Origin of the sequence: Undibacterium sp. JH2W, from assembly GCF_049340425.1 — a bacterium.
Classification (GTDB): domain Bacteria; phylum Pseudomonadota; class Gammaproteobacteria; order Burkholderiales; family Burkholderiaceae_D; genus Undibacterium.
This window is the reverse complement of record NZ_JBMPOT010000017.1, coordinates 56,971-114,641: the sequence shown is the minus strand read 5'-3', so window position 1 is coordinate 114,641 and position 57,671 is coordinate 56,971. Positions and strand designations below refer to the sequence as shown.

Here is a 57,671-nt window from a genome sequence, read left to right as displayed (position 1 = left end):
CCGGTGAAAAACGGCGGCTGCTGCGCAAGGCAAAAGCACCATCACCCAGGAGCCAGACGGCGATTGATGTCATGACGAGAAACACTGGATATTCCCAGCCACCGTTAGGGCTGGTATGTACCCAGCCATTGTCAAAATGCACTGTCGCAGCAACAGCCATGATGGGCACCAGTGCCAGCGCCACCTGGCGGCTGTAAATACCCAGCACCAGCGCTATGCCACCCAGTAATTCCAGCGCAAACACGGGGTAGGCCAGAAAACCCGGGTAACCTATGCTGGTAAAAAACTGTGCCGTACCGGGCAGGGTAAACACAAACAACTTCAGCAAGGCATGGGCTATCCACATGATGCCCAGGCTGATGCGTAGCAAAGTGATGCCGTAGGCATGGCTGCCTGAGATGTTTGATGGGTTCATTTTATTCTCCAAAAAGTGATGAATGGCGCTAATATAGAATTTCGTACTTGCAATGAAAATAGGCATAAAAGCAAAGCATGAATGCAAAAACGCAATACCGTTTAAATGCAGCCGACCTGGAAGTAGTGCTGGCGCTGGTACGTACCGGCAAACTGGTCGAGGCGGGTGAACGTCTGTCACTGGATGCTTCCACCGTATTTCGCAGCATACAAAAATTGGAAAAGGGTCTGGGCCAGCGCTTGTTTGAACGTTCGCGCACAGGCTATCAAGCCAATGAACTGGCGCAGGAACTGGCTGTGCATGCCGAGCAAATGGAGGCGCAACTTGAAGCAGCCCGCTCTGCCATGCAAATGCAACCCGATCAAGTGGCAGGCGCAGTACGTATCACCACCACAGATACGATCTTGCATGGCTTGCTGACACCGGTCTTGAAGCACCTGCAATTACTACATCCCTTACTGAGCCTGGATTTGTATGCAGGTAATGAACTGGCCAGCCTGACCAGGCGTGATGCCGACATTGCCATACGTGCCAGCAAACGGCCACCCCAGCATTTGATAGGCAAGCACCTGGGGCCGATACGGGTGGCCTTGTATGCAGGCAAGACCAGCAAGATCAAACACTTTGACGCCGACATCGCCCAGCGTCATCACTGGATAGCACCTGACGATGCCTTGCCCGAGCATCCTTCCGTACTATGGCGCAAGAAACACTTCCCCGGGCTGCAGGCGACTTATAAGGTGAATAGCATACTCACAGTAGCGGAACTGGTGGGGCAGGGCCTGGGTCTGGGTATCTTGCCGCTATTCCTGGCGCAGGGGCGCAAAGATGTCGTGCAACTGACAGATGTTCTGGATGAATGCCAGACCGAGTTATGGCTGCTCACGCATACAGAGGCCAGGCATTTGCGCCGGGTGTCGGCGGTGTATTCCTACCTGTCACAAGAGATGGTATTGAATTAAAAAGCCGCTGTGAGTTGTTAAACTCACAGCGGCTTTCTATCGATTGGACAATATCAGGAAGGGATATTGAAGTCAGCCAGTTTTTTGCTGAACTTGAACAGCCAGATACGATTAGGGCGCTCAGTATCCGCACCACGACCAACGCGTATGGTGTTGCCGGCGGTACAGCCCAGGGCACCTGCGGTTGTCGTCAATGCGCCATTGGCATCGACCGTACACTTGGTGACATCCGCACCCAGCACGATGGCTCCCGTAGGATCAACAATCACGGTCTTCATGCCAAAGTCATCATCATTCGTCAACGCCAGCGTGTTTTCATCGACCAGGGCCAGACCTTCGGCTTTTTCTGCCAGCCAGCCTGCATTGTTCAAGTCAAACAACTGCGTCTTTTTCAGCAGGACGATGTCCGCATAGTTGACACCATTGACTGCTGCACCTGTCATGCTGCTTTTTTCCAGGTCTGTGCCCATGTTGGCGATATCAGTCGCATTGCTCGGTACCTGTACCAGCATCAGCTTGTTGAAGGCCTTGCCATTTGGGTCTGTACCCTGTTCTATGACGATGAATTTGCCATTGCCCAGCGATACCATATCACCCAGTTTGGCATTGCCAGTCTTGCCCGCGGTGTATTGTGTGCTGTCTATGGGGTAGGCATACAGTTTGGTTTTTTCTGTCGTTGGGTCAAACTCTACCCAGCGGTTGAATTTGGCATAATCCTTGGTGCTTTCACTGGTCGCTGCAGTGGCACCGGGCACGATGTAATTGGCCTTGCCATCATCGAGTGGGCTTTGGATAAAGCCATTCAATTTGCCAGTAGCGACTTCCAGTGACAGACCTTCCATGCCACGGTTGGCGCGGCGCTTCAACAAGACTGCAGGCAAATCACCAGCGCCTGTGCCTGGCTGGTATTTTTTCTGAATGATGCCAGTGGCTATATCTATCTTCAAAATGAATGGGCCATATTCATCCGACACCCAGACTACCCCACGTGCCGCATCATAGACGATGGATTCGGTATCGAGGCCATAGTCGCTGAAGGTGGTTTTGCTGGTGGCATCATACTTGGCCGCATCATTCAAGGGCACTTCAGCAGAAGAGCCCAGCTTACCCGCTGCGATAGACAGGCCGGATGCATTGATGGTAGGGCTGAACTTGATGGGTGTGCTGGATTTCAGGACAGCGCCATCCTTGCCTATGCTGATCAGGCCAAAGGAAGGCGTGAAGCTGGGAGAGGGGAAGAATTTGGCGTCACTCGTGCCAGTAGCGCCAGGTGTCACTACCGAGTTAGGCACCTTGGGGCCATCGCCATTAGGGCCGCGGTCAGTGATGCCATAGAATTCCAGCGAGCCATCAGCAGCCTTGCCCTTGAAAGTCAGGCCAGAACCATAGGATGGCAAGAAGCCCTTGGGGAATTCTGCCTTGACTGCAGCATTGCTACCTTCATACGGCACAAAGAATTTATCTGCTGCCTGTATCTGATAACGCGTGACGCTGGCGCTGACCGTGCCCAGGGCATTAGTTTGCGTGACAGTATCAACAACAGGTGTGCCCAGCTTGGATGCCATGGTGTCTTCAAAATGTTCGCGTACCAGGGTGCGGCGATCTGCATCCACGCTGAGTTTTTGGTAATTCGCTGGCAGTTTGTTTAATACTGCGGTCAGTGCCGTATTGAAGTTGGCAGCAGTGGCATTGAAGTCCAGCGTCTGGCCAGCGAGTGCAGTCTTCGCTGTAGCAGGTATTTTGATGCCAGTGGCAACATCATTGTCTTCATCCAGCAATTGCAGGAAGAGCAGGCGATTGACCACGCTGTCATCCTTGACATTGCTGGAGCTGGCCAGCGTCAATGGTGTTGCAGTTGCTGCGCAAGGCGCATTACCCAGGGCGATACCGCCAACAGAGAAGGCGACGGTGTCACCAGCATTGCAATTAAAACCGCCAGTAGCAGATGTGCTGAGTTTGCTACCGCCAGCGATGGAGTAATCCAGTCCTTCTACTGCTGCATCCAGGAATATGCCATTGACTGGCGCAGGTGTAGGTGTGGCTGGGGCGACTGCCGTATTGTTGTTGCCGCCACCGCAGGCAGTCAGCAGCATGGCTGCCGCCAGACTGCTCAGCATCAGGTTTTTGCTACTTTGCTTCATTTGATATGACCTCTTGAGTACGTAAATTTGCGTGAAAATTCTTGCCCGCGAATGTACAAGGTGCATGTGACGCAGCCGTGACAGTGCTGTCGTAATGCAAGGGTCACAATTGGCTTTTATAGTGTGCCCACCAAAATTGATGGGGTGTATATCATGATCGAGTCTGTCGTTCGTAACAGCTTATGTAGTATCGCTTTGAGCTTGCTGCTGCCACTGAGTAATGCAGTCGCTGCCAGCAATATGGTGCCCGACTATGAAGTGAAATTGCTGATGAACCCGAACGTGGTTCTGGACAGCGATCACAAGCTCAAGAGCACGGTACTTGCTACTTTCAATATGCCTACATCTGTGACCAAGATGAATGTCTTGTTCATGGATACCAATGCCAGGGATATCTACAACAATACCTGGATAGCTCGGATACGCAAGACCGAAGGTGAGAGTGATTTTGAGCTGACCTACAAGAAGCGCTATGCCATAGACAATGGCAATATCACTGAAGCCTTGTACAAAGCCAATGCCGAAGGTTTTGATTCCACTGAAAAGAATTATGAAGCCCAGATTGAATGGGGTTATCAAAAGAAAACCCTGAGTATTTCCAATAGCAAGACAGATAGCAAATCCGGTTATAGCGGCATGGACCTACCACCGAGCAGCGATGCCCGCAGCCTGCTCAAAAAGAATATACCCGGCAAGATGGACAACTGGTTGTATAGCGGCTGGGGCAAATCCATGCTCGATAACTCGCGCAAGTATGGCCCCATCCTGGCCAAGCGCTCAGTCGGTACCTGGAGTGGCCTCAAGCTGTACATAGAAGTCTGGCCTATCCTGAACCAGACGGGTACAGGCACTGACTACATCGTCGAGGCCTCATTCAAGACCACGAGCGACGCAATAGCCTCTGCCAAACATGATGAATTGCAAGCCTATCTGATTTCGCGTGGATGGTTTGTGGCCGAGGATTCGCTGAAGACCCAGCTCATCATGGATAGGTATTAAGAATCCCTAATGCCTTGCCAGCGTGGAGTCAGCTCATGCGGCAAGGCAAACATATCGAGTACGCGACCAATCGTATGGTCGACCATTTCTTCTATGCTTTGCGGGCGGTGGTAAAAACCGGGCAGGGGCGGGAAGATGATGCCGCCCATTTCCGTGACGGCTGTCATATTACGCAAGTGCGCCAGGTTGAACGGGGTTTCGCGCACCATCAGGACCAGACGGCGGCGTTCTTTCAAGACCACATCAGCAGCACGGGTAATGAGGTTGTCGGACAAACCGTGGGCCACGGCTGCCAGGGTTTTCATCGAGCAGGGCGCGATGATCATGCCATCTGACAAAAATGAACCGCTGGCAATGCTGGCACCGACATCGCGCACATTGTGGACTACGTCGGCCAGGGCTTCTACATCCTTGCGCTTCAAGTCCATTTCCTGGTGCAGGTTCAGTACTCCTGCTTCAGAAATCAGCAAATGACTTTCCACTCCAGGAATATTGCGCAAGACTTGCAATAGCCGCACACCATAGATCGCACCTGTTGCACCAGTGATGGCAACAATCAGGCGCTTAGTGGCAGCGACTTCAGTCATGCCTTGCTTAGTCTTTCAGCAAAGTCTGCAATTCGCCGTTGTCAAACATTTCATTCATGATGTCAGAGCCACCGATGAATTCACCTTTGACATACAACTGCGGTACGGTAGGCCAGTTGGAAAAATCCTTGACGCCCTGGCGAACTTCCGGGTCTTCCAGCACATTCACGGTGACCATGTTTTGCACGCCACAGGCTTTCAGCAATTGAATCGCACGGCCAGAAAAGCCACATTGCGGAAATTGGGCAGTACCCTTCATGAATAAAACCACAGGGTTTGCAGTGACAGTTTCTTTGATCCAGCTTTGTACGTCGCTCATGGCTATCTTCCTCAATTCAATAATTATTACGAATACTCACATTATAGAGGAAAGCACTATTCATTGTCGCTGATCTGCCTGCCAACCCAGTTGCATCATGGACAGAATATGGGTGGTTTGGCAATGCTTTTTCTCGCTGCCAGTGACTGTTGCACACGCATTTCCTGCTTGTCCAGGGTCATTGCCTCGTCATATTCGCTCCCTATGATTGCGCTTCCTCAGGGGCATGCGCAAATTGCCTGATTTCCAGGATGGCAATTAAGGGCATCAGCAAACCAGGTTATGGCAATGAAAGCCAGCAAGGTATAGATGAGCATTTGCAACTGGCAGCGCACATGTACCAGCGCTTGCCAGCCTTGTTCCATGCTGCCGCAGATACAACAGGTGAGGCCCAAACCAGGAAAATCATGGTCCTGACTTCAGGCAAGGACAGGGCCGTAGACAGTGGCTATTTCTTTGTACCGTTACTCATACGGCAACAGGCCAGCCTGCAAAAGCTCGTCGTGTATCCGCCCTCGCTGGCACCGGCGGCAGAACAGGATCATCAATCACGCCCGCTAGGCACAGACCGCTTTTTACTGTATTTCCACAAACTCAGTGCTACTCAAGACAAGGTCAGCAACCCTGGTGCCCCTTTGTTTGCCATCTATGAGGCCAGCCAGGCTTACCAGCGCTATAACTAGAGTAGTGAACTGCGCGATAAAGAAGAGGTCATACTCAGCCAGCCGCAATTGGCCGTGGCTGCACAGGTCGTCTTGCAAGCCTTGTTCAAGTCGCGATTTTATCGCGGCACTTGAGCAGGGTAAACACCGTGTCAGCAATACAGGCAGCTTGCTCAAGGTTTTTTTTGATGAACTTGATGTGGTCGCCAAATCGAATCTGTCACATGTGGCCAAGTTGCGCTTCGCCCATGCAGAAACCGTCATCCCCATGGCATCCCTCCTGGGTATCAGGGGCATGGCCAGCCAATTGCCAGGCAATACCCTGTATGACTATGCCAATAATCCCTGGCGCGGTGAGCTTGTGGCACCCATGGCAGCCAATATACAGTGGGATGCCTACCGTAATGCCCAGGGACATATGCTGGTGAAAATATACTATAACGAGAAAGAAAGCCATTTCAAGCCAGCCTGCGATGCGGCGCAAATCTCACCAGGCAGCTTTTATTATGATTATGCTGGTTTGAAGAATTGCTATTTGAAGCAGTTGCCTGGGTTGCCTGGGTTGTCTTGGTTGTCTGTTCCTAAGGGGAAATAGCCAAGTCTGGAAATTTATTAAATAGAGTAATAAGCTTCTTCGATTTTAGTTTTCATTAGTGCTACATTAACAGCTTGGAGCAGACAAATGCCATCTTGCTGGAGACCCGTATGCACATGCGTGACACTGGAATTTTTACAGAGCAAGTAAAGCCAGGCCCTGGCATAAGCCCTGCGTCATCAGCCCGCATGAAGATAGAGCAAGCCCATGAGCGCTCAGCCGCTTACGGCATCCCGCGTACTGCCATGCCCGATTATGGTCCCCTGGGTAAAAGCGATCTGGCCGATTTACTCGCACAAAACCGCGTCTTGCACCAGCATGCCCTGCCGGTCATGGAAAACCTGTATGAGCAGATAGTCAATACCCATAACATGGTCATCCTGACCGATGTGCATGGGCTCATCATTCACGCTCTGGGTGATGCGGACTTTCTCGAAAAAGCCGACAGGGTGGCACTCAGCCCTGGCGTGGCCTGGTCAGAAAGCAGCAAGGGCACCAATGCCATAGGCACGGCGATAGCCGAAAAATCACCGACCATCGTCCATGCAGACCAGCATTACCTGGAAGCCAATAGCTTTTTGACTTGCTCTGCTGCCCCTATTTTTGACGTCATGGGCAGTGTTATCGGCGTGCTGGATGTCACTGGCGACCAGCACAACTTCCACAAGCACACCATGGCCCTGGTGCGCATGTCGGCGCAGATGATAGAGAATCAATTATTTGCCTCTTCTTTCCAGGATGCGATCAAGCTCAGTTTCCATAGCCGCCCTGAGTTCCTGGGGACGCTGATGGAAGGCATAGCCTGCTTTGACAGCGAGGGCCGTTTTTTGTCGGCCAGTCGTAGTGGCCTGTTCCAGTTGGGCTTATCCATGTCTGCCTTGCAGGCCCACACTTTTTCGTCCCTGTTTGGCTTGCCGGTATCTGCCCTGCATGCGCATTACCGCACGGCTACTCCGGGTTTGTTGACGCTATGCCTGCACAATGGCGTGCGGGTATATGCCAAAAGCCAGAACCTCAAGCCTCAGCCAGCTGCGGCCAGGCATGTGCTGGATAATGCCCGCTTGCCCAAGGTGGTGGAGGCCAAGAGCAAATTGTCCAGCCTGCATTATCTCGACACTGGCGATGAGCAGGTCGCCCGTGCCATCGATAAACTCCAGCGTGTCCTGGGGCGCGATATTTCCATCCTGGTGACAGGTGAAACCGGTACTGGCAAGGAATTGCTGGCCCAGGCGGTACACAATGATTCTCCACGCAAATCCAGCCCCTTTGTCGCAGTCAATTGCGCCTCCATACCAGAGACCCTGATTGAATCCGAGTTGTTTGGCTATGAGGATGGTGCCTTCACCGGGGCACGCAAGAAGGGCAATATAGGCAAGATACTGCAAGCCAATGGCGGAACGCTATTTCTCGATGAAATTGGCGACATGCCCTTGAACCTGCAGGCGCGTTTGCTGCGAGTCTTGCAAGAACGCATGGTGACGCCGCTGGGCAGCAATAAATCCATACCCGTCAACCTGGCCCTGATCTGCGCCACCAACCGCAATTTGCGCGAGATGATAACCAAAGGGGAATTCCGGGATGACCTGTATTACCGTTTGAATGGCCTGGTGGTGCGTTTGCCGCCACTACGTGAACGCTCGGACCTGGATGTCGTCATCAGCAAAGTACTGGCAACAGAAAGCGAAGGCAGGCAATACCGGCTTGCGCCAGAAGTCATGCAAGTCTTCCATGCGCATGGCTGGCCTGGCAATTTCCGGCAACTGACCAATTTGCTGCGCACCGCCATCGTCATGACAGATGCCGATATGGAAATCCGTCTCGAACACCTGGCTGAGGATTTCCTGGAGGACCTGGATTTGACGACAGCACCGCTGGTCCTGCCCAGATCGACAAAACCAGCCAGCCTGGATGCGCTGGAAATGGATGCCATACAATTGGCCTTGCAACAGCATCAGGGTAATGTCACTGCTGCTGCCAAGGCACTGGGAGTATCGCGTAATACGATTTACCGCAAGCAGGCCAGCTGGAAAAACGAGTGAAACTATTGCGGGCCGTGCAATACAGTACTACTCAGCAAATCATTTTCTTCATCCGTGAACAGGCGTGAGCGTGTCAAAAAGCGCCGGCCTGTGCCATTATCCAGAGAAAACATGCCACCCATGCCATTCACGACATCGATAATCAGTTGTGTGTGTCGCCAGTATTCAAACTGCTCGCTACCCATGTAAAACGGTGTGCCAGACAGATCACCGAGATAGACGTCGGCATCGCCTATGCCATATTCATCCCTGGCATAGCACAGGGGCGAGCTGCCATCACAGCAACCGCCAGACTGGAAAAACAATAAGGGACCGTATTTGGCCTGTAGCGTACCGATGAATTCCAGCGCTGCTGTGGTGGCTGTGACACGGGCAGGTGTGTTGCTCATTGTATATCCCTCGTCCAGAAAGTATTGAATAACAAAAGACTTGTACATGATCTGCCATGCACAAGTCATGCCATGGCATGAATATAGCCAGACATATACTTATCTGAAGTCTATGCCTTTTTTACATGTCGGGCTTTTGTAAGCAGGCATTATTTACAGCCTGGCTCTGTAGAAGTTCCAGGCAGCTTGCTGCTATACGGAATTGCTGCTTTGATGATTCATTGGTTTATGGCAAAATGCCCAATTTCGGCTGGCTTATGTTCCACTCATTCCTTGACTTCTTGCATCTGAAAGCAATTTTAGACTTTTTGCAACAAAGTCAGCAGGCGCATACGCCTTGGTACGAAGCATTTGGCCGGCTGGACATCGTCGCACAGCTTAATTTGCTGCTCCCCCCGCTGCTGCCCATCTTTTTGGTGATAGAAGTCGTCTTGCTGGTTTTACTCCAGAGCAAAAAACAAGTGTTTGGTATCGTCAAGGTACCAGCGATGATACATATCTTCAATCGTCTGCTGGGGCTGGTTATCAGTCTGGACATAGGCACCTGGTGTATCAAGGTATTAAGTCCCTATGCTTTTTTCCAGCTGCCGCATACCTGGTGGGCCTTTGTTCTGGCTTTATTGGTGTGGGAATTCAGTCATTTCATTTTCCACTACACCAGTCATAAAGTCAGGTTACTGTGGTGTTTTCACGCCCCTCATCATGCCCCTGAGCATATGAGCCTGATACTGATTTATTCAAATACCCTGATGCAGGGCATTTATGCACAATTGGTCAGGGTATCGATAGGTACGCTGCTGGGCCTGGATATACATTTACTGCTGTTTTGCATGGCGATCGATTTTTCCTGGGGTGGCCTTATCCATGTGGAAGAGCGCTTGTGGAAATCCGGCAAGACAGGCTGGCGTCTTCTCGATACCCTGTTCCTGATGCCTGTGCATCACCGCATACATCATTCCAGCGATGCAGAATTTATCGATACCAATTATTGCAATACCCTGCCTATCTGGGATCGCGTGTTTGGCACCTATAGAGATGTGCCGGATGGAACCAGGATAAACTATGGCCTTGTCAGGAATGTCAATTCCTCCAGTTTCCTTGATGCGCATTTTGGCGACCTGTATTTGCTGGCCAGGGACATGTGGCAGGCCGATAATTGGCAGGATCGTATCCTGTATCCCTTCATGCCACCAGGCTGGAGCCCCAGGAACAATGTGACGTACCTGGCCAAGACTTGAATTTCGGTGAAAGAGAAAATGGACAACAATCAACATGGCAGCCTGCCATCAGAGCGAAGTTTCGGGCTGCTGTTTACGGCGGTCTTGCTGGCGCTGGCTATCTATGGCTATTTCCATGCATGGAAACAGGCAGCCTTGATCTCTTGCGTAGCGGGTAGTGCCTTGTTTGCGATTTTTACCCTGATCGCACCTGGCAAGCTGGCTCCCTTGAACAAAGCCTGGTATTGGCTGGGGCAAACCATGGGGCGCATTATCAACCCACTATTCCTGGGCCTGATCTTCTTTGTCTTGCTGACTCCCATCGCCATCATCATGCGCCTGTTCAAGCGCGATGAGTTGCGCATGCGGTCAGACAAACGTAGCAGCTACTGGATAGTGCGTGACCCGTCTGGTCCGGCATCTGACTCATTTAAAAATCAATTTTGAGGTTTGCGTGATTTCCTTTCTTAAAGAAATGCTGGCTTTTTTGCGCATGCGCAAAAAACTATGGCTGGCCCCCATCATTATTGTTTGCGTGCTGATAGGGGTCTTGCTGATTTTTGCCCAGGGATCTGTCATCGCTCCGTTCATCTATACATTGTTTTAATTAATGAATATCCTTGGCATATCTGCGTATTACCATGATGCTGCGGCCTGTCTGGTTATGTCTGGCGAGATCGTTGCCGCAGGCCAGGAAGAGCGTTTTAACCGCAAAAAGCATTGCGCAAGCTTTCCGGTGCAGGCTATCAAGTATTGTTTGAGTCAGGCAAATCTACAGATCAGCGATATCGATTATGTGGTCTTTTATGACAAGCCTTTTCTTAAATTTGAGCGCTTGTTTGAAACCTATCTGGCGTTTGCACCCCGCGGTTTCCAAAGCTTTTTGACCTCGCTGCCGGTCTGGTTAAAGGACAAGCTTTTCCAGAAAAAGATGATCATAGATGAACTCTCTGAACATCTGGGCAAGGAGGTGGACTGGTCGGCCAAGCTCCTGTTTTCCGAGCACCATCTCAGCCATGCTGCGTCGGCTTTTTTTCCTTCGCCGTTTGAAGAAGCAGCCGTCTTGACCATGGATGGCGTCGGTGAATGGACGACTACTTCCCTGGCGATAGGCAAGGGCAATCAGCTGCAAGTCCATAAAGAAATCAAATTCCCGCATTCCCTGGGTTTATTGTATTCAGCCTTCACTTACTACACAGGTTTTAAAGTCAATTCGGGTGAATACAAGGTCATGGGCCTGGCACCTTATGGTGAACCCAGGTATGTAGATTTAATTAAAGAACATTTGATAGAGATCAGGGACGACGGCTCCTTCCATCTCAATATGGATTACTTTAGTTATTGCACAGACTTGCGCATGACCAACAAAAAGTTTGACCAGCTTTTTGGTGGCCCGCCCAGAAAAGAGGGGGAGGCGCTGACGCAAAGAGAGATGGACCTGGCTGCCTCAGTCCAGGCCATTACCGAAGAAGTCGTCATCAAGCTGGCGCAAGGCATACGCAAAGAAACCGGTTTGAAAAACTTGTGCCTGGCTGGCGGCGTTGCCCTGAATTGCGTCGCCAATGGCAAGTTGCTGGGTTTGAAGCTGTTTGATCATATCTGGGTGCAGCCTGCTTCTGGTGACTCTGGTGGCGCTATCGGCGCGGCCCTGGCAGTCTCGCATATGATGTTGCAGCAAGAGAGAAAAGTCGCTACCACGGATGGCATGAAGGGCGCTTATCTCGGTCCTGAATTTACCAACGAAGATACGGTCAGCCGCCTCAGCAAGGCGGGGGCAGTGTTTGATTTGTTAAGCGACGATGAATTATTTGAAGTCACGGCGCAAGCCCTGGCAGATGGCAAGGCAGTGGGCTGGCACCAGGGACGCATGGAATTTGGTCCCAGGGCTTTAGGTGGCCGTTCCATCATTGCTGATCCACGTTCACCGACCGTGCAAAAGCAACTCAATCTTAAAGTCAAATACCGCGAATCCTTCCGCCCGTTTGCGCCCAGTGTTCTCAGCGAAGACGTGCGGGAATGGTTCCAGATAGACGCCGACAGCCCCTATATGCTAATGGTGGCAGAAGTCGCCAAGGACAAGCAGCTCGTCATGCCTGAGAGTGCAAAATCACTGTTTGGCATAGATAAGCTGAATGTGCCAAGATCAGAAATCCCGGCGGTGACTCACGTCGATTATTCTGCGCGAATACAAACCGTGCATCAGGAAACCAACCCACGCTACCATAGACTGATTTCGGCATTCAAGGCAAAAACGGGCTGCCCGGTACTGGTGAATACTTCATTCAATGTACGTGGAGAACCTATAGTCTGCACGCCGGAAGATGCCTTCCATTGTTTCATGGGGACAGAGATAGAAGTGTTGGTCGTGGGTAACTGCGTACTGAAGAAAGAGCTGCAAAATCCAGCCTTATTGCTAGACTATAAAGGTAAGTATGAACTGGATTAAGTCGATTTTTCTTATTTTGCTGCTGACTGTTTCCCTGTTTGAAGTGTTGGGTATTTTTATCAAACCCAGTGAGTATTTCTGGAATAACCGCCAATTATTCCTGAGCAAAAACTCTACCCGCACCATAGGTGAGGAAGGGTTGTGGACTTATCAGCCCAACTCGAAAGTCATCAGTGCGGCCACCTACCATTTCTCCCCGGGTATAAACTGGCTGGAATACAAATGCACTTTTGAAACCAATCACTTTGGCCTGGTCGATACCAATGTCAAGGCGGGTGACAAGATAGATTTGCTGGTGTTGGGTGATTCCTTCACTGAAGGCCAGGGCGGTTGCCCCTGGCTCAGCAAGGATAAATTACAGCAGGCAAATGTCACGACCAAGATCGTCAATGGTGGCTTGCAAGGCATGGGCATACAAAGCTTCAAGTACTTGTCTGACTGGCTGGAAACCCAGGCCGAGATCAAGAATGTCATGGTGATCGCCATCAGCAATGACTTCAAGCGTCGTCCTATCCCCACTTTCTGGAAAGCATCCGAGCCATGCATGAATCATGGCAATTGCAATTTGCGTACAGACTACTGGTGGCCGGTAGATGAGACGAGCACTGATGCTGATATCGTAAAGCTGGGTGCTGACAGATTCAATGTCAACGACAGGTTAAACAAACATGATTTCTCCGAGAGCCTCAGGTATTTTTCATTTTCCTATAATGTCATCTCGAAATACGCAGGCTTCTTAAAAAAACCGAATGCAGCACTTGTTGATGAACAGGAACTTTTTGACCTTAATTTCAAGGCCCTGGAGGCATTGAAACAGAAATATCCCCAATTAAAACTCATACTGCTGACACAGCGCGATGAAACGGGTTTGTTTGGTCGCAAGAATGCCGATAGCATCTACGTCGAAGACAGGCTGAAACGCCAGCAAATCAATTATACGACCTGCCCGCTGGCGATATCTGATTTCATGAGGATTGATGGTCACCCTAATGAGCAAGGGTATAAAAAGATTTCTGCATGTTTTTTTGCGCAGTACCAGCAGAAATCCTGAGGCTGGCTGATGTCGGCATTAAAAAAGAAAGGCGGCTCGCGGGCCGCCTTCTTCACATCTGATTGGACATCTGACTGAGCATCTGATCGGGATTAAAAGAAACCCATGGCGTTCGGGTTATAGCTGACCAGCAAGTTCTTGGTTTGCTGATAGTGATCCAGCATCATCTTGTGGTTTTCACGGCCTATGCCGGATTGCTTGTAGCCGCCGAATGCCGCATGGGCAGGGTAGAGGTGGTAGCAATTGGTCCAGACACGGCCTGCTTCTATGGCACGGCCAACGCGGAAGGCACGGGAGCCGTCGCGTGTCCATAGACCAGCACCCAGGCCATACAGGGTATCGTTGGCGATCGCTATGGCTTCTTCTTCATCCTTGAAGGTAGTGACGGACACTACAGGGCCAAAAATTTCTTCCTGGAAGATGCGCATTTTGTTGTGACCCTGGAAGATGGTAGGCTTGATGTAATAACCCTGGGCCAGCTCGCCATCAAGTACATTCCTTTCTCCGCCTATCAAGAGCTGCGCGCCTTCCTGCTTTCCTATATCCAGGTAAGACAGGATTTTTTCCAGTTGTTCCTGTGAAGCCTGCGCCCCTATCATGGTGGCGCTGTCAAAAGGATTACCTTGCTTGATGGCGGCAACGCGCTTGATAGCCCTGGCCATGAACTGGTCATAGATGGATTCCTGTATCAACACGCGTGAAGGGCAGGTGCAGACTTCCCCCTGGTTCAGCGCGAACATGGCAAAACCTTCCAGGCATTTATCGAAGAAGGCATCATCTTTTTCCATGACGTCCGCAAAGAAGATATTCGGTGATTTACCGCCCAGCTCCAGAGTCACAGGGATGAGGTTTTGCGATGCATATTGCATGATCAGGCGGCCAGTGCCGGTTTCACCGGTAAAGGCTATCTTGGCGATGCGTTTGCTGGATGCCAGTGGTTTGCCCGCCTCCAGGCCAAAGCCATTGACGACATTGAAGACACCAGGCGGTAACAGGTCCTTGATCAAGTCAACCAGTACCATGATGGAGGCAGGTGTCTGTTCTGCCGGTTTCATGACGATGCAATTGCCTGCGGCCAGGGCGGGTGCCATTTTCCACACCGCCATTAGGATAGGGAAATTCCAGGGAATGATCTGGCCGACGACGCCCAGTGGCTCATGGAAGTGATAGGCATAGGTCTGGTCATCGATCTGGGAAACCGAACCTTCCTGCGCACGTATGCAGCCGGCAAAATAACGGAAGTGATCAATAGCCAGCGGGATATCTGCCGCCATGGTTTCACGTATGGGTTTGCCATTGTCCAGGGTCTCAGCAGTTGCCAGCAAGCTCAGGTTGGCTTCCATGCGGTCAGCGATCTTGTTGAGGATGTTGGCGCGTTCTGCTGGCGAGGTCTTGCCCCAGGCTACTTTTGCGGCATGGGCAGCATCCAGTGCCAGTTCCACATCTTCTGCCGTTGAACGTGCGATTTCGCAGAAGGCCTGGCCAATGACGGGACTGATGTTCTCGAAATATTCGCCTTTGACAGGCTCTACAAATTTCCCGCCTATGTAGTTGTTATAACGTTTGGCGTAAGGATTGCTGATGCCCAGTTTGCTGATGTCGGCCAGGTTCATGATGATGGTCTCCGTTATTTATTAGTGGGTGCGCATGGGATGCGACACGGAGCTAATTAGGCAAACGGCGTGCCATGTTTGAAATGTTTTCCTGAAGAAAAATATAAGGGATGCAGATGAGAGATGGGGAAGATACAGAGACGGGGGTACTGCTGACGCTGGCGACGGATTTGCTGAAAAGAGAGAAGAGTGGAAAATCCAGGTGTCACATTATTTCGCAACACTGATCAGACTGTCACAATTTGGGACAGTCTGATCATCAATTTTATTACTTGTTTATTGCTTAGTTATTGCTTACTTATTACTTACCCACGCAATTTCGCAAACGCCGCCGCCATGGCATTACCAGCTGGTGCTGGCGCCTGGGTTTGTGAGCGGTGTTGATTGAGGCGCTTGGCATCATTGCGGTCGCCACGCTGTTCAGGCTTGCTGCCTGCTACAGGTGCAGCATCGGTCAGGCGCATGGTCAGGGCGATACGCTGGCGTTTGACATCGACTTCAAGTACTTTCACCTTGACCACCTGGCCAGCCTTGACGACCGTATGCGGGTCTTTGACGAAGGTGTTGGACAGGGCAGAGATATGTACCAGGCCATCCTGATGCACACCAATATCAACGAAAGCGCCAAAGGCGGCAACGTTGGTGACCACGCCTTCCAAAATCATGTCAGGGCGTAAGTCCTTGATTTCTTCTACGCCATCCTTGAAGGTGGCGGTAGTGAACTCTGGACGCGGGTCACGGCCCGGTTTTTCCAGCTCACCGATGATGTCGGTGATGGTTGGTACACCAAATTTTTCATCGGCGTATTTGGCCGGGTTCAAAGACTTCAGCAAGCCAGCATCACCGATGACGCCCTTTACGTCCTTCTTGATATCCGCCAGGATTTTTTCTACCAGTGGATAAGACTCAGGGTGGACTGCAGATGCATCAAGTGGGTTGCTGCCATTCATGATGCGCAAGAAACCGGCTGCCTGCTCAAAAGTCTTGTCACCCAGGCGCGGTACAGCACGCAAGTCTGAACGTGAACTGAACATGCCCTTGGCATCGCGGAAATTGACTATGCTTTGCGCTACGCTGGAAGACAGGCCAGAGACGCGTGCCAGTAAAGGTGCAGAAGCGGTATTCACATCGACACCCACCGCATTCACGCAATCCTCAACAACGGCATCGAGTGAGCGCGCCAGTTGTGACTGGCTGACATCATGCTGGTACTGACCTACACCGATGGACTTGGGATCAATCTTCACCAGTTCAGCCAGCGGGTCTTGCAGGCGACGGGCAATCGATACCGCACCACGGATGGACACATCCAGGTCAGGCAATTCCTTGGAAGCAAATTCAGAAGCGGAATACACCGATGCACCCGCTTCAGAAACGACGATCTTGGTCAGCTTGAGTTCAGGCTTGAGCTTGATCAAATCGCCTGCCAGCTTGTCGGTTTCACGCGAAGCCGTGCCATTGCCGATAGAGATCAGCGAGACATTATGCTTGGCCGCCAGTTGGGCCAATACATGCAGGGACCCATCCCAGTCATTGCGGGGTTGATGCGGGTAAATTGTCGCATATTCAACCACTTTGCCAGTTGCATCAACGATCGCTACCTTGACGCCAGTACGCAGGCCAGGATCAAGGCCCATGGTGGCGCGTGGACCAGCGGGGGCGGCCAGCAGCAGGGCTTTCAGGTTGCGGGCAAAGACATTGATGGCTTCCACTTCTGCGGTTTCGCGCAGCTTGCCCATCAACTCAGTATCGAGATGCATGAAGACTTTGACGCGCCAGGCCCAGCGCACAGTATCGACCAGCCATTTATCGGCAGGGCGGTCTTTCTGGCTGACGCCAAAGCGGGCAGCGATGCGGCTTTCACAGGGGTTCAGCGGTGCATCCCATTTTGGTTTTTCTTCTTCGCTATCCAGACGCAGGGTCACGGTCAGCATTTCTTCACGGCGGCCACGGAACAGGGCCAGGGCGCGGTGTGAAGGGATAGTGCCCAGGGTTTCTGAATAATCGAAATAATCGGCGAATTTTTCACCGGCTTCTTCTTTGCCAGCGACAACCTTGGATTCCACGATGCCGTGGTCATTCAGGTATTCACGCAGGGCTTGCAACAGGGTAGCGTCTTCGGCAAAGCGTTCCATCAGGATCTGGCGCGCGCCATCGAGGGCGGCTTTGGCATCTGCCACACCGGGGTTGTCGCCATTGTCGGTGGTGAAAGCAGGCTTCAGGTAATTTGCGGCTTCGGTATCCGGGTTCAGCATAGGGTCGGCCAGCAAGGCATCGGCCAGGGGCAGCAAACCTGCTTCAACGGCGATCTGGGCCTTGGTACGGCGTTTTGGTTTGTAAGGCAGGTACAAATCTTCCAGACGGGTCTTGTCTTCAGCATGGGTGATGGCGTCCAGCAGTACTGGGGTCATCTTGCCCTGTTCATCTACCGAGGCGATGATGGCGGCGCGGCGGTCTTCCAGTTCGCGCAGGTAGCGCAGGCGCTCTTCCAGCAGGCGCAACTGTATATCATCCAGGCCACCTGTGACTTCTTTACGGTAACGGGCGATAAACGGGACGGTTGCACCTTCGTCCAGCAAGGCAACAGCAGCGGCAACCTGAACCGGCTTGGCAGCCAGCTCTACGGCAAGTCTTTGTTCAATCGAAGGCAACATAAATCCAGAATCCAGACAATAAAAAAAGCAATCAAGGCGCAGATGATACGCAATTTGCGGCTTTGCGCCAGTCTTGACAGCAAAGGCAGACTAGGCTTAGTGGAGGGGAATTTTGGTTTGTACCCTGCTCAAATGAGAGCCACAGAGTAAAAAAAGAAAACTACCTCCAGGAATCGAAGGCAGTTTTCTTGCTAAGATTTTATTGAAATTGCTAATTTAATACATGCCAGACCATATATCCGCACTTGCCTCATGCTGGACAGTCGTTGCAACGGCAACTACCGTCGCCTGTACTGGTGCAGCGCCTTTCAATCCTGTAATACCTTCAGCAGTCAGTAAAAAGGCATGAGAGTCATAGGTGTTGATATTCATGGCCGTACCAACTATCCAGCCCTGCTCATTGATATCGGTGGCATTCGTCAGCCTCCAGCCAGCATCGCGCTGGGACTGGTCAAGGTATTGATTCAAGTCTATAGGGGCGCTATCCAGTGTATTCCACAGCAAGGCATGGAATTGGCCATTCGCGGCAATTTCTGTACCGACTACCTGGTTCTTGTTATTGATGGCACTGGTATAGCAATAAGATCCAGCAGAACTTTGCATTGCTATTTCTTTTTGATTGATCCACAAGGTAGGGTGAGCATACATTTGATCATCAAATATACTTCCTGCAATCACACCATTATCATTGATACTGGTCGCTGCACCGTGATGTGCAGGAGATAAGTTAATGATTTTGCCATCTTTCCACATGACCGGGTGCATGTAGTCTTCCGCTGCTGCGCCTGAAGCCCAGCCTACCACGACACCAATATTATTGATGGCAGATGCATCACTGTCCTTGCCACCCAGTGTACCCAGATCAATGACACCAGTGTTATTCCACATGGAAGCATGGTGTTCTTGCCACGAATCGCCAGTAAAACTTTCGCCCACAATGACACCTTGCTCATTAATCGCCTTGGCAATGCTCTTGTACTGACCATTGCTGAGAGATGCCAGATATTGTGCTTCACCATTTTTCCAGGTAGTAGCGATGATCTGGGAGTTACCATCGATGTCTTTTACTGAAGAGCCAACGACAATAGCCTGGTCGTTGATGCCGTAGGCATGGCTATTGACATCTGAGAGCAGTGTGGTTTTGGGGACATAATAAGAATTATCCCAAATCACGGCATAGGTAGTTTGTGTGCTTGAATGATGCGAGGAGCTGCTCCCTTCATTTTTTGTGTCGCTGCCTATCATCTGACCAGAATTATTGATGGCACTGACGTAGCTATAGTCACCGCCGAAAGTGCTCAGATCTGCAAAGACATAGGAGGGATTTTGAAAACTGACTTTGTTTAAGGCCATGCAACAGACTCCAAAATGTTAATTTGATTAATGTGAATTTTTTATTAACGATGCCCGAAAAAACTCGCTCACCGCCGCGACGAGCCCGACGGACGAGTTTGATTCAGCTTCATTGCTTAAATGGTCAGATGAGAGAATAGGCAGCTCAATTCTCAAATAACTGATGACTTTGACAATGTTATCATTAAATTTGTTCTCACTTTTTTAACATTATTTTTTGCCTTAAGATGCTCATGGATGGGCAAACCGGCTTTGCCCAAATTAGCAAGCAAGGCCAGCGTGAGGGGGATGTGCCATGTTCAGCACGGAGTCGCAGCTGAAACAGGAGAAAACCGCCCATGAGTTAAGAGGAGTTCCCTGGTTTTGCAGATTGATGTTGCTAATTTAATAAATGCCTGCCCAGATATCCATGCTTGCCTCATGCGCGGCAGGAGTGGGAGCGGCCAGCACATGTGTTGCCTGCTCTGGCGCAGCGCCTATTAATTCTGTAACGCCAGCACTGCTCAGTACAAAGGCATGAGTTTCGTAAGTTTTGCTATTGGACGCACTACCGATTATCCACCCCTTATCATTAATGCCCGAGGCGCTGGTAAGCTGCCAGCCTGCTTCAAGCTGAGACTGGTCAAGATACTGATTTAAATCTACTGGTGCGCTATTGGGCGTATTCCAGAGCAAGGCATGACGGTGACCGTCATTGCTAGTTTCTGCACCAACGATCTGGTTCTGGTTATTGATGGCGCTTGCATAAGAAGAATATCCTGCAGTACCTTGCAGTATGATTTCCTTTTGATTGATCCATAGCGTGGCATGAGAGATATGCTGTTCATCGCCGGTGAATCCGACTACCAGGTCATTGTCATTCACACTGTTGGCGATACCGAAATGGCTAGGTGACAAGTCGATGATCTTGCCTTCTTTCCAGATGACCGGGTGCACAGCGTGATCAGGTTTATCGGTGGAAGAGCAGCCTGCTACCAGGCCTGCATTATTGATGGCAAATGCTTCGCTGAAATTGCCACCCAAAGTACCCAGGTCAATCACACCCGTATCATTCCAGAGGGTGGCATGCCCGTCGTCAAACGAGGTACTGGAAAAATTTTCACCAACAATCACACCATGGTCGTTAATTGCGCTGGCAATGCTCTCATCCTGCGCATCGCTTAAAGATGGTAGATAGCGCGTCTTGCCATCCTGCCAGGCAGTGGCTAGCATTTTCTGATTGCCATTGATATCTTCCTGTGAATAGCCAACAACAGTGGATAAATTATTTATTCCATAAGCATGGCTCTCCTGGTCTGAGAGCAGTGTGGTTTTGGATACCCAAAAAGAATTGTCCCAAACGGCAGCATAGGTAGGCGGAAAAAAGGATTTGTTGCTGGTTTCATTTTTTGTATCCTGACCTACCATCTGGCCATTGTTATTGATGGCAAAGGCAAAACTATAGTGACCGCCGAAAGTACCAAGATCGACAGAGGTATAGGACGGCTTTTGAAAGTGGACTTCGTTTGAGGGCATGCTACAGACTCCAAAGTGTTAATTTAAACAATATGAAATTTTTTATCAACGATGCTTGAGGAAACTTCCCAATCCAGCTGGCAAAAACTGAGTGCCAGTGTAATTAAGCTTCATTGCTAAGCGGTCAGGTGAGAGAATAATAAGTCCAATTCTCAAATGGCTGATGACTTTGACAATATTATCATTAAAATTGTTCTCACTTTTTCAACATTATTTTTTTTCATCTCAAGATGACTATGTCTACCAAATTTGTTTTAGGGACAAGGACCCAGCTTAGATCCTTTGCACCTTTTACCTTTGTAATCCTGATGGCTACCCTCGGCATGTCTTGTGCCTGGGCTGTTGAAGATTGTGAGATCAACAAAGAGTCAGTCAATCCTGCCAATGGCAGCACGACGGCAGGCAAGACCGGCATTATGAAGTGTGTGGAAAGAGATACAGGCAAGCTGGTGCGAGAGCAGGAATTGCGCGCTGGTGTTTATGTCGGTGTGGTGCGTTATTTCAAAGATGGCGTGTTGAGCAAGGAATATCACGTCAATGAACAAGGCAATACCCATGGACGCTTGAGTGAATTTGCCCCAAATGGGCAAGTGCTAAGGGAAGAGAGCAATGTGAATGGCAGCACCCGTGGCCTGGTGCGTGAATGGTATGCGAATGGGGTGGTCAAACGGATTGCCTTTGTCGGCGAGAGCCCAAAAGAAAAAGCTGCTGTCAGGTATACGCCAGACAAACAATTGAGTGAACTTGAATGTGGCGACAGGCCCATGCTGACACCGCATGCGAATGACGCAGTTTTATGCGGTTTCAACGGCAAGCCATCACAGGTGCAACTGTATTCCGACAGCGGCCATTTACGCAGCCAGTTCACTGTGTTGGCGGGAGTCACGCAGCAAGCTACCTATTTCCATGACAATGGCAAGCCAGACACAGTAGAAGAAATCAGTGCCAGACAAAAAACGCGCAGGCAATATTCTGATAAAGGTATCTTGCGTAAAGAAGTCGTCTGGAACACCACAGAAAAACCGATCGCACTTGAGCGCGAAATTGACTATCACGAGAGTGGCTCAAAAGTACGCGAGCAAATTTTTTCCATGACAGACAAAGAGGGGCGCAGGCAAAACCGGCTGGTCTCGGACGCCAGTTTTTACCTGAATGGCCAGCCCAAACGCAGTGAAAAATTCACTGCCGAAGGCAAGGAAGACATCAAGGAAGTGCGCAATTATTTTGATAACGGCAAAATGTCCAGCCTGAAACGCTATGTTTACGAAGGCCGTTACCGTGAACGCCCCGTTGGCATTCATCAGGGTTTCGCGCAAAATGGCACACTGGTGCGCGAATCTCATTATGATGAGCGTGGCCGGATACTGCGTGAGCGCACCTGGGATGATAGTGGCAAACCAATGAAGGATGATCTGGTCTATGAAGATGGTTCGCGCAAGGCGTATACAAAGTAAATGCAAGCTCAGCCTGACGACAGATAGATAACATCGTGACCGCCCCATTGATAAGTACTTGTATTGCTAGAATTCTTGCTGCTGCCTTGCTGCTGCCCGTATTGCTTTTTCAACTCGTCCTGGTTTGCATGCCTGCTCTGGCTATTGCCGCCAGTCAGGATCGGCAGCCTCCGGTCTATCTGCATGAATTTCAATTCATGGACGGTGGCAAGGCGATCTATTACCAACTGGAAAAAAAACCATGGCAGCAAGTTGATGTTGGCAAACCTGTAGTAAACCTGGTATTTGTGCTTTCAGGTTCTGATTGCATCAGCATGGGGCAGTTCTTGCCCCAGTATTTTTCTGGCCTGGAAGCTGAGTCTGGGCGCACGCAAATCCTCATCCTGCATAAGCGGCATATCTTGCCAGGGTCCAATGGTAAAGCCTGTGGTGATGCCTATATCCGTGCTGACCATCCATCCCGCTGGCAGGCAGACCAGTTGGAGTTCATGCGTGCGCAACTGGCTGTATTGCAAAAGCAGGGGCAAAAACCGCAACGCCTGATCATGATGGGTATTTCGGAAGGGGCAGAGCTGGCACCCGTATTGGCCAGGCAATTATCCGCCACCCATCTGGTCTTGCTATCGCATGCAGGCATGAACGCCCTGGACGTGTATGCGGCCCTGGCGATAAATAATCCCAGGATGAATTCTGCCTGGCAACAGTTGCAGGCCGGTTTGCGGCTTAAGCCTGCAGATCCTGATGCCAGCTTGCTACATGGTCGCAGCTGGCGTTACTGGTCAGAAATAGCCAGTATCCCGCAAACTGCCAATTTGCTGGCACTGGACATACCAATATTGCTGGGATTTGGCGATGCTGACCCTGTTATTCCAGATCAAGCCATTGCGCAATTGCGGCAGCATTTCCAGGCCGCCGGGAAAATCATTGATGTGCGCCGTTTTCCTGGTGCTGGTCATAGTCTCAGTGCGGAAGAGAAAAACTATTTGCCTGATTTCATGCATCAGATCGATAATTGGCTACTGGATAGCAGGCCCTGAGCTGGTTTTATTGTTTTAAAGTAAATCATAGCTAATCAGTATTTTATTTCCACAATTCCATTACAACTAGTTACAAGAACTTCGATTTTGTAGCAGTTAATACCATGACAAAAATGCAAAGCCTTACTATACTGATTGGCTGTGTGTATGTATGGATAATTCCATGCCTGCGTTTTGCATTTTCTTTTACCTAGCCTACCCATAATGAAACCCATGCGCCTAGCTACTCTCTCTTACACGCCCCTTGTTGCTGCACTGTTGCTGACTGGTTGTGTTACTACGCAAACTCATGACAGCAAGGTAGCTGCTTCGCTCTCAGTAGCCAAGACTGGCCAGATAGATGAGGCGATCAAACAGGTAGAAGCACAAACCCAGGGCAGTAATAAGGCCGATTTGTTGCTGAACCTGGAAAAAGGTGAATTGATGCGTATAGGCAAGCGTTACAAAGACAGCCTGGATGCTTTCGATGTAGCTGATACCAAGGTCAAGATCTGGGAGGAGACCGCCAAGTCTGCACCACAAAAACTGATGGGCCAGATTGGCGCCACCATCATGGGCGATGCCAGCCGTGACTACGAAGGGCAAGACTATGAAAAAGTCATGCTGACCACACGCATGGCCATGGACCGCCTGAACCTCGGTGACCTCGACACTGCCCGCGTCGATATCAAGCGTACCCATGAACGTGAGGCAGTGATTGCGGAGTTCCGTGCCAAAGAGACTGCAGAAGCAGAAAAAGAAGCCAAGGACAAGGGTGTGGCTTCCACTGGCAAGGAATTGAACGGTTACCCGGTAGAAACCTTGAATGACCCGGAAGTATTGAAGCTCAAAAATGGTTATCAAAATGCGCTCAGCCATTACCTCGCTGGCTTTGTCTATGAAGCCCTGAATGAACCTGGCCTGGCAGCTCCTGGCTATCGCAAGGCGATCGAATTGCGCCCTGATCTGCCAGTGCTGGAAGATGGCTTGAAAGGCCTGGATCAACGTACCAGCTTCCGCCGCAAGAAAGGCGTGACTGACGTGCTGTTCGTTGTTGAGGCGGGTAATTCACCGGCACGTCAATCCAAGAAAATTGCCTTTCCTGTGCCTACAGGCCGTGGTCTGGTGACGGTTTCTTTTGCCTTCCCTGTCATTTATCCTGATCCAAATGCGCCTGTGCTCAATAACATACGCGTGGGCGACCAGGTCTTGCCTACAGCACTGGTGACAGACTTCAACGTTATGGCACGTAAGGCACTGAAAGATGAATTGCCAGGTATCTATACCCGTGCAGCGATACGTGCGGTCACCAAAGCCCTGGTGCAAGACCAGGTCAACAAGAAGTTTGGTGCCCTGGCTGGCCTGGCGGCAAACGTGGCAGTGGCAGCGACAGAAAGCCCGGCAGATGACCGTATGTGGCGCAGTTTGCCTGACCGTGTTTTCGTCGCCCGCGCATTTTTGCCACCAGGCGACTACAACGTCAATTTTGGCAATGGTGGTGAAGCTACCAAGGTGACGGTAGATGGCCGTTACATGGTGGTGCCAGTTCGCATTTATCAAAACAAGACTTACATGGGTGACATGGCCAAGTTCGGTAGCGTGACACCTGTGGCACAATTGCAGGCTGAACCAGAAGCCGCAGCAGAAGCACCGAAAACAGGCAAGTCCAAGCCAGCCGCCAAGGCAAAAACGGTCACAAAAACGACAGCAACAAGCACCACCAGTACCACCAGCACTAAATCCAACTGATATGTAGAGGGTATATGAAACAGATTTCCAAACAATTTGCCGCATGCGCTGCCCTGGTTGCCGCCTGTTTTGCGGTTCCAGCCATGGCTGATCCTGTACCAAATGCCTCTTCCCCAGGTATCGCCGCCAAATTGATCGTGCGCGGCACCCTGGAAGGTGTGCAAGTGACGGATCTGCGCTCACAGCGTAAAAACGATGTCATGGTAGTACAGGCTGAGATGGTCAACCTGACCAACCGCGATGTACGCGTCTACTATCGTTTCCGCTGGACCGATGCTGCCGGCATGCAAGTCGGTGATGGCGAAGTCTGGAAGCCATTGATGATTTTGGGTCAGCAAAGCCAGTTCATCAAAGGAACGGCCTATGGCCCGCAAGCAAACGACTTCAAAATCGAAATGAGCGCAGAGCCACGCTAATCACCAACAGTAACAAGATTATTTTTACGGAGTACATATGAAACGCATTTCCTCACTGTCAAAAAGCTGCGCCCTGGTGGTATTGCTTGGCCTCTCACTCAGCGCTTGCCAGACTAAACTGTCGCAACCTACAGTCAGCCTGGCGCGCCAGACTACGTATGGTGATACCAAAGCAGTTGAAACAGTCACCAATGAATTTGGTTCTACTGATCTGCAAATGATTGCAGAAAAAATGGTCGGTTCCCTGCTGGAAGATCCGGTACTGGCAAATCGTCCTACCATGACTTTGACTGGTGTTCGTAACAAGACCAGCGAATACATCGATACCAAATCCATCATGAATACCATCCAGACTGCACTGGTGAAGAGCCGCAAGGTCAAGTTCACCCGCAGCGCCGATGAAATGCAAACCGGTGTTGATGAATTGCAACGCCAAAATCAAAGTGGTCTGTACAAGGCGCAGGGCAAGGCCAAGGTTGGCAATATGAGCGCTGCCAAATATTCCCTGGAAGGCGAGATCGTTTCTATCGTCAAACAAAGTGCCAATACCAAAGACGTGTTCTACAAAATGACCTTGAAATTGTACGACATCGAAGATGGCTCCATTGAATGGCAAGACGAAAAAGAAATTCGTAAAACTTCCAAGCGCTAATCTCAGTCGCTCATCTTTTAAAGAGGCAATACGATGTTGAATCTCAAAAAACTGATGGCAGGTTTGTTCTGCTCTGCTGCGGCATTCAGTGCCTATGCAGCTGAACCAAAAATTGCCGTTACTGACCTGACTTATGAAGAAAAAGTCAGTGAATATTTTCGCGTGGTGTCTGCTTCCAGCAAGAGCAGCGTCAAGGGCAGTTATAGCGAGCGCGAAACTGATCGCAGCTATTCCCAGCGTGGCAATATCAATGCCAAGAGCGAAAGCAATTACTACGAAGCCGAGGGTTTTTATACCTATATCGATCGTGGTGAGTTAAAAACTTATACTGCTGACCTCAAAGGTGCCTTGATCAAAGGTGGTGGTGTTAGCCTGGTACAGGCGCGTCCTTATGTGGGCAAGCCTATGGAAAAAATTTACGACATCATCGGTCGTATCAAACAGGGCATGTACCCTGGTGCTGACTATGTCTTGTTTGGCACGGTCAGTAATATCCAGTTCCGCCAGGAAAGCAACCAACTGCAATACGGCAATTCCATGACAGCCAGTCTGTCACTGGACCTGGTTGCTGATTTCAGTCTCATCAATACCAAGACTTATGAAATCAAGGCGGCTTTCAGCGCCAGCGGTTCTGGTGTTGATACCAAGATCATCAGCCGTGCCGGTGACCGCGTCGTCTTCAATCGCGGCAAGGTCATGCAAGAGACTTCACGCAGTCTGGCTGATGCAGCCTATGATGAAATCCTGGTACAGTTTGGCGCACCACGCGGTGCCAACCGTGGTCAATACCGTGGACAGAATGTTCAACCTGTAGTGCCGGTACAAAATACTGAACCAGTGACTGTCTACAAGTAATAGCTAGCCGGTATTGATTTTCAGTTTAAAAAGCCTGGTGGAAACACCAGGCTTTTTTTGTGCATGCAGCTTTAATACATGCAGATTTCAAGCCTCGGGCGCGATATCGACCTTATACAGATTCTTGCCATCGATATCATGGATGGATACCGTCATTGCCTTGGTCTTGGCATCGATTTTCGCTATGCCGAAAAATTGCAGTAAGTCTGTAGGCGGACGATTTTGTTTCATCTCTTTTGGGACGCTCACATATTTCACATCGGGCCCAAAAGTCTGGTCGACTTCATTGGGACCAAAAGTGCCTGCATTTAAGGGCCCGCCGACAAATTCCCAGAAGGGCTTGAAGTCAGTGAACTGGGCTTTCTCTGGGGTGTAATAAGTCGCTGCTGCATAGTGGACATCGGCAGTGACCCAGACCACGTTCTTGATATTGTGTTGCTTGATGAATTTGAGTATCTCGGCAATTTCCAGTTCACGTCCCAGTGGCTTGCCATTTTCGCCATTGGCCCAGGCTTCATAAGTGCCCTTGGGTACGTCAGGATTGAGGTCGGGTACTACGATGGAAATAGGCATGTCGCTGGCGATGACTTTCCAGGTCGAGCGTGAACGCAGCAAGGCTTGCTTGAGCCATTGCAATTGCGGTTTACCGAGGAAGGCAGCATCCTCATTCAAACTGGTTTGCAGGTTTGGCGAATTTTTACCGCGATAGCTACGCTCATCGAGCATGAAGACTTCCAGCAAGGGACCATAATTGAACATGCGGTAGATACGGTCTGGATCATGCTGGTCTATGCGATAGGGATTGTATTCAAACATGGCCCTACGTGCATGACCTGCCAGGGTATTCAAGTCACGCTGCTGGTAACGTTTTTCTGCCTCGCCTATCTGCTGGCCGGGATACCAATTATTGCGTACTTCATGATCATCCCATTGCACCAGAAAAGGTACTTCGGCAGCAAAGCGTCGCTTGTTGACATCCAGGAAGTTATAGGCAAAATTGCCGCGATAATCGGCCAGGGTTTCTGCTACCTTGGACTTGGCGGGCGTTACCAGATTATTCCAGAGACTGCCATCGTCGAGTTTGACCTGGGCTGGTATCGGTCCATCAGCATAAATCTGGTCACCGGAATGAATAAAGAAATCAGGCTGGAAACGGCGCATGCTTTCATAGATACGATAACCACCAAACGCTTCATTGATACCCCAGCCCTGGCCTGCCTCATCGCCCGAGAATGCAAAAGTGATGTCGCGTTCTGTGCCGCCGGGTAAGAGCAAGCTACCTGACACTGCTTCACTGCTGGCGGAAGGATTTTGCAAGTCCTGGAAACGCACGCGGTAAAAAGTACGCTGGCCAGCAGGCAGACCGCTGAGGTCTATGCGTGCCGTGTAATCGCTGCTGGGCAGTGCCAGTGGGCCGCTGATGCTACGGGCATTTTTGAAGGATTCATTATTGGCGTATTCGAGCAGCATGCGTGCTGGCCTGTCAGTACGGCTCCAGATAATGGCTTTGTCGCGGTTGATGTCGCCACTCATGACACCACAAGGCAGTTGTGGACGCGATTTTTCTGCCGTGATGAAGGCAGGAGTCGTATTTTGTGCCTTGACCAGCTTGGGCAGGGCAGCGCCGGCGATCAGGGCACCTGTGCCAGTCGTGACATTGCAGAGGAACTGGCGGCGCTGCAGATTATTCTTGCTTGGGTTCTTATCATTGGACATGGCTTTCCTTGGCTAGGGCTGGAGTAGCGTCGTATTCTAAAGCGCCAGTATGACCAAGGTATGTCAATGCGAAAGTCGCACTTAGGAAGCAAATTCTAGGAGGCCCATTCCAGGAAATCAGTTCTGTGTGAAAGTGCGTCATCATCGCTTCTGCGCTTGCGGAAATCCATGATGGTGGCCGTTGTGACTACCAGCATACCCAGTGGTAATAAGCAGGCACATAGCATGATGATCCAGCTCAGATAAGGCGCGTGTGCAAATATGCTGTGATAAGCCTGGTGAGCATATACTGGCGCGCTGCCCGCAGGACCCCGTACATTCACCATCAGCACTGGCAAGTCAACACTTTGGCCTGAAGCCATATTGAAATCCTTTTGAGGTATATGCTGGCTTGGTTCAGGGGGGAGCGTGGCAGTTGCAAACGGGGTCAGCAAGCAACTGCAGAGCAAGCAAAGAACATAAAAACAGAGACGAAAGCTGAGTTTCTTAGTCATGGCTATGAGCTGAGATGGTCAAAAAAACTGCCATGCCCACCGCATAGCGGGAAGGCAGGCAGCACAAAGGGTTTGGCTATCGAAATACTTTTTGCTCAATCTATCTTCCAGACGTATTGCACCTTGGTCCAGCTTTGTTGTGCCACACCATCTATGGTCCCTGGGGTGAAGCGGCACAGTGACAAGGCTTGCGTGGCGGCACGGTCAAGTGCACGGTAGCCGCTGCTTTCCATGGTCTTGGTCTCGACGACTTTGCCATCCGTACCTATCAGCATCGATAAAGTGACGGTGCCGGTTTCGCCATTGCGTATGGAACTGGCAGGATAAGCCGGTTTGTCACAGGCATTGAAGTTAATCACAGCGGCGACATGGATGGGATTTTTGGGAGGAGCTATAGCCGCCACTACTGTTCCATCTATGGTGCCGCCCGCTGTACTTTTCCCGGTATCTTTAATACCAGTGTTGGTAGTGGTAAGCCCACTTTCATCGATTATGGGCGGCCTGTTGGTCACAATCTCGGGGATTACCAGCGGAGGGCTAATCGGATCTTTCAGCTTGGTCTCTAATTTAGGTGGTGGAAGCTTTTCTCTTTCCACAGGCTTTTCTATTTGGGTGACCTGAATAGGGCCTTCATCCTTATGGCGGTTAATCGTTATCTTCATACTGCTCAACAATGCCGCCAGCAATGCAACATGCAACAAAGCAACAACGCCCAAGCGTGACATGCGTTTCAAGGGCTGATACTGGTTTTCTGTGAATTCCATATTGTTCTCCAGGTTCGTGGTCAGTCCAGGAATGGCCAAACGTTGATTGCCATGCCAGGGATAAGCTTGGATTGGCACGCCATATTTCCGACTTTTACTGCCCATCGGAAATGGGTTTGATAGTTTTGCGCAATCCATGTGCTTTAAGATAGCAATAAAAATGTCACTTGAAAAGTATTTATTTTGAATTTCAAATGATTTTTTTTATCATTTAAAATGATTTTTTTACTTAACACCTTATTTTTGATGATAAAAAGCTACATTAATCTCATTTCGAATGGGCACTGCATGTCTAGCTAACGGCCCGGCAATCACCTGGCTTTGCTTAACGCAAAGATTAGTCAGGTATTTCACAGCTATGATTGATATAATTGCTAGTGAAAAGCATTATGATTGCGTCTAAGAAGCAAAATGCTTTGCTAAACTATAAGGTGTTGTAAATATGCAAAATGGCATAAAAGTATTGCTGGCAGACGATCATCCCATCGTTATGACGGGTTTTGCCATGTCACTTGGTAATCTGGGCATCACTGTGCTGGGGCAGGCCAAGACGCCGCAAGAGGCATTTGAGCAATATGCGGCACTCAAGCCTGATGTGGTGATACTGGACATACGTTTTGGTGCTGACCTGACAGGGCTGGACGCGGCGCGCAATATACTTGCGCAATACCCAGATGCGAAAATTATCTTCCTTAGCCAATTCGACCAGGATGCCCTGATCAAGGAAACCTATCGCCTGGGGGCCAAAGCCTTTGTCACCAAGGATTGTGATCCGGCTGACCTGGCGACTGCCGTGCAGCGCGCCCACCTGGGGGAGTTGTATTTCTTGCCGCAGATAGCCGAGCGTCTGGCAAATTTATCAGTACGCGGTGACGAGTCGCCGCAATCCCTGCTTAATGAGCGTGACCTGGAAATCTTCAAGCTCATGGCCGAAGGTTTGACCAATGCCGAGATCGCCGAAAGGCTGGACTTGTCTTTGAAAACCATCAGCAATGTCAGCCAGACCATCAAGGAAAAACTGGGCGTGCACAGGCCTGCGTATATCACCAAGCTGGCCGTCAAGCATGGCTTGATTGCGCCATGAGCAGGCTCAAGGGCAATGTGGCACTGACACTGGCTCTGGTGCCATGAAGTTTTCTGCATTGCTCTGGCGAAACTGGAACTTGCGTTCGCGTCTGTTCCTGATCATCTTGTCGCCCGTCATCTATATGTTTTGTTCCATGGTCTGGTATACCTATCATTCCAGGCTGGAAGAAGGCAAGGGCGAACTGGCAGAGCGTGCCTACGTAGTGTCCACCGCATTGGCAGAGAGTGTGGAATACAATTTGCTGACCAGGAATTTACCAGGTTTGAAAAGCACTATGACTGATGTCATGCTGTCAGACCGCAGCATACATAGAATCGATGTGCTGGATGTGGAAAAGAAAGATGTCTTGCATATTATTTCTACTGAAAAAATACTCAGTACGGAACGCTATGTCGAAGTGCCAGTCAAACGACAACTGGTATGGGTTAATTTGCTCAGGAATGCGCAAAATGCGCAGAGTGCCAACAGCACGACCATTCCTATGGAAATCAGCGCAGTTGACAAAAAAAAAGCAGAAAAGAATGCCGATGTACTTGGCTATGTCAGGGTTACCATGTCAGCGACACGCATGCTGGCCAAGCATAGCCAGCGTTTCTTTTTTGAACTGGCCATTAGTGCACTGGCCCTGTTTGTCAGTGCAGTGCTGGCAGTGTATCTGTCGATGAGCCTGACCCGGCCCTTGCAGACAGCCATAGAAACCCTGCGTGAAATACGTGAGGGTGATTATTCCAGCAAGCTGGAGGTAACGACAGGTGGCGAGATAGGTGATTTGCAGACTTCCATCAATGCCATGTCGCTCAGTTTGCAGCAAGCCAAGCAAGACCTGGAAAACAAGGTACAGGACAGAACCAGGGACTTGATGGCATCGCGCAATGAAGCACTGAAAGCCAATGCAGAAAAACGCAAGCTGATACAAAAAGTCCATCACATAGTCGAAGATGAACGTAAGAGCATCGCCATAGAAATTCATGATGAATTGAATGCCTCATTGATTGCGGCCAGGCTGGAAGCGCAGCGCATACAATTTCTGGCAGCACAGATGGACGCTGGTGCAGCGACCATGGAAATTCAGGAACGTGCCAAAGCCATCACCAAACTGACTTTGGATTTATATGCCAATGGCCGCAACTTGGTGCGCCGCTTGCGCCCTGAAGTGCTGGACATGCTGGGTTTGCAAGGTGCAGTAGAAGACATGCTCAGGCACTACAACACGAATGTGCCGGGCTGCCAGTTTCATTTTGACAGTGAAGGCGATTTTTCCAGGCTTGATAGTGGCCTGGCGATTTCTGTCTACCGCATCATACAAGAGGCCTTGTCCAACATCATGAAACATGCCCAGGCCAGCCAGGTTGAAGTGGCTTTGAGCATGCTGGAAGAACAGCAGAGCTTGCAGATAGAGGTCAGTGACAATGGCAGGGGCTTTGATATTCACCATAGCTCGGCAGGCATAGGTATTACCGGCATGCGTGAGCGTGTGGCGGCTTTTAATGGTGAAATGGAATTGCATTCTTCATCTACCGAAGGGACGCAGGTCGTGATACGTTTTCCTTTGCTGGCTAACACTGCAGCTATTGATCAGGATTGAATTGAGTCTCCACAGTCAGCCTGACTTAAGACAGGTTTTTAAACTAGTTAAGAACAGCCAGTATCGTAATTGATGTCTACATCCACCAGGGAAACCACATGACACAAGTAACCGGATTATCAGGGAATGAAATATTTTGCCTCGCCAAAAAGAATATGCGCCCAGGTGAAATTGTGGTTGGCAATAGCGTCAACTCCATGGGTTTTTTTGGCAGCATTGGTGCAGGTGTAGGAAATATTCTAGGTGGCGAGATCGCGCAAATTACATCGGTGATACATGATGGGCGGGCCCATGCATTTTCCCGTATGGTGCGCGAAGCGATACAACATGATGCTGATGGCGTGGCCGGGGTTACCAGTGAATTGCGCTCTTTGAGAGGCAAGACCGAGTTCCTTTTTGTCGGTTCGGCGGTTCATGTGCCTGGCAATACCAAGGCATTGTTTACCAGTGCTGGCGATGCGCAGGAATTGTATTGCCACATGGATGCAGGGTACCAGCCCTTGCAGCATGTGTTTGGTAATGTGGCTTATTCCATGGGCATAGGCGGCAATATCCTGGGTTCATTGAAAACCATGGTGCGCGGCGAGATCAGGGAGTTCAGTGACATCTTCAACGTCACACGGCATGTGGCGCTGGAACGGCTAGTCAAACAAGCCAAGGCGAGTGGTGCCAACTCGGTGGTGGGGATACGCACTACCATAGAAAAATGGATGGGTGTGCATGAAATGCTGATGACAGGAACCGCAGCATTCAATAGCGATTTGCCGCAATGGGCCAGCCTTAATCCTGTCACCAGCGATATGACGGGGGAAGAACTGTGGTCCATGACCAGTCTGGGCTTTGCACCTGTCAAGTTGCTGATGTCGACCTCGATTTATTCCCTGGGTTTGATTGGTGGCTTTCTGGCCACGGTGAAATCCATCAAGAAAGGCGAAATCAGTGATTTGACCACACTCATCCATGATGCCAGGGTGAATGCCGTGGATAGATTAAAACGTGAAGCAAGCGAGATAGGCGCTGACGAGGTGATAGGTGTAAAAACTTATATCGCCGAGATAGGAAATGGCCTGGTGGAATTCATGGCCATAGGTACGGCAGTCAAAAAGATCAGTGGCATGACGGTCAAGACTTCGGCATTGCCAGTACAAGCCATCATCCGTGATCGTGATACCTGGATAGATGGAGAGTTTGGCGTTTCACTGGACAGGCAAAGTGCCTGACAAAGTGTCACGAAAAAAAGAGTTTGCATAGAAATTAGAGAGGTTGAGAGTCAGGTGGAAAAACCGGCTTTCTGCCATTGTTTAATATCTGAGCCCATGTTTGCCGGGCTAAGATGTAAGGGATATCAAGAATATCAATCATATGAAGCCGCTGTTAAAGATCTTGCTAGCGATCATTCCCTTATCTCTGCTCGCTATTTTTGCCGTCGTGCAGGACTGGCTTTCCAGTTCAACTGCTACGTATTTGATTTTCTTTGTGGCATTCGTGGTTTTGGCGAGCTGGATATTTTCCCGCGTATTGTCCAAAGGCAGACGTCAGGATGAAAATTTAATCGCCTGTCCTGCATGCAAAATGCGCACGGATAGTCAAAGGGATGAATGCATGTGGTGTGATCAGGGTTTGCCTGAGAGTTAAAAAACGAAGCAGCATGCCAGGCTTGCCTGGAAAGCTGCTTCGATAAATTTAAAAACCTGGGATCAATTTAGTCCAAGCAAGTGAGACAAACCAGCCATTTCTTGACGCCAGCTTGCTTGCTGCTGTGCTTTTTGGTGTTTGGGTTTGCGTGCCAGGTCAGCTTGCAATAAATCCTCCAGCTCACACAATCTTTGCAAGGCCAGCTCGCTGTCATTGAGAACAATGTCAACCGCCTTGACAGGTTCGGCATATTGTTCTTTCTGTCCTGGGTTAAGCACTGGCTTGTTGCGCAAACACTGATAAGCACTTTCTGCATCCAGCCATCTTTCCAGGCGACCATCTTGCACTACCCAGAATTCTTGACAGCTCTGCTCTATCAGATCACGGTCATGCGAGACCAGCAAAAAACCACCGGCAAAACTTGCGAGTGCCTCAGTCAATTCCTGCTTGCCCTGCATGTCCAGATGATTGGTAGGTTCATCGAGAAACAGCAGATGATAGCTGGCCAGTGATAGCGCCAGAAACAGCAGGCGCGCTCTTTCACCACCGCTCAGCGATGCTACTTTTTGCTGGTGACGGTGATAGGGAAATCCTGCCGAAATCAGGGCTTGCTTGCGTACCAGCTCTGTCCTGGCCAAGCCCGAGCCTGCGACAAAGGGATACAGCGCATCCGGCAGGCTGGCATCATCACGCAATTGCTGCAAAGACTGGTCGTAATAACCTATCTGCGCTGCTGCATGCCAGCGTATCTGTGCAGTCTCTTGCTGCAACAGGATGGCTTGCCAGCATTGCCTGAGCAGGGAAGACTTGCCAGTACCATTCGCACCCAGCAAGGCGATCTTGTCACCTGGCCGTATATTGAATTGCTCCAGTGTGAATAAACCAAGCAAGTCTGGTGTGGCCCTGACCGTCAAGTTTTCCAGTTGCAGCAAATGATTGGCGGCTGAAGCCTTGCCATGCAATTGCAAAGTCCAGGGCTGGCCTTCGGTGACGGTGGTTTGTTCTTCCTTTAGCCGGTCTACCCGTTTTTGCATGCTCTTGGCCTTGCGTGCCAGTTTTTCATTGTCATAGGTGCTGCCCCAGATAGCCAGGCGTTTGCTGCTGGCCGCCAGACGGTCTATTTCTGATTGCTCAGCATCACGTCTGGCTTGCGCAGCTTCATCCGCCAGTTCCAGGGATTGCAGGGCCGCGGTGCAAGGTTGATCGAAGCAGGTGATTTGCCTGTCACGCAAGATCCAGCTTTGCAGCGTCACCCGATTCAACAGGCGCTGGTCATGCGATACCAGTACAAATGCCCCTTTCCAGTTCAGCAAGAACTCTTCCAGCCATAGCAGGGATGGCAAGTCCAGGTGGTTACTGGGTTCGTCCAATAATAAGAGATTGGGGTCGCGCAGCAAGGCACGTCCCAGTAGTAGCCGGGTGTGCTGGCCACCGGACAGGGATTGCACAGCGACTTTGGCGGTGACGGCATCTATGTCCAGCTCTTGCAAGAGGCTGTCGACGCGCCAGTGTAATTCTGGCATCTCACCTATATCGCCTATGGCGTCGAGCATGGCATCGTAGAGGCTGAGTGCATGCAGGGCAGGTGGCAAGTGTTGTTCCACATATTGCAGGCGACACAGACCTGCCATTTGTATGCTGCCGCTGCTGGTGCTACGTTGCCCGGCCAGCAGGGAGAGCAGGGTGGATTTGCCGCTGCCATTGTGGCCTATCAAGCCTATGCGCTGGCCAACTTGCAAGGTGAATTGCAGATCCTGGAATAAAACGCCGTGGCAGGTTTCCAGTTGTAATGCTTGTGTAGATAATAAGGTAGTCATGCTCTTGTCTTTGATTTGGGATGCAAGCATCCACGTCAACAGGAGCGCTAACGATGTGAGCCGAGAACAGGCCCTAAGATGGGGGATGGGAAATATGCTCTCGTCTGTTTATCGCAGCGCGATGGAACCAGGACAAGAGATAGCAAATATACCAAAGTTAGATACGCGCCATACTGCGTATTTAATTACTTCCATGTTTCCTCCTTTCTTTAAAAGAGTTTGAGCAAAAACCGATTCTATTCAAATACCTGTGGCAAGGCAAGACTGGTCTGCCACAGGCATTGCAGGAATTACACGGATATACCCACCGTCAAAGTCACCACATAACCCAGTGTTGCATTGCCAGTGACACTGACCATTTGCAGGCTGGTGCCATCGCTGAAGACATTATCTGTTGCATACGTGATTTGCGAGAGATTGCGCACACTGTTTGAGTAGCCGGTCGCCTGGTAGGCTTCATTCAGGGTCGCCATGGGGAAGGTGAATTGTGAAGTCTTGAGCTTGTTATTGGCATTGCTGATTTTGCTGCTGCCGGGGTAGACCTCAAAATGCACATGCGGGATACGCCCGGCATAGCAGCCAGGAAAGATAGTGGTAAAACTGACATTGCCGTTGCTATCGGTTTCTTGCACGCCACGCAGGTAGTTCTCTGCGGTGACACCGGATGAATACATGGAATAATTACCATCACGGTCACAATGCCAGAGGTAGATGGCATAGCCAGCCAGCGAGGCACAACTGCCCTTGGTATTGACCAGTTGCAATTTGATGGTCAAAGGCACTCCAGCGGCAACACCACTGGCACCGGCAATACTGGAACGTATATCGCTGCGCACGATGCCAGACAAGGCCAGGGCATTGGCGATGCTGATGCCATTGCTATTCGTGCCATCGCCAGGGTAGGGGCCAGCAGTTTCTTCCGGGATGATGCTACAGGAAGCTGTGCTGCTGCCTGTCGTCGTGCCACTGGTTGTGCCTGTGCTGCCAGTAGTTGTCGTCCCGCTTGCTGTGGTGCTGGCATCACTGCCACCACCGCAGCCCAGCAAGCTCGCAGCGCCACCAACCGACATCCAGCGCAACATCTGCCTGCGTGAGGCGGCTGCTTGCATCAGGGTATGAAGGTCGGTTTCCAGTTGGTTTGTATGCTTGTCCATGATGTCTTTTCCTTGCTGTTGGTGTTGCTGCATTGTGTCGTGGTGACTTGTTAAGTGCAGTAAAGCCAAGGTAAAGTTAGGTAAGGATTTTGTGTCATCACCAAAAAAACCCAGGTAACACTGACAAACTGTAAAAGCGGGTAAATTTACCCATGAGCCAGGGAGGCTTTGTTATCATCATCGGCAACTGAAATCACTTTTCTTTTTTCGCCCATATGACCAAGGTATTGCTTGCAGACGATGACGTTGAACTGGTAGGCATGCTCAAGGAATACCTGGAGCGTGAGGATTTTGTCATCACTACCGTACATGACGGTGAGCAGGCAGTGCAAGAGGCACTGACTGGCCAGCATGCGATTGCCGTGCTGGATGTCATGATGCCGCGCATGAACGGCATCGAAGCTTTGCGCCGCATACGTGAACATAGCCGCATACCTGTACTGATGCTAACAGCGCGCGGTGACGATGTAGATCGCATCATAGGCCTGGAACTGGGGGCGGATGATTATGTGCCCAAACCCTGTACTCCCCGTGAATTGCTGGCCAGGCTCAGGGCCATCTTGCGTCGCACAGAAATGGGAATGAGCACCGAGCAGGACAGACTGTGCCTGGTGGTTGGCGCACTGCAATTATGGCCGGGTCAGCGTCGGGCAGAGTGGAATAATAAATTGCTGGAACTGACCAGTACCGAATTCACCCTGTTGGAACTGCTGGCCAGAAATGCCGGGCAAACTGTCAGCAAAAATGAATTGTCTGAACAAGGGCTGGGGCGACCAGTGGCCAGATTCGACAGGAATATCGATGTCCACCTGAGTAGCATACGCCAGAAAATCAGTGCCTTTGCCGATGGCCGTGCCGTCATACAGACGGTGTATCGCCAGGGCTATATGCTGACGCGCGAGTGAACATGCTGAAACTCGGACGTTTATTCTGGAAATTCTTTTTCTTTATCTGGCTGGCACAATTGACAGCGATAGCAGGCATCAGTGTCACTTTCTGGATCAAGCATAGTAATGAAGAATTAACCCGATCAGTGGCCGCCACGGGCATGAATGCCGGCAAACCTGGGCAAGAAAGCACGTATGGACCTGACGGGCCTGGGCCCGGCCCGGGACCAGGCTTTCATCACGGTGAAGTTCCGGGGAAAACGCCTGGCGATCATGGACTGCAAGCGATGGGGCAGCGCAAGCCACCACCTGATAACGGCGACATGCGTGCCCTGATCCCCATGACTTGCGCTTTGCTGGCCAGCCTCTTATTTGCTGCCCTGATGGCCTGGTATATGTCCAAGCCCATACGTCAGCTCAGTGTTGCCTTGCAGGCCATGGCCTGCGGCAAGCTGCAGACACGCATAGGTGATAGCATGGGGCGGCGCCAGGATGAGTTGACTGAACTGGGTCGCGACTTTGACCGTATGGCCGAGCAATTGTCAGGCTCCCTGCAAAGCCAACGCCGCCTCTTGCATGACGTGTCGCATGAATTGCGTTCGCCTCTGGCACGTTTGCAGGCTGCCATAGGCCTGGCCCGTCAGCAACCTGACAAGGCAGAAGAATATATGTTGCGCATGGATAAAGAAGCGGTGCGCATGGACAAGCTGGTCGGTGAAATCCTCACCTTGTCGCGGCTTGAGGCCGGTACCCATGCCGGGCAAGACTTGATACACATGGATGAATTATTTGCCGACCTTAGTGACAATGCCCATTTTGAAGCGAAGACTGCGTGCAAGACTTTCAAGACGGTGTTTTCTGAAGATGAGATACACAAGGTATGTGTATTGGGGCGTTATGAATTACTCCATCGTGCCATGGAAAACGTCTTGCGCAATGCCATCCGGCATACCCGCCCCGATACTCTCGTGACCTTGCAAGCCGAGGTGAAGGAGGGGCAATTGCATATTTCGGTAATGGATGAAGGGAATGGTGTACCGGAGGCTGAGTTGCAAAGCATCTTCCAGCCTTTTTATCGCAGTGCGCTGGCAGAGCATGGCAGCGAAGGCTATGGCCTGGGCCTGGCAATCACCCAGCGCGTGATACAGGCACATGGTGGCAGCATACAGGCCAGCAATCGCCCTGGTACTGGATTGTGCATGCAGATGAGGCTGCCAATCGCTTTTGTTTAATTTAGATAAGCGGCAAGAACAGACTGACCGTTAATCCCCCGCCTTCACGATTCTGCAAGCTGATCCTGCCACCATGTGCTTCGATGATTTCTCGCACCAGAGCCAGGCCCAGGCCAGTGCCGCTGCGCTTGGTGGAATAGAATGGAATCAAGGCATTCGACATTACCGTATCGCTCATACCGCTACCCCTGTCCATGACTTCTATGCGCGCCATGCCCTGCAATACACGTATGCTGAGGCTGACGTCGTCTTCCCTGGAGCCGGATTCGTGGGCATTCTTCAGTAAATTCAGCAGGGCATGCTCCATCTGGGCGCGGTCCAGATTGACTGCTTCTTCCGGCAAACTGTCGACGATGGTGAAAATGACCTGGGACTTCAAACCAGCGATGAAGCTATTCCAATGCGTGTGTTCCAGCCTGGGTGTCGGCAACTTGGCAAAGCGCGCATAGCCATCGATGAAGCTTTCCAGATGGCGGGTGCGTTCTTCTATGGTGTGCAAGATACCGGGCAGGCGTTCGGTCTGGCCACGGCTGACCAGTACGGCGGCAGAATTCGCCAGCGAGGCTATCGGGGCCAGGGAATTATTCAATTCATGGCTGATGACACGTATGACTTTTTTCCAGGTCTGCACCTCCTGGCGACGCAATTCCACCGTCAGGTGGCGCAGCAAGAATAATTCATGGTGGCGGCCATTCAGGCTGAAGTTGCGACGGGCCAGGTGATAGACTTCTTCCTCTTCTTCGGCATCCCTGGCGGCGACAGTGAACAAGCCATCACCACCGCGTTGTATGGCTTCAAACAGTGAGCTGGAAACCTGGGTCAGGACATCGTTAAAGCTGAAACCTTCCAGCTTGCGCCCCTGGTTCAGCAATTGCCTGGCAGCGATATTGGCAAATACGATGGGGCCGTGGTCAGCCACCAGCATCATCGCTACCGGCGTATTTTGCACCATGGTATCGAGTAAAAGTTCCCGCTGTACCAAGTCCAGTCTTTGCCTGCGCAAAACATCACCCAGTGCATTGTGAGCTTCCACCAGTTCACCCAACTCATCTTGCAAGGGCCAGTGCACGCCTATGGAGAAATCATTGTCCTGATAACTGATGACTGTGCCCGCCAGTGTATGAAACAGCTTTATCATGGCTTGCAACTGGCTGCGCAAGATACCCAGGCCTATCGGCAAGACAATCGCCAGGCTGAGGCCTGTTGCTAACCAAAGCTGGTCGGGCAATAAATACAGCATCAGCATGCTGATGGCGACTGTTAGCAGTAGTATTGCCACCATCAACAAACTCAGGCGGCTGAGTATGGAGAACAGAGGTTTTTTACTGGCCCCGCTGGCTGGCGGCGTTTGCATTGTCATGCGCTGCGGCTGATGCCCAGCCTGTCCATACGACGATACAGGGCCTGGCGGCTCAGGCCCAGTTCGGCTGCGGCTTGTGCTACTACCCCGTGGGCCTTTTGCAAGGAGCGTTCTATGGCATCCTTGTCGGGTTCATGGTCATTGACCCAGCTATGCGCCAAGGGTAAGCCCAGATCTGTCGGCATGATTTCCGTTTTGGCTGCCAGCAGGCAGGCGCGTTGCATGACATTCTTGAGTTCTCTGACATTGCCGGGCCAGGCATATTGCACCAGTGCTGATGCCGTGCTGGGATGCAGGGTCTTGCCATTGCTCAGGAAATGTTCTGCCAGGGGCAAAATATCGCCGGCGCGTTCTGCCAGCGTGGGTAAATGCAACTCGATGACGTTTAAGCGGTACAGCAAATCCTGGCGGAAGCTGCCAGCCCTGATCATGGCGGGCAAATCAGCATTGGTGGCGCTCAGTACCCTGACCTTGACCTGCCTCTCCTTGTTCGATCCCAATCTTTCAAAACGTCCTGTTTCCAGCACGCGCAATAATTTCATTTGACCGGCGAGTGGCAGGTTACCTATTTCATCAAGGAACAGAGTGCCGCCATCGGCTGCTTCAAACTTGCCTTCACGCGCCTTGCTGGCACCAGTATAAGCCCCGGCTTCAGCGCCAAACAGTTCAGCTTCTATCAGCTCTGCCGGCAGTGCACCGCAATTGAGTACGACAAAAGGGCCATCTTTGACACTGGAATTGGCTTGTATGATTTCGGCGATTCTTTCCTTGCCTGCACCATTTGGCCCAGTAATCAACACAGGTACATCGGCGCGTGCCACCTGGCAAGCCATGCCCAGCACCCGTTCGGTAGCTGCATCATTCCAGACCAGATTGCAGAGATTGAATTTTTGCTCCAGCTCGTGTTTTTGCTTGCGTTCACGCTGCAATCTCTGTTGCAGGGCGCGATTGCTTTGCCCCAGCTCTATCAGGTTCCTGACCGTGGTTAAGAGTTTTTGATCATTCCAGGGTTTGCCGAGGTAGTCGGCAGCACCTGAGCGTATCAATTCCACGGCAGCGTCCAGATGTGTCCAGGCTGTCAGCAAGATGACAGGCAGATCAGGGTAGCGTTTGCGTATTTCAGTGAACAGGGCACGACCTTCATCACCAGAGGTGGTGTCGGCCGTGAAGTTCATATCCTGTATCACCAGGTCGATAGCCTGGTGTTCCAGCATCGCCAGGCCCTGTTCTGGCGATGTGGCGCATACTGCATCAATATCATGCAGGGAAAACAGCACTTCGAGTGCCACCGCGACGGTGGTATTGTCATCAATAATTAATACGGTAGGCATTGTCAGTGTTTGAGTTTTCAAGGCTTAGTGGCTTCAGGTACTGCGGGTAGCAGTGGCTGGTGAAATCGACGCAGCACGTGCCGCCGGTCCCACCACCGCGATGATACCAAGTATCCAGAAAATTACACTGCCTCCGAGCAAATAAGGGACTGGCAGTTTCGTCAATTCCAGTTTGCTGACCAGTAATTGGTTCAGGGCGACCGCCAGTGCCAGCCCGCTGGCGATACCAAAGCTGGTAATCATCAGATTCTCTGTCAGGAAATAGCGCAAGATGTCCACCCTGCGCGCACCCAGGGCACGGCGCACACCTATATGCTTGCGACGCTGCGTTACCCACAGGCTGGAGATGCCGACAATGCCACTGGCCGTCACCAGCAAGAGCAAGATGCAGACGACGATCAGCATCCAGGCCAAACCCCTGTCTGCCTGGTAGCGTCTGCTTCTATCTCCTTCCATGCTGCGCATGTTGATGATCAAAGGCGTTGCTGATGCCTTCCTCAGCACCATTTCCACATCCTTCATGACACGCTCACGCTGATCTGGCGCAGCACGTATGCTGTACTTGGAGTAAGGGTCATTCGACATGCGGATAGGCAAGACGACCGATTGCTCACCTTTCAGGCCGATTTGGGCCCCATGAGTTTGCAAGCGATCAAGCACGCCAATTATGCGGGTAGGATCGGCATCGTCACCGCTACCAAAATAGATGGTTTTTCCAACCGCATTTGCCTGGCCTGGGAATAATTTTTCTGCCAATGCCTTGGTAATAATGACGACGCTTGGAAATTCCTTGCTGGTATTTTGGTCAATTTCCATGTATTCACCAGGACTGAAATCGCGCCCATCGGCCAGTTTCAATCCCCAGATTTTCATCAGGGATTTCGCCGTAACATAGACGGAAGCATAGGATCTCGCACTTCCCGCTTTTTTATCCAGTCCCACAGAGGTTGTGCTACCTGACCATGAGAGCGGTGTCTGGCTTACCCGCACCACGTCTTTTACGCCGGAAACGCCGCGTATTGTGATTTCATCCTGTCTTTGCATGGCTAACTGTTCTGCGTGTTCAGCTGGCTTGCGATTACTGATACTCAGGGAAAAAAGCTCATTTTCTTCTGCCACGCCACTGGGCCGTGACACAATATCCATACGCAATTTGACGATGTAGACGGCATTGGCCAAAATTGCCAGGCTGATTGCGACTTGTATGGCCACCAGGATGGCACCTGTCTTGCTGCGCATCAGCGCAGACAAAATTGGGCGAATTTCCAAATTAAGTTTCATCGTGTTCTCACTGTGATTTGAGTTGTATCGCCGGGGTTACCTGGCAGGCGCGCCAGGTCGGGAACAGACCTGCCAATATTGACGCCGTGACTGACATCACGAAAGTGATAACCAGCATTTGCCAATCCATGTGGGTCAGCACGGTCAGTTCTTTCGATTGCAGGGAAATCAGGGTCAGGGCAACAAAAGCCAGCAGCAAACCTGTCAGGCCACCAACCAGGCCGATGATGCTGCTCTCAATGAGAAATTGATTGAATATCTCTCTGCGTGAGGCGCCTAGCGCACGTCGCACGCCGACTTCTGCAGCACGGACCGAGAATTTTGCCAGTAACAGACCTACCGTATTGACCAGGCACAGCAAGAGAAATCCAAATGCCAGCCAGACAGATAATTTGTTATCGTTACCAACTATCTTGCATTCTTCCAGCCATTCCATGACATTGAATAACTTATTTTTTGCCTGGCGCATATAGCGTCCCAGTTTGCGCTGGTCAGCGGTGTAATTGTCCAGGTAGCTTTGCAGTTCCTGACGCTGGCTTTCAGACTTTAGTTCATACCAGAAATGCAGCCAGGTGCATTCAGAATCCAGTCTCCCCTGCCAGCCTGGCTCAAGCTCGCCAGTGCAGCCCATGCCACCGGAGTGGGTGATTTCATGCCGGATGGCACTTGCAAGAGGAATAAAGAAGTTTTCCTGCTCACCGAATGTTGCATTGCGGCCAGCAAAGCGGTAAAAGCGTGGGCTGGGTTCCCAGGTAGCGAGTACGCCCACTATCTGGAACTGGTGGCCTAGCATGGTCAGGTACTGACCTACAGGATTGCTTTTGCCATACAATTTTTCAGCCAGTTTATTTCCAAGCACGACAACGTCCGCAGCTTTTGCATCGTCATTCTCAGCCCATCCCTGTCCATATAAAAAGGGGGTATCAAACATGCTAAAAAAGTCCCTGGTCGTTGCCACACCTTCTGACGCCATCGCAGGCAAGTCCTTGCGGGCCGGTTCTATGGCAATATCTATACCGTACAGGGCTGTACGTCTTTCGCCTATGGTTCCGGCCAGCAGATTACGGGCATCCCGGTAACTCATTTGATTGTCATTAGGCTCTTCTCCTGGGGTGTAGCCCTTCAAAGGGCCGTTGTCCATCAGGGGTATGAACAGGCGACTGCTTTTTTGCGGGATAGGGTCGCCCGACATCATATGCAAGATGGTCAGGGTAGAGACGCTGGCAGCGACACCGACGGCCAGGGTCAGGACCATCAGGGCAGTCAGTGCCGGGTTACGGCGCAGGCTGCGTATACCCAGTAAGAAATAATATTGAAGCATCCTACTTCTCCTCAAGCCACTGCCGAACGATCGATTTCATTGGCAGAATCTGCCTCTGTATGTCCATCCGCCTTGGCGTCATACAGCGAAGGCATTTTGCGTACCAAGTCACTGACCTGGCCATCGATGATGTGGACATTGCGCTGGGCGCGTACGGCCAGTTCCGGGTCATGTGTCACCATCAGAATCGTCGTACCCTTGGCATTGATTTCTTCCAGCAATTCCATGACGCTGCGTGCCATCTGGGTATCCAGGTTTCCTGTCGGTTCATCGGCCAGCAAGAGTTTGGGCGAGCCTGCCAGGGCACGGGCAATCGCTACGCGCTGTTGCTGGCCACCCGATAATTCGGCTGGATAATGCTTCATGCGTGAAGCCAGGCCCACCTGGGCCAGTGCTGCGTCTATGCGGTCTTTGCGCTCAGTGGCATTCAGACCGCGATAGCGCAGCGGTACATCGACATTGTCGAATAAATTCAGGTCAGGAATCAGATTGAAACCCTGGAAGATGAAACCCAGTTTTTCATTGCGCAGACGAGTGCGGGCATTGTCATCCATGCCTTTGACATTGATGCCGTCAAGCAGATAATCACCATCATTGAAGTCTTCCAGCAAACCGGCAATATTCAAAAATGTCGTCTTGCCAGAACCCGACGGGCCAGTCACAGTCACAAATTCCCCTTCCTTGACGTGGATGTCAAAGCCACGCAGCGCATGGGTTTCTATCAAATGAGTGCGGTAAATTTTGCTCAGGCTTTTCATGCGTAACATGGGATTTCCTTTTTCAGTGAATTATTGATGTTAGTTATTGATAGAAACGCTGCTGGCGTTTTCAAATGTATCGGTACCGGATATCACGACTTTATCGCCGTCCTTCAATCCACTCAGAATTTCTACTGCAGAGATACTGGTCACCCCCATTTTGATAGGGTGGCGCTGGGCAACACCATTTTCGACAACGTAGGCATAGCGTCCGCCTTCTGCCTCGACAAAGGGACCACGTGGCAAAATCATGACATTGCTTTTTTCTTCCATCAGCAAACGGGCTGCGACACGTTGGCTTTGACGCAGGCCCTCGGGCTGCTGGCCACTGAAACGCACGCGGGCAAGTATCTGGCTCTTTACTACTTCTGGCGAAATCGCTGTCAGTGTACCCATGACTTTGTTATTGTTGATCGTGATCTCTGCCTTCATGCCCAGGCCCAGGTCTGTCATATAGGATTCAGGAATTTCCACTTCGACTTCAAGCTGTGATAAATCGACCAGAGTCATCAAGGCGGTATTGGCAGCTACCACGCTGCGGTTGGAAATTGCCAGGCTTCCTATGATGCCATCTACCGGTGCGCGTAATTTCAATTCATCGACGCGGCGTTTTGCATAGTCCAGACTCAGGTGCTGGCGTTGTAACTGGCTCATCTTGGTTTTTAATTCCAGTGTGACATCTTCATTTTCCAGGTCGGCAGCCTGAGCTGCATGTTTCGAGCGTATTTCTGTAGAGTGCATGGCATCCTGGGCTTTCAGGAAGTCATTCTTGGCGACGACGCCAACTACACCTGCCGCCTCTATGCGCTGGAAGGCACGCTGGGCCGAAACACGGTCTATTTCGGCTTGATCGGCATCGCGCCTGGCGATCAGTTTTTGCTTCTTGGCGAGGATTTGCTGGCGAGCGACTTCGGCCTCCAGTTGCTCGGTATTCGATTGCTCGCGCTTGAGCTGGTCGTTGAGGTCGGGGGATTCAATTTCAGCGACGATGTCGCCTTTTTTTACTGCCTCGCCCGCATTGACTTTCAGGGTCACCGTGCCGCCAGCGCTGGAATACAAAGTGGGACTGATGGCGGCAACGATACGGCCATTTACCGCAGCATCCCTGACCAGATTGCCATGGCTGACTGTGGCAATGCGCAAGCGTGCCGCATTCACCGACTGGCTGCTGCCACGCCAGGCCGAGATCAATAAGACCAGTGCCGTGATACCCACAGTGCTGGCTACCAGCGCGATGATAATGCGTTTACGTGTCTGCCCCTTGTTGGCAGATAAAACCATGTCCTGGCCTGAAGTATCTCTTATCATGATGTTTCCACTGTTGTTTGCTTACTGTTTAGCAGAAACCGTGCCAGTTTTAAGTCATTGATTTATATAGATATTTAAATTGGCTCCATTGTCCGTTTTGTCCGTACGACTGTCCGTACAGCGGTCCGTACGATATGCGTACAAAAAAAATCCCACCTGGTGACTGGCGGGATTTTTCTGGTACAAGTACGGGAATTTTATGACGAGGCTTGCTGGTGACGCATGACTTGATGTCTGTGCCAGTAATGGCCTGAGACATTCTTGAATTCTTCGCGGACTTTTTTGATGCCTGGCAGTTTGACCTTGGTACTCTTGGCACCCAGCATGCCTTTCTCAGGGTGCTTGATGGTCAATACGTCCGACATCATGCCATCTTCATATTCATAGGTCGCCACTCTGTCCCAGGATACCGGCTCAGTTTCATCTGGCAAGATCCAGCCTGCATAAGTGACTTGTATGGCTTTACCTTCCTTGAGAGAAAATTCCACAGGCGGGAAATAACGCAACACCAGGGCTTGTTCTTCTTCATTGGCCGGTTCATAGCGATAGGCCAGGCTGTGTTCATGGGCTTGAGAAAAATCCTCTTCATAGCTGGTCCACAGACGCGCTTCAATTTCATCCGCAGTTTGTATGTCTGCGGCCCAGGTTTTTTCCGGTACGCTGGTGACTATCGCACCATAGCCTGTTTCGGCAATGATATGACCAACATTTTCCATGCGCTCCGTCATCTTGGGATGGCTATCATAGGGATGCGGCACGCTGGCATGTTTCATGGTCGTCAGGAAATCGGAAGAGCGTGCATAGGGATGCAAGCCGGAAGCCACGAATTGCGCTATACCCAGGCTGGAACCCTGCCTTTCATTACGCGAAAATAACTGGTTTTCTATCTCGTTTCTATAATTGGCATATGCCGCAATCTTGATGAGAGAGTGTGTGACTGCCGCTGGCGCAATGATTTTGGCGGCGATACGGTCAGCCAGGAATTCCCTGTCGCGGCTATTGCGCGCCGAGGCAATTTCAAAAATCATGCGGTACAGGCACATCAGGTAAAACACCGTAGGCACATGGGCACTACGCATTTCAAAACAATATTGATCATATTGCGCCAGCTTGGGGCCGAGTGCGGCGCTATTGGCTGTATCACCACCACGGAAATGTGCCAGTTCATGTGCCAGCACGGCGTCGGCTTCTGACTGGCTGAGCAGGCGCAATAGCGGGATGCTGATGAACAGGCTGCGACCACGCAAGCTCCTGCCGCTGACATTCAAAGGCGATTCCGTTACAAAGAAATTAGCATCGATGCCTGCCACGATATTATCTGGTGCAGCCGTTTTCAGGCGCGTTGCCAGATCACGTATGCGTTGCCACAAGCCTGGGGCCGCCTGTTCGGAAATTAATTCCCCCTGGATTTGATGGTCATTTTTGACGCGTTTGAAAATACTGACGATGACATAAAAGACTGCAATCGCGACAAAGATGACCGCTACTGCGATCAGCTTGACTGAGTAGCGGTTCATGAAATAAGCCGTGATCCAGAAGGACAGCCACATCAGCATGGCACCCTGGGCGATGGTTCCTGCGGCGCAACTGAATGTCAGTACCCGCCAGCCGGTGACAAAACTCAGGTATTGCGCCTTCTCATTCAAAAATGCAAAAGCACCCAGCAAGAATACGGTGAGTAATAAGACTGCGCCACCTGTGATGGTCCAGGCTGCGACTTTTCTGGCCATGATGAATTGCCAGTTATCCGAATAAGGCGCACATACCCTGGCACGGTAATCGTTTGCTTCCACGCTGCTGTTGTCACAGATTTTGGATGGAGGATACAGGCGGAAAAATTCTTGTTGCTGGAATTTCTCGTCCGCCGTCAACTTGCCATCACTGGAAATTTCCTGCGATACATAGGCGATGAATTTCTCATCCTGTTTGTTTTCCACATACTGCGCAAACCAGTAAGTAAATACTGGGATCAGAAATAGCGAAAGCAGGGAATACAGCAGTATCTTTGCTAAATCTTTTTTAAGGGTAAGTCCGGCAGACATAAGCGTAATCTATCCTATTCATAACATGCGGAGGAAACGATGCTGACGAACAGGCCTGTATGACGGCAGGGGACTCAGCAGACTGGATTCCGGTAGATCTGGCAAGGCGACCAGATCAGGCCTACATCGTCAGATGGGAACTTAATTCCTGATGATGAAATAAGCTTCAGCAAAAGTATAGGGAGATACTTTTGCTAAAACAATCAAACTAAAGTCTGCTTACAATTAATACAATTTGTGTTTTGCTGAAAAGAAATATACGCTCAGGCTTGCACTTGCTTCTCCTCTACACTTACTCCTTACTTACTCTCTGCAGACTCTCTGTTTATCCCCAGCTTATCTACAGCTTACCCACAGCAAAAACCCGGCTTGTCTACAGCTTGTCCACAGTCTTATCAACAAGCAATAGTCTGCTTCATGCTGCTGATTTCCGGTTGTACAGATAGCCGGTCGTCAGCGCTACTATACCCAGTACTAAATGCCAGCCCATGGAATGGCTATTGGCCACGCCATTGAAACCAAATGCATCTATCATGGGGGCCCTGACGGCATTGACGGCCACATATAGACCAAACAAAAACAAGGATAAAAAAGTGCGCGGTGTTTTGGACAGGCGGCCCAGCAGGCAAGCCACGGCACTCATACTGAATATGCCGATGATTAACGCCAATGCGCGTACTGGTTCATGGGCCGTCCAGCGCAAGGCGATAATGCCAGTCAGCAATAATCCCAGCAAGGCCGTGCTGGCAAATTGGCGCAGATAGCGCTGGCTGATACCGCCAGATAATGCCCCCGTCATTTCGCCAGTGGCCGCCTGATGATCGCGACTGGCTATGTCGCTCACCAAGATACCCCAAATGGCGACAGCCATAGTCAACAAACCGGGCAAGGCTCCGGAACGGCAAAATACTGCCAGCAAAGGCAAGACTGATAATGCCAGGCCAGCCATGGGATTGCTTACCACAGTCAAGGCCAGGTCAGCACATATCTGGCCCGCCAGACCAGGCCAGGCTTGCGCCAGACGGAATAGTGGTTGTGCAAGCCTGGCAAAGGGACGCAGCAATTGATTCAGCAAGTGCAGAGGAGAGCGGCGTTTGCGTGTCTGACTTACTTTGACACGATCAGGCGAAAAACGATGAAATAGCGCAATTGCTGGCAGCAAAGGCAGTAGTGCCAGGAGGGCACTGGCGCAACGAACGGCCAGGAGTTGGCCTGACCACATGACGTTGGGCAGTAGCATGGGCGCGATGGTCGCGTTAAAGGTGGCTATGCCCAAGGAAAAGTGGGTGGTACTTAAATGCATTTTCAGATTCGCCATGGAGGTGGCGGACCCGATGAAATCGATATACATGTAGGGATTGATTTGACCTGCGATGCCGCTCTCTACCTTGTTCATCAGTGAAATTTGTGCGATCCAGATGAAAAAGAAAATAACATCGCCTAGCTTGCCCATCAAGGGAGAAAAACTGTCAAACAAAATTGCGCAACTGACAGCAAAAAACACCATAGGCATTAGCAATGCTATATAGGTCTGGAGATACACAAACAGTTCTATGGGGCCTTCACCGCGCAGCAAATGGCAAACCAGCATAGCTCCCAGGAATGCCATGATAAGCGCCAGCAAATAGGCGACTCCGCCCAGCCAGCGGCCAAGCAAAAAAATGCCATTTCCTACTTGAGTGGCGGCGATGACGCCACCACAGCCACTACGCATATCTTCTGTGATCCTGCCGCGCACCAGGTAAAACCCAGCCAAGCCAAACAGCAGGCTGGCCAGTGCTGCACTGCCATACGCCAGGGTAGAGCTGGTATATAAAACCCGGGTATTATTGATTGCCATCAGAGTTGTGCCTGAATGCGGATCAGGAATCATGATCCAGGCCAGGGCAATCACCGCCAGCACTGCCACCACACTACTCAGTCTGCGCAGACGCAGGCGCGCTTCATTCACTACCAGGGTGCTTAACAGAGAGATGTTCATGCTGCCAGCTCCTGCACTGCATAGCGTTGTGCCATCAGCGCTTCTTCCAGGCTTGGGGACGCATGCCGGGCACCGGCACATGGCTGATGCGGATGCGCTATGCGCAAGCTCATTTGATTGCCCTGTTTTTGGGTTTGCAAGACATGTACTTTGTTACGCAAGGCATCGTATTCATGACTGGCGACTTCGGCGGTCCAGATTTGGCCATGCGCCTGGGCCAGGATTTCATCGGGGCTGGCATAAGCGATCAATTTTCCCTGGCGCATGATGGCCAACTGGCTGGCTATGCTTTCCACGTCAGAGACAATATGGGTAGACATGATGACCAGTTTTTTAAACCCCAGTTCGCTAAGCAGATGGCGAAAGCGCAGGCGCTCTTCCGGGTCCAGTCCAGCCGTCGGTTCGTCAACGATGAGGATGTCAGGATCGTTCAGCAAAGCCTGGGCTATGCCCAGACGCCGCCGCATACCACCCGAGAACGTTGATGCCTGGCGCTTGGCCTGGTCATGCAAATTCACCATTTCCAGCAAATGCCTGATACGGGCAGGATCGCGCACACCCTTGAGCGCGGCAAAGTATTGCATGAATTCCAGTGCGGTCAGATTGGGGTAAATGCCAAAATCCTGAGGCAAGAAGCCCAGTCGCTGGCGTATGGCCTGTGGTTTTTTGACGATGTCCTGGCCCTGGAAAAGTATGCTGCCACTACTGGGGTGCGTCAGCGTCGCCACCATTTGCATCAGCGTGGTTTTACCTGCACCATTATGGCCTATCAGACCGACTACACCAGGGCCGAGATGGAGTGACAAGTTATCTACTGCAGTCAGCTTTTTGCCAAAGTTTTTTGTGACATTGCGAATTTCCAGCATCTTGCCCCCCCTGTTTTATCGAGTTGTTTGATTTATTTGAGTAGGGTGACTGTAAAGAAATACGGCTGGATTTGCTCCTGCAATGAGACAGATTGCGGAAATCGCGGTATGAAACGGCGAGCAGGGTGCCTTGATTATATTTTTTATAAAATGGTTAACGCCTGGCTATGAGTCTATACTGACTTGTCACCAAGGCCTTGGTGTTCCCGGGAGTAAGATCATGAGTAAAGTTCAGCAAAGTAACAAAGAAACCAAGAAGCAGGCGGCTAGTACGCCTAAAGAAAAGAAAGCCGCCAAGCAAGCCAAGAAAGAGGCTGGAACAGTCATTCCCTGGACTCAGCGTACCGGTGGCTAAGTTAGATTGCTACCGGGGAAATTTAGCCCGGTAGAGAGTGAAGAAGTAGATATATGCATGCGGAGTTCCCTGTGAAAGAGAACTCCGCATACCGTCAATTGCGCAGACAAATTACCCAGGCATAAACCTGGCCAGATACTCAGGCGAATTAATAAACTGCCCAATGAGCGTCACCACATCCGTGCCTGACTGCGCGAGCAAGTGATCAAAGGTCGCCTGATCCGGCGCATGCCCCAGAAGACCGATGTAATCCAGCGTCAATGAGACCTTGGATTGCGAACCCGCCTTGAACTCGGCTGACTCCGTAAAGCCCGCCAGCATATCGCCGCGCGAGAGGCCATTGCCCAACTGCCCCAGCCAGTAATCCTTGCCTGCAGCATCAGAAGCACGGTGCAGCACATTCTGGTAGACCCGCTCCACAAAGGCCGTATTATCCAGATTGCCATAGGTCTTCTGGAACTCTGCACTGGCAACGAAGGAAGCACTGATCTTGGAGAGATTCATGCCATCCTTTTGTGCCTGCATCCAGTAAGCCAGGCCGTCACGGTCAGGCAGACGGTCAAAGGCCCCAAAGTACAATCTTGTGATGCCGCCTATGCCACCCTGGAATTCAGTTGACTCCATGAAGGACGCTGCCACCTGGGCACGGCTCATCTTGCCGGTATCGATCTGCCCTTGCCAGTATTGCAAACCTGCTGTATCTGCTTCGCGGAACAATACATCGCGGTACAACTGCATGGCAAACAAATCAGCGCGGTGCAGCACATCATTGTCTTTCAGGTCCAGTTTGGTGCCTACCCTGGCTTCAACGGCATCTGGAATACCATCGCCATCCTTGTCGCCTGGCAAAGACGTATTCGGATTGGTGGGGATGATGGTTTTAAAGCCCAGGCCACCGCTGATGAGGACTTTGCCATCCACCTTGCCATCGGCATCATACAAGCCACCGTCGGTGATCTTGAAGTCCACCTTCAGCTTGCCGTTCACAGTGGCGATATTGGTCGCAATATTGACCCAGTTACCCACCTTGTCTTGCACCCAATAACCATTGACAGGCGTCAATGCATCGGTGTACAGCGAGAGCGTAGTTTCCTGGCCGGCGGCCAGGCCTTCCAGCTGAGCGGTGAGCATGCCATAGGGCAGGCTCAGCTCTGCAGGCAGGTTCGCCGGTGCTGCCATGGTCGAGGTTTTGGTTTGTGCCAGGAAATTATTATTGGCCAGGGTCACATAATGCAGATTGGCAACTGTATTACTGTTCCACATCAGCGAAGTGACCTCTTTTTGTGACTGATCCTGGATGCCGTCACCATTACCGTCACCATTGCCACCTCCCAGCAAATTGGGAACTTCGGCTTCGGTCTGCTGGCTGATACCATCTCCATCCGCGTCCGTATTACCGATGTTGGTATTGTCAGGTGGCGTGGTAATGCTAAAGGCTTGCGACAGGGTGGGACCGCTATTGCCCGCCAGGTCGGTGACCCTGACCTTGAGGGTATTGCCACCAGTCAGTATCTGGTTAGACAAACTCCAGTTGGTGCTACCAATAGCGGTGACGGTATTGGTCCAGCTAGTCCCATTGTCGAGTGAGACCTGGACCGTTTCACCAGCAAGCAAGCCACTACTCAAACTGCCTGTGATCGTTTGCAGATTGATCGTGGTGACAAAGTCCGTACCACTAACACCATCATCATTGGATAACTTCAGGTTACCGATGGCGGTGGTCGGTGCCGTATGGTCAACCTGGTACAACTGACCAGTAAAGCCGCCATTGAGTGGCAAGCTGGAGGTGTCAACGATGCCCGTGCCACTGCCCTTGAGATTGAGCCCCAGGCTACCATCGCCTGTCAAACCCGTGATCCTGACACTATACGTCGAGGGATCAAGCTGGATGATGCTGCTGATGTTGCCTGTGGCGGTTCCTGTTGTCGCCAGAAGGAAGGCGGCTGTGGTGACGCCGGTGACGGCTTCACTGAATGTGACTTTGTACTCTATCGTGCCCAGGCTGGTGTTCTCGTCCTGGATACGGGTGATGCCGGTCGCCGTCGGGGCGACATTGTCACCTACGGTGATGGTGAGGCTCTTGTCATAGGCAGCCCCGGCACCATCAATGGCGCGCACCAAAACAGTGTAATTGCCGGGTGTCATGCCCACTGGGCTCTTGGCCACCAGGCTGTTGCCACTGATGCTGAACTTGGTATTGTCTTTGTCATTTGTGCCATTGCCGCTCACCAGACTAAAGCTGGCGCTGTCGCCAGGATTGGGGTCTGTTGCGCTCAGGATACCAACGCTGGTATTGTCGGCAGAACCCTGTTGTATCGATGCATTCGAGAGGCTGATATTGGTGGGGGCGGCATTGACCCCTGTCGCGATGACGGAGGTGCTGTTGTTGAGGACGGCGGAAGCAATGCCGTCATTGGCGCTGATGGTAAAAGTGGTGGTTTCGGTACCGCCAACAGCAACCCTGCCCGCCGCAGGCTGGAATACCAGGCCCCGGATGGCGGCCTGGACTGCGGCTGGTGTGCCAGCTGCATGGGTATAGGTCAGGCCACCGTCAGCGGTGGAGAAGCCGGTGGCTGTCAATGAAGCTGCGGTGAAGGCACCTTTGGCCGCAAGGTCGGGGCTGATGATGATGGTTTCGGAAGCACCCACATCCGGGTCTGTGATGGTGACGCTGGCAAACGGGGCAACCGTTGTCGTTTCCGTCACAGTCTGGCCTGCGACAACGCCGCCGATAACGGGGGCGACGTTGTTGCCAGAGACGGTAATGGGGTTGCCAAACAGGTCAGCGATGACGACGGCAACATTGGCACCGGTATTCCAGTCTTCCAGCATGCCGATGTTGTAGGTGGTGGTGTCGGTAGATGAGGTGCCATCCTTGTTCATCCGCAGGGCCAGGGCCGCCTTGTCGTTGGCACTCATGGTCATGGTGAAGCTGGTGTTGGAGGTGATGTCTACGTTCGGGGTGTTGGTCAGGGTGTAGTTGAAGGCACCTTGTCCCAGGAAGCGGATGCGGTTGGCAGTAATGTCGTTGTTGGCCCCGGTCAGTGTCAGGAAGTTGTTGCCGGTGACGACCAGTACACCGGTGGCGACGTTGTAGGTGGCGAAAGTGACGGTCGGTGCCACGACATTGGTGACGGTGATGCCATTGCCGGTCAGGTCGGCGATGACGACAGCCGCATCGGCCCCGGCATCCCAGTCTTCGGCGGCGATGAGGTTGTAGGTGTTGACGCTGGTGGAGCTGGGACCATTCTTGTTCATGATGAGGTTGGCACCCAGGCGGTCTGCTGCACTGAGGGTCAGGGTGAACGAGGTGGCGGAGGTGATCTCGACATTGCTGGTGGTGGTCAGTGTATAACTGGCTCCGCCTTCGCCTTGCAGGCTGAATTTGTTGGCGACGATGTCGTTGGCAGCGCCTGTCAATCCAGTCATGCCAGTACCTGTCACCGTCAGTACGCCAGTGTTGGCGTTATAGATGGCGGAGGTGATGTTGGGAACCGTGACATTGGAAACGGTAATAGGTGAGGTGGTGACGGCGATGTTGCCGCCTGTGATGACGCTATCCCAGTCATCGGCGGCGGCCAGGTTATAGGTGGTGCCACCAGTCGAGGTAGTGCCGTTCTTGTTGAACAGGGCTTCCACCGCCGTCTGGTCGGCACCTGCCAGTGCCACCGCAAAGCTGGTGGCGGAGGTGACTTCGACATTGCCGGTGGTGCTGAGGGTGCGGGTAGCGGCGCCTTCGCCTTTGATGGTCAGGCCAGTGACAGTAATGTCATTGGTGGCACCGAGGGTGCTGACGAGGCCTGTGCCGGTGACGGTCAGGATGTGGGTGGTGACGTCATAGGAGGCAGAGGTGATCGTTGGAGCTGTGACGTTGGATACGGTGATGCCATTTCCCGTCAAGTCAGCTGGCGAAGTTGCTGTCGAATCCCAGTTGGCTGCTGCCGCCAGATTGAATGTTGTAGTATCTACGGCAGAAGTACCGTTCTTGTTGAGCACTCCATTGATTGCTATTTTATCGGCAGCACCCAGCGTCACCGTGAAAGACGTGGCACTGCTGGCTGTGGGGTTGCTAGTTGCTCCAGTCAGCGTATAAGAACCAGCCTGCCCCGTCAGAGAAAGCTTGGTGACATCAATGGTGTCACCCGTAGTCATGCCAGTACCAGTGACGGACAATATGCCAGTGCTGGCGTCATAAGTGGCTGAGGTAACAGTAGGAACGACGACGTTGGATACGGTAATGCCGTTGCCAGCCAGGTCAGCAATGACAACCGCAGCATCGGCACCGGCTGCCCAGTCTTCGGCGGCTGCCAGGTTATAGGTGGTGCTGTCGCCAGCAGATGTACCGTTGGCATTGAGCAGGGTTCTTATACCTGCCTTGTCGGTGGTGGACAAGACCAGGGTGAAGCTCGTGTCAGACGTAATTTCTACATTCGCTGTATCGGTCAGAGTATAAGTACCGCTCGCCTGGCCTTTGAGAGTGAACTTGTTGGCGACGATGTCATTGGTCGCGCCATTGAGGTGGGACAGGTTGGTACCGGTAACTACCAGGTTACCGGTACTGGCATCGTAAGTTGCCGATGTAATGGTTGGATTGGCGACCGTAGCAGTGATGCCATTGCCAGCCAGGTCGGCGATGACAACGGCGGCGTCAGCACCGGCGGCCCAGTCTTCAGCGGCTGCCAGGTTATAGGTGGTGCCACTTGTAGAACTGGTGCCCGCCTTGTTGACGATTTGCGTCACGCCAGATTGGTCTGCAGCGCTCAGGACCAGAGTAAATTGTGTATTGCTGGTCGTGGCGATATCGACATTGCTGGTGTTAGTCAGGGTATAGGTGGCGCCGCCCTCACCCGTGAAGGTGAATTTATTGGCGACAATATCGTTGTTTGAACCAGTAAGCTGCAAGAAACCCGTGCCAGTGACAACCAGTGTTCCTGTAGTGGCGTCGTAGGTGGCAGAAGTGATGGTTGGTACAGGTACATTCGACACAGTCAGTGGATTGGTGGCGTCAGAAATATCGCCGTTCGTAATGCTGCTGTTCCAGTCGTCAAATGCGACCACATTATATGTTGAGCCGCTGGTAGATGTCGCGCCGTTTTTGTTGAGCAAACTATTAACAATAATCCTGTCATTGCCGCTTAACTGAACAGCAAATGTGGTTGCATCTGTAATCTCAACGTTGCTGGAAATGACAAGTGTGCGTCCTGTTCCTCCTTCACCAACGATGCGAAGTTTATTGACGGTAATATCATTAGTCGCACCTATGGTTCCCACCAAACCCGTGCCTGTGACAGACAAGATACCTGTTGCAGCGTCATAGGAGGCAGAGGTGATCGTTGGAGCTGTGACGTTGGATACGGTGATGCCATTTCCCGTCAAGTCAGCTGGCGAAGTTGCTGTCGAATCCCAGTTGGCTGCCGCCGCCAGATTGAATGTTGTAGTATCTACGGCAGAAGTACCGTTCTTGTTGAGTACTCCATTGATTGCTATTTTATCGGCAGCACCCAGCGTCACCGTGAAAGACGTGGCACTGCTGGCTGTGGGGTTGCTAGTTGCTCCAGTCAGCGTATAAGAACCAGCCTGCCCCGTCAGAGAAAGCTT

Annotated in this window: 47 protein-coding genes (1 of these 47 running past the window's edge); 23 read left to right on the top strand and 24 right to left on the bottom strand. The window is 51.4% G+C overall.

The window, feature by feature from the left end; genetic code table 11:
* Positions 1-415, bottom strand: the 5' portion of a protein-coding gene (locus ACO0LC_RS23105; protein ID WP_423007537.1) for a DoxX family protein. The gene continues 5 nt to the left of window position 1, outside the view; the window shows 415 of its 420 coding nt (coding positions 1-415); its start codon is at positions 413-415; its stop codon lies off the left edge, out of view.
* Between the two features lie 77 nt (positions 416-492).
* Between ACO0LC_RS23105 and ACO0LC_RS23100 the strand changes: the two genes are divergently transcribed.
* Entirely contained in the window at positions 493-1,377 is an 885-nt protein-coding gene (locus ACO0LC_RS23100) for a LysR family transcriptional regulator (protein WP_423007535.1), read from the top strand.
* 53 nt (positions 1,378-1,430) lie between these two features.
* Here ACO0LC_RS23100 and ACO0LC_RS23095 read toward each other — a convergent pair whose 3' ends face one another.
* Positions 1,431-3,518, bottom strand: coding sequence for an esterase-like activity of phytase family protein (locus tag ACO0LC_RS23095; RefSeq protein WP_423007533.1), 2,088 nt, complete (start codon positions 3,516-3,518; stop codon positions 1,431-1,433).
* Between the two features lie 153 nt (positions 3,519-3,671).
* On the opposite strand from ACO0LC_RS23095, the gene ACO0LC_RS23090 reads away from it, so the two are divergent.
* Positions 3,672-4,517 carry a hypothetical protein gene (locus tag ACO0LC_RS23090; protein ID WP_423007531.1) on the top strand — a complete coding sequence of 282 codons (846 nt, stop codon included), beginning with the start codon at positions 3,672-3,674 and terminating at the stop codon, positions 4,515-4,517.
* Here ACO0LC_RS23090 and ACO0LC_RS23085 read toward each other — a convergent pair.
* Positions 4,514-5,104 carry a UbiX family flavin prenyltransferase gene (locus ACO0LC_RS23085; RefSeq protein ID WP_423007529.1) on the bottom strand — a complete coding sequence of 197 codons (591 nt, stop codon included), beginning with the start codon at positions 5,102-5,104 and terminating at the stop codon, positions 4,514-4,516. The two genes, ACO0LC_RS23090 and ACO0LC_RS23085, sit on opposite strands and share 4 nt — an antisense overlap.
* A 7-nt stretch (positions 5,105-5,111) precedes the next feature.
* Entirely contained in the window at positions 5,112-5,423 is a 312-nt protein-coding gene (gene grxD, locus ACO0LC_RS23080) for a Grx4 family monothiol glutaredoxin (protein ID WP_423007527.1), read from the bottom strand.
* Positions 5,424-5,674: 251 nt separating this feature from the next.
* Between grxD and ACO0LC_RS23075 the strand changes: the two genes are divergently transcribed.
* The 3 genes from ACO0LC_RS23075 to ACO0LC_RS23065 all read left to right on the top strand — a co-directional run bounded on the left by ACO0LC_RS23075 (position 5,675) and on the right by ACO0LC_RS23065 (position 8,719).
* Entirely contained in the window at positions 5,675-6,106 is a 432-nt protein-coding gene (locus ACO0LC_RS23075) for a hypothetical protein (RefSeq protein ID WP_423007525.1), read from the top strand.
* A gap of 148 nt (positions 6,107-6,254) precedes the next feature.
* On the top strand, positions 6,255-6,680 hold the full coding sequence (locus tag ACO0LC_RS23070; RefSeq protein ID WP_423007523.1) for a hypothetical protein: 426 nt from the start codon (positions 6,255-6,257) through the stop codon (positions 6,678-6,680).
* 116 nt (positions 6,681-6,796) lie between these two features.
* The gene (locus ACO0LC_RS23065; RefSeq protein ID WP_423007565.1) at positions 6,797-8,719 is read left to right on the top strand and encodes a sigma-54-dependent Fis family transcriptional regulator; all 1,923 of its coding nucleotides are present in this window, start codon (positions 6,797-6,799) and stop codon (positions 8,717-8,719) included.
* A gap of 2 nt (positions 8,720-8,721) precedes the next feature.
* Here the strand turns inward: ACO0LC_RS23065 and ACO0LC_RS23060 are convergent, their stop codons facing one another.
* Positions 8,722-9,108 carry a DUF779 domain-containing protein gene (locus tag ACO0LC_RS23060; protein ID WP_423007521.1) on the bottom strand — a complete coding sequence of 129 codons (387 nt, stop codon included), beginning with the start codon at positions 9,106-9,108 and terminating at the stop codon, positions 8,722-8,724.
* A gap of 308 nt (positions 9,109-9,416) precedes the next feature.
* Here ACO0LC_RS23060 and ACO0LC_RS23055 point away from each other — a divergent pair, with 308 nt between their 5' ends.
* From ACO0LC_RS23055 to ACO0LC_RS23035, 5 genes are read left to right on the top strand one after another with little or no spacing between them, the layout of a single operon-like run.
* On the top strand, positions 9,417-10,346 hold the full coding sequence (locus ACO0LC_RS23055; protein WP_423007519.1) for a sterol desaturase family protein: 930 nt from the start codon (positions 9,417-9,419) through the stop codon (positions 10,344-10,346).
* Positions 10,347-10,364: 18 nt separating this feature from the next.
* On the top strand, positions 10,365-10,772 hold the full coding sequence (locus ACO0LC_RS23050; RefSeq protein WP_423007517.1) for an SxtJ family membrane protein: 408 nt from the start codon (positions 10,365-10,367) through the stop codon (positions 10,770-10,772).
* 7 nt (positions 10,773-10,779) lie between these two features.
* The gene (locus ACO0LC_RS23045; protein WP_423007515.1) at positions 10,780-10,932 is read left to right on the top strand and encodes a DUF5989 family protein; all 153 of its coding nucleotides are present in this window, start codon (positions 10,780-10,782) and stop codon (positions 10,930-10,932) included.
* 3 nt (positions 10,933-10,935) lie between these two features.
* A complete protein-coding gene (locus ACO0LC_RS23040; protein ID WP_423007513.1) occupies positions 10,936-12,771 on the top strand; it encodes a carbamoyltransferase in 1,836 nt (611 codons plus the stop codon).
* A complete protein-coding gene (locus ACO0LC_RS23035; protein ID WP_423007511.1) occupies positions 12,758-13,822 on the top strand; it encodes a hypothetical protein in 1,065 nt (354 codons plus the stop codon). The genes ACO0LC_RS23040 and ACO0LC_RS23035 overlap by 14 nt, the downstream gene beginning before the upstream one ends.
* A gap of 92 nt (positions 13,823-13,914) precedes the next feature.
* On the opposite strand, the gene adh is transcribed toward ACO0LC_RS23035, so the two are convergent.
* The 4 genes from adh to ACO0LC_RS23015 all read right to left on the bottom strand — a co-directional run bounded on the left by adh (position 13,915) and on the right by ACO0LC_RS23015 (position 20,957).
* Positions 13,915-15,435: an aldehyde dehydrogenase gene (adh, locus tag ACO0LC_RS23030; RefSeq protein WP_423007509.1), complete on the bottom strand. Its 1,521-nt coding sequence runs from the start codon at positions 15,433-15,435 to the stop codon at positions 13,915-13,917.
* Between the two features lie 305 nt (positions 15,436-15,740).
* Positions 15,741-18,089, bottom strand: a complete 2,349-nt coding sequence (locus ACO0LC_RS23025) for a Tex family protein (protein ID WP_423007507.1) — start codon at positions 18,087-18,089, stop codon at positions 15,741-15,743.
* Between the two features lie 216 nt (positions 18,090-18,305).
* Positions 18,306-19,442: a hypothetical protein gene (locus tag ACO0LC_RS23020; RefSeq protein WP_423007505.1), complete on the bottom strand. Its 1,137-nt coding sequence runs from the start codon at positions 19,440-19,442 to the stop codon at positions 18,306-18,308.
* Between the two features lie 384 nt (positions 19,443-19,826).
* Positions 19,827-20,957 (bottom strand): DUF3466 family protein, encoded by a 1,131-nt coding sequence (locus ACO0LC_RS23015; protein ID WP_423007503.1) that lies wholly within the window; start codon positions 20,955-20,957, stop codon positions 19,827-19,829.
* Positions 20,958-21,265: 308 nt separating this feature from the next.
* Here ACO0LC_RS23015 and ACO0LC_RS23010 point away from each other — a divergent pair, with 308 nt between their 5' ends.
* From ACO0LC_RS23010 to ACO0LC_RS22985, 6 genes are all read left to right on the top strand, one after another.
* Positions 21,266-22,411: a hypothetical protein gene (locus ACO0LC_RS23010; RefSeq protein WP_423007501.1), complete on the top strand. Its 1,146-nt coding sequence runs from the start codon at positions 21,266-21,268 to the stop codon at positions 22,409-22,411.
* Positions 22,412-22,539: 128 nt separating this feature from the next.
* Positions 22,540-23,448 (top strand): alpha/beta hydrolase, encoded by a 909-nt coding sequence (locus tag ACO0LC_RS23005; protein WP_423007499.1) that lies wholly within the window; start codon positions 22,540-22,542, stop codon positions 23,446-23,448.
* Positions 23,449-23,661: 213 nt separating this feature from the next.
* Positions 23,662-25,176, top strand: coding sequence for a COG3014 family protein (locus tag ACO0LC_RS23000; protein WP_423007497.1), 1,515 nt, complete (start codon positions 23,662-23,664; stop codon positions 25,174-25,176).
* 14 nt (positions 25,177-25,190) lie between these two features.
* Positions 25,191-25,592: a YcfL family protein gene (locus ACO0LC_RS22995; RefSeq protein WP_423007495.1), complete on the top strand. Its 402-nt coding sequence runs from the start codon at positions 25,191-25,193 to the stop codon at positions 25,590-25,592.
* A gap of 37 nt (positions 25,593-25,629) precedes the next feature.
* The gene (gene lpoB / locus ACO0LC_RS22990; protein ID WP_423007493.1) at positions 25,630-26,244 is read left to right on the top strand and encodes a penicillin-binding protein activator LpoB; all 615 of its coding nucleotides are present in this window, start codon (positions 25,630-25,632) and stop codon (positions 26,242-26,244) included.
* A 33-nt stretch (positions 26,245-26,277) separates the two neighbouring features.
* On the top strand, positions 26,278-27,099 hold the full coding sequence (locus ACO0LC_RS22985; RefSeq protein WP_423007491.1) for a hypothetical protein: 822 nt from the start codon (positions 26,278-26,280) through the stop codon (positions 27,097-27,099).
* Positions 27,100-27,186: 87 nt separating this feature from the next.
* Here ACO0LC_RS22985 and ACO0LC_RS22980 read toward each other — a convergent pair whose 3' ends face one another.
* The 3 genes from ACO0LC_RS22980 to ACO0LC_RS22970 all read right to left on the bottom strand — a co-directional run bounded on the left by ACO0LC_RS22980 (position 27,187) and on the right by ACO0LC_RS22970 (position 30,151).
* The gene (locus ACO0LC_RS22980; protein WP_423007489.1) at positions 27,187-28,815 is read right to left on the bottom strand and encodes an alkaline phosphatase D family protein; all 1,629 of its coding nucleotides are present in this window, start codon (positions 28,813-28,815) and stop codon (positions 27,187-27,189) included.
* 95 nt (positions 28,816-28,910) lie between these two features.
* Positions 28,911-29,177 (bottom strand): hypothetical protein, encoded by a 267-nt coding sequence (locus tag ACO0LC_RS22975; RefSeq protein WP_423007487.1) that lies wholly within the window; start codon positions 29,175-29,177, stop codon positions 28,911-28,913.
* 227 nt (positions 29,178-29,404) lie between these two features.
* A complete protein-coding gene (locus ACO0LC_RS22970) occupies positions 29,405-30,151 on the bottom strand; it encodes an energy transducer TonB (RefSeq protein ID WP_423007485.1) in 747 nt (248 codons plus the stop codon).
* Positions 30,152-30,515: 364 nt separating this feature from the next.
* Here ACO0LC_RS22970 and ACO0LC_RS22965 point away from each other — a divergent pair, with 364 nt between their 5' ends.
* The 4 genes from ACO0LC_RS22965 to ACO0LC_RS22950 all read left to right on the top strand — a co-directional run bounded on the left by ACO0LC_RS22965 (position 30,516) and on the right by ACO0LC_RS22950 (position 34,289).
* Positions 30,516-31,157, top strand: coding sequence for a response regulator (locus ACO0LC_RS22965; RefSeq protein WP_423007483.1), 642 nt, complete (start codon positions 30,516-30,518; stop codon positions 31,155-31,157).
* Positions 31,158-31,200: 43 nt separating this feature from the next.
* Complete coding sequence (locus ACO0LC_RS22960; RefSeq protein ID WP_423007481.1) at positions 31,201-32,745, top strand: ATP-binding protein; 1,545 nt, start codon at positions 31,201-31,203, stop codon at positions 32,743-32,745.
* 98 nt (positions 32,746-32,843) lie between these two features.
* Positions 32,844-33,965: a heavy metal-binding domain-containing protein gene (locus ACO0LC_RS22955; protein ID WP_423007479.1), complete on the top strand. Its 1,122-nt coding sequence runs from the start codon at positions 32,844-32,846 to the stop codon at positions 33,963-33,965.
* A gap of 54 nt (positions 33,966-34,019) precedes the next feature.
* Positions 34,020-34,289 carry a hypothetical protein gene (locus ACO0LC_RS22950; RefSeq protein ID WP_423007478.1) on the top strand — a complete coding sequence of 90 codons (270 nt, stop codon included), beginning with the start codon at positions 34,020-34,022 and terminating at the stop codon, positions 34,287-34,289.
* Between the two features lie 153 nt (positions 34,290-34,442).
* Here ACO0LC_RS22950 and ACO0LC_RS22945 read toward each other — a convergent pair whose 3' ends face one another.
* Positions 34,443-36,197: an ABC-F family ATP-binding cassette domain-containing protein gene (locus ACO0LC_RS22945; RefSeq protein ID WP_423007476.1), complete on the bottom strand. Its 1,755-nt coding sequence runs from the start codon at positions 36,195-36,197 to the stop codon at positions 34,443-34,445.
* 290 nt (positions 36,198-36,487) lie between these two features.
* Positions 36,488-37,351, bottom strand: coding sequence for an intradiol ring-cleavage dioxygenase (locus ACO0LC_RS22940; RefSeq protein WP_423007474.1), 864 nt, complete (start codon positions 37,349-37,351; stop codon positions 36,488-36,490).
* Positions 37,352-37,566: 215 nt separating this feature from the next.
* On the opposite strand from ACO0LC_RS22940, the gene ACO0LC_RS22935 reads away from it, so the two are divergent.
* Entirely contained in the window at positions 37,567-38,256 is a 690-nt protein-coding gene (locus tag ACO0LC_RS22935) for a response regulator (protein WP_423007472.1), read from the top strand.
* Between the two features lie 2 nt (positions 38,257-38,258).
* Positions 38,259-39,470, top strand: a complete 1,212-nt coding sequence (locus ACO0LC_RS22930; protein ID WP_423007470.1) for an ATP-binding protein — start codon at positions 38,259-38,261, stop codon at positions 39,468-39,470.
* A gap of 1 nt (position 39,471) precedes the next feature.
* Here ACO0LC_RS22930 and ACO0LC_RS22925 read toward each other — a convergent pair whose 3' ends face one another.
* The 9 genes from ACO0LC_RS22925 to ACO0LC_RS22885 form a co-directional block, all read right to left on the bottom strand.
* Complete coding sequence (locus tag ACO0LC_RS22925) at positions 39,472-40,830, bottom strand: sensor histidine kinase (RefSeq protein ID WP_423007468.1); 1,359 nt, start codon at positions 40,828-40,830, stop codon at positions 39,472-39,474.
* Complete coding sequence (locus ACO0LC_RS22920; protein WP_423007466.1) at positions 40,827-42,161, bottom strand: sigma-54-dependent transcriptional regulator; 1,335 nt, start codon at positions 42,159-42,161, stop codon at positions 40,827-40,829. The genes ACO0LC_RS22925 and ACO0LC_RS22920 overlap by 4 nt, the downstream gene beginning before the upstream one ends.
* A 33-nt stretch (positions 42,162-42,194) precedes the next feature.
* A complete protein-coding gene (locus ACO0LC_RS22915; protein ID WP_423007464.1) occupies positions 42,195-43,442 on the bottom strand; it encodes an ABC transporter permease in 1,248 nt (415 codons plus the stop codon).
* Positions 43,443-43,449: 7 nt separating this feature from the next.
* The gene (locus tag ACO0LC_RS22910) at positions 43,450-44,763 is read right to left on the bottom strand and encodes an ABC transporter permease (RefSeq protein ID WP_423007462.1); all 1,314 of its coding nucleotides are present in this window, start codon (positions 44,761-44,763) and stop codon (positions 43,450-43,452) included.
* 11 nt (positions 44,764-44,774) lie between these two features.
* Positions 44,775-45,530, bottom strand: coding sequence for an ABC transporter ATP-binding protein (locus tag ACO0LC_RS22905; protein ID WP_423007460.1), 756 nt, complete (start codon positions 45,528-45,530; stop codon positions 44,775-44,777).
* Positions 45,531-45,560: 30 nt separating this feature from the next.
* Positions 45,561-46,829: an efflux RND transporter periplasmic adaptor subunit gene (locus ACO0LC_RS22900; protein ID WP_423007458.1), complete on the bottom strand. Its 1,269-nt coding sequence runs from the start codon at positions 46,827-46,829 to the stop codon at positions 45,561-45,563.
* A 197-nt stretch (positions 46,830-47,026) separates the two neighbouring features.
* Positions 47,027-48,871 carry a M48 family metallopeptidase gene (locus ACO0LC_RS22895; RefSeq protein WP_423007456.1) on the bottom strand — a complete coding sequence of 615 codons (1,845 nt, stop codon included), beginning with the start codon at positions 48,869-48,871 and terminating at the stop codon, positions 47,027-47,029.
* Positions 48,872-49,286: 415 nt separating this feature from the next.
* Complete coding sequence (locus ACO0LC_RS22890; RefSeq protein WP_423007454.1) at positions 49,287-50,852, bottom strand: hypothetical protein; 1,566 nt, start codon at positions 50,850-50,852, stop codon at positions 49,287-49,289.
* Entirely contained in the window at positions 50,849-51,718 is an 870-nt protein-coding gene (locus ACO0LC_RS22885; protein WP_423007452.1) for an ABC transporter ATP-binding protein, read from the bottom strand. Before ACO0LC_RS22885 ends, ACO0LC_RS22890 begins: the two co-directional genes overlap by 4 nt.
* Before the next feature lie 220 nt (positions 51,719-51,938).
* On the opposite strand from ACO0LC_RS22885, the gene ACO0LC_RS22880 reads away from it, so the two are divergent.
* A complete protein-coding gene (locus tag ACO0LC_RS22880) occupies positions 51,939-52,073 on the top strand; it encodes a hypothetical protein (RefSeq protein WP_423007450.1) in 135 nt (44 codons plus the stop codon).
* Between the two features lie 111 nt (positions 52,074-52,184).
* Here the strand turns inward: ACO0LC_RS22880 and ACO0LC_RS22875 are convergent.
* On the bottom strand, positions 52,185-57,671 hold a 5,487-nt coding region (locus tag ACO0LC_RS22875), incomplete at its 5' end, for a DUF4214 domain-containing protein (protein ID WP_423007448.1).

Excerpts from the sequence above, each read along its gene's own strand:
- ACO0LC_RS22935 (WP_423007472.1), top strand. The coding sequence starts at position 37,567 with ATGACCAAGGTATTGCTTGCAGACGATGACGTTGAACTGGTAGGCATG.
- ACO0LC_RS22895 (WP_423007456.1), bottom strand. The coding sequence starts at position 48,871 with ATGTCTGCCGGACTTACCCTTAAAAAAGATTTAGCAAAGATACTGCTG.
- ACO0LC_RS22985 (WP_423007491.1), top strand. The coding sequence starts at position 26,278 with ATGTTGAATCTCAAAAAACTGATGGCAGGTTTGTTCTGCTCTGCTGCG.
- ACO0LC_RS23040 (WP_423007513.1), top strand. The coding sequence starts at position 10,936 with ATGAATATCCTTGGCATATCTGCGTATTACCATGATGCTGCGGCCTGT.
- ACO0LC_RS23005 (WP_423007499.1), top strand. The coding sequence starts at position 22,540 with ATGCCTGCTCTGGCTATTGCCGCCAGTCAGGATCGGCAGCCTCCGGTC.
- ACO0LC_RS22890 (WP_423007454.1), bottom strand. The coding sequence starts at position 50,852 with ATGAACATCTCTCTGTTAAGCACCCTGGTAGTGAATGAAGCGCGCCTG.
- ACO0LC_RS22880 (WP_423007450.1), top strand. The coding sequence starts at position 51,939 with ATGAGTAAAGTTCAGCAAAGTAACAAAGAAACCAAGAAGCAGGCGGCT.
- ACO0LC_RS22940 (WP_423007474.1), bottom strand. The coding sequence starts at position 37,351 with ATGGACAAGCATACAAACCAACTGGAAACCGACCTTCATACCCTGATG.
- ACO0LC_RS22910 (WP_423007462.1), bottom strand. The coding sequence starts at position 44,763 with ATGCTTCAATATTATTTCTTACTGGGTATACGCAGCCTGCGCCGTAAC.
- ACO0LC_RS23035 (WP_423007511.1), top strand. The coding sequence starts at position 12,758 with ATGAACTGGATTAAGTCGATTTTTCTTATTTTGCTGCTGACTGTTTCC.
- ACO0LC_RS22945 (WP_423007476.1), bottom strand. The coding sequence starts at position 36,197 with ATGACTACCTTATTATCTACACAAGCATTACAACTGGAAACCTGCCAC.
- ACO0LC_RS23090 (WP_423007531.1), top strand. The coding sequence starts at position 3,672 with ATGATCGAGTCTGTCGTTCGTAACAGCTTATGTAGTATCGCTTTGAGC.
- ACO0LC_RS23000 (WP_423007497.1), top strand. The coding sequence starts at position 23,662 with ATGCGCCTAGCTACTCTCTCTTACACGCCCCTTGTTGCTGCACTGTTG.
- ACO0LC_RS23075 (WP_423007525.1), top strand. The coding sequence starts at position 5,675 with ATGGCAATTAAGGGCATCAGCAAACCAGGTTATGGCAATGAAAGCCAG.
- ACO0LC_RS23100 (WP_423007535.1), top strand. The coding sequence starts at position 493 with ATGAATGCAAAAACGCAATACCGTTTAAATGCAGCCGACCTGGAAGTA.
- ACO0LC_RS22900 (WP_423007458.1), bottom strand. The coding sequence starts at position 46,829 with ATGATAAGAGATACTTCAGGCCAGGACATGGTTTTATCTGCCAACAAG.
- ACO0LC_RS22955 (WP_423007479.1), top strand. The coding sequence starts at position 32,844 with ATGACACAAGTAACCGGATTATCAGGGAATGAAATATTTTGCCTCGCC.
- ACO0LC_RS22915 (WP_423007464.1), bottom strand. The coding sequence starts at position 43,442 with ATGAAACTTAATTTGGAAATTCGCCCAATTTTGTCTGCGCTGATGCGC.
- grxD (WP_423007527.1), bottom strand. The coding sequence starts at position 5,423 with ATGAGCGACGTACAAAGCTGGATCAAAGAAACTGTCACTGCAAACCCT.
- ACO0LC_RS23095 (WP_423007533.1), bottom strand. The coding sequence starts at position 3,518 with ATGAAGCAAAGTAGCAAAAACCTGATGCTGAGCAGTCTGGCGGCAGCC.
- ACO0LC_RS22920 (WP_423007466.1), bottom strand. The coding sequence starts at position 42,161 with ATGCCTACCGTATTAATTATTGATGACAATACCACCGTCGCGGTGGCA.
- ACO0LC_RS22905 (WP_423007460.1), bottom strand. The coding sequence starts at position 45,530 with ATGTTACGCATGAAAAGCCTGAGCAAAATTTACCGCACTCATTTGATA.
- lpoB (WP_423007493.1), top strand. The coding sequence starts at position 25,630 with ATGAAACGCATTTCCTCACTGTCAAAAAGCTGCGCCCTGGTGGTATTG.
- ACO0LC_RS22885 (WP_423007452.1), bottom strand. The coding sequence starts at position 51,718 with ATGCTGGAAATTCGCAATGTCACAAAAAACTTTGGCAAAAAGCTGACT.
- ACO0LC_RS23020 (WP_423007505.1), bottom strand. The coding sequence starts at position 19,442 with ATGGCCTTAAACAAAGTCAGTTTTCAAAATCCCTCCTATGTCTTTGCA.
- adh (WP_423007509.1), bottom strand. The coding sequence starts at position 15,435 with ATGAACCTGGCCGACATCAGCAAACTGGGCATCAGCAATCCTTACGCC.
- ACO0LC_RS22975 (WP_423007487.1), bottom strand. The coding sequence starts at position 29,177 with ATGGCTTCAGGCCAAAGTGTTGACTTGCCAGTGCTGATGGTGAATGTA.
- ACO0LC_RS22930 (WP_423007470.1), top strand. The coding sequence starts at position 38,259 with ATGCTGAAACTCGGACGTTTATTCTGGAAATTCTTTTTCTTTATCTGG.
- ACO0LC_RS23050 (WP_423007517.1), top strand. The coding sequence starts at position 10,365 with ATGGACAACAATCAACATGGCAGCCTGCCATCAGAGCGAAGTTTCGGG.
- ACO0LC_RS23025 (WP_423007507.1), bottom strand. The coding sequence starts at position 18,089 with ATGTTGCCTTCGATTGAACAAAGACTTGCCGTAGAGCTGGCTGCCAAG.
- ACO0LC_RS22925 (WP_423007468.1), bottom strand. The coding sequence starts at position 40,830 with ATGACAATGCAAACGCCGCCAGCCAGCGGGGCCAGTAAAAAACCTCTG.
- ACO0LC_RS22960 (WP_423007481.1), top strand. The coding sequence starts at position 31,201 with ATGAAGTTTTCTGCATTGCTCTGGCGAAACTGGAACTTGCGTTCGCGT.
- ACO0LC_RS23015 (WP_423007503.1), bottom strand. The coding sequence starts at position 20,957 with ATGCCCTCAAACGAAGTCCACTTTCAAAAGCCGTCCTATACCTCTGTC.
- ACO0LC_RS22980 (WP_423007489.1), bottom strand. The coding sequence starts at position 28,815 with ATGTCCAATGATAAGAACCCAAGCAAGAATAATCTGCAGCGCCGCCAG.
- ACO0LC_RS22965 (WP_423007483.1), top strand. The coding sequence starts at position 30,516 with ATGCAAAATGGCATAAAAGTATTGCTGGCAGACGATCATCCCATCGTT.
- ACO0LC_RS22995 (WP_423007495.1), top strand. The coding sequence starts at position 25,191 with ATGAAACAGATTTCCAAACAATTTGCCGCATGCGCTGCCCTGGTTGCC.
- ACO0LC_RS23065 (WP_423007565.1), top strand. The coding sequence starts at position 6,797 with ATGCGTGACACTGGAATTTTTACAGAGCAAGTAAAGCCAGGCCCTGGC.
- ACO0LC_RS23010 (WP_423007501.1), top strand. The coding sequence starts at position 21,266 with ATGGCTACCCTCGGCATGTCTTGTGCCTGGGCTGTTGAAGATTGTGAG.
- ACO0LC_RS23060 (WP_423007521.1), bottom strand. The coding sequence starts at position 9,108 with ATGAGCAACACACCTGCCCGTGTCACAGCCACCACAGCAGCGCTGGAA.
- ACO0LC_RS23085 (WP_423007529.1), bottom strand. The coding sequence starts at position 5,104 with ATGACTGAAGTCGCTGCCACTAAGCGCCTGATTGTTGCCATCACTGGT.